The sequence below is a fragment of the Mesorhizobium sp. WSM2240 genome (genome assembly GCF_040438645.1).
Classification (GTDB): Bacteria; Pseudomonadota; Alphaproteobacteria; order Rhizobiales; family Rhizobiaceae; genus Allomesorhizobium.
Map to the genome: position 1 here is coordinate 4287985 of NZ_CP159253.1, position 56486 is coordinate 4344470.

The following is a 56486-nucleotide window of genomic DNA, read 5'->3' on the forward strand; positions in this document are numbered from 1 at the left end:
GCCTTGGCGAACTCCTCGTCGGTGATGCGCGACAGGGTGCCGGCGCCCGCCTCGACGACAATGTCCAGCCCAAGCCCGGAAATCCGCTTCACCGTATCCGGCGAAGCCGCGACACGCGGCTCGTTCGAATCCACTTCCTTCGGAACGAAGACAATCTGCCCCACCGCGTGTCCCTCTTCGGCTGGATTTCAATCGGACGCGGAGAACCCGCGGCCGGGACGAATGGTCAGGCGACGTGCCTCGGCGCGCGGCGGATCAGGTAGATGCCGATGACGCAAATGATCAGAAAAAGGAACAAGGCGGAAAAGAAGCCGGCATTGGTGAAGAAGCCGAACGCCATCGCCGCAAGCAGGGCCAGGCAGACCAGCGAACCGTATTTGGCGAGAAGCAGAAATCCCAGATAGGTTTTCTCGTGCTCGGAATAGTCCATGTCGGCGCCCATTTCGAGCGGGCCGTTCGGCGCGTGGTCAGCCATCAATAAACCCCTTGAAAATGCTTTCCTGCGCACATAGCGAAAACGGCGCGCCAGGGCAATGCCGCGATTACCCTTCCGGATGCGACAAGAGATCAGCCAAAACGCGGCAGGTGCGACGCAACCACGCCCTACTCCCTTGGCGAATCGATTTTTCGCCGGAGCGTTTCTGCCCGAACGCGCGTTAAAATGGACGTGGAGGTTCCGGTTGGGAGGCAGACATGGACGAGACTCGCGAACGACCGAGCGAGGACAACATCGCAAGATGGGAGGTCCCTCCATTTCCGGCGACCTCCTCCGAATACATCACCGTACTGGCGCATTACCACCGCGCCGAGATGGGCCGGATGGCGGGCTGGCGCGACCGTATCGACCGCACCACCAACTGGGCGATCACCGGCGTGGCGGCCATGCTGTCGCTGTCGCTGTCCTCGCCGACATCGCACCACGGCGTGCTTCTGTTCGCCATGGTTCTGGTGCAGTTGCTGCTCCTGATAGAGGCGCGGCGCTACCGCTTCTTCGACGTCTATCGCGGCCGCGTGCGCCGGCTGGAGAAGAACTACTTCGCCCAGATTCTCGCGCCGATGCCGGACCCGGATGGCGGCTGGGGCAAAATCCTCGGCCAGGATCTTCGCAAGCCGCGTTTCCTGATCCCTCTGCGCGTGGCCATGTCGCGGCGGCTGAAGCGAAACTATTTCTGGATGTTTTTGATCCTGCTTCTGGCTTGGGTGCTGAAGATCTCGACGCCCAAGCTGCAGGACGAAGGAGTGGCGCGCGAACTGGCCTGGTCCGTCAACGAAATCGTCGGCAGCGCGGCATTCGGGCCGGTACCCGGCTGGGCCATCATGCTCGCCGTGATCGGCTTCTACGGGTGGCTGGTCTTCATGGCGTTAAGCCCCGACGTCGAAACCGTCGAAGCGACCTATGGAGAGGTGCACGTTTGAGGGTGTAATCCCCCTCAGGCCAACCATCTCTTCCGGCGCTTGTAGTGCTTCACGTCCTTGAACGACTTGCGGCCCTCGCCGGCTACGCCGAGGTAAAACTCCTTTACGTCTTCATTTTCGCGCAGCGCCGAAGCCTCGCCGTCGAGCACGATGCGGCCCGATTCGAGGATGTAGCCGTATTTGGCGAAGCGCAGCGCGACATTGGTGTTCTGCTCGGCGAGCAGGAAGGACACGCCCTGCTCCTCGTTCAGCTTCTTCACGATCTCGAAGATTTCTTCCACTAGCTGCGGAGCGAGCCCCATGGACGGCTCGTCGAGCAGGATCATTTTCGGCCGGCTCATCAGCGCCCGGCCGATTGCCGTCATCTGCTGTTCGCCGCCCGACGTGTAGCCGGCCTGGCTTGACCGGCGCACTTTGAGGCGCGGGAAATATTCGTAGACGAGATCAAGATCCTCGCGGATCGCTGCCTTGCCGTCGCGGCGCGTGAACGCGCCGGTCATCAGATTGTCCTCGACCGTGAGATGGCCGAAGCAATGGCGACCCTCCATGACCTGAATGCAGCCGCGCCTGACCAGATCGTTCGGCGACAGCGCCTGGACTTCGTCGCCCTCGAACACGATCGAGCCCTTGGTGACCTCGCCGCGCTCGGCGTGGAGCAGATTGGAAATCGCCTTCAGGGTTGTCGTCTTGCCCGCGCCATTGGCCCCGAGCAACGCGGTGATGCCGCCCTGCGGCACGGTCAGCGAAACGCCCTTCAGGACCAGGATGACGTGATCGTAGATCACCTCGATATTGTTGACCGAGAGAATGGGGGTGGCGGGCGGCGTTATCGGGAGGGCATCTGTCATTTTAGCCGGCTCCATCTTTCCAAAGATAGGCGCTGCCCCTCACCCTCTCCCCGTGAAGAACGGGGAGAAGGTGCCGCAGGCGGATGAGGGGCGGCACTATCGCTACATCTTGCACTCTTCGTTGATCGGCCACGGCGCGTTGGCGGCCGCGTATTCCTTGGCCGCGGTTTCAACCAGTGGGTCGATCGCTGCGCGGTCGGCAGTCAGCAGTTCCGACACCTTGTTGAACTTCGTGCCGTCCCATTCGATCATCCACGCTCCCGAATGGCCGGTATGGTCGGCGCAGCTTGTCGAGAACGGCGGGATCATGCCCTCGAGGCCGAGTTCGGCGATCCGGGCCTCATCGAATTTGAGGTTTTCCAGACCCCAGCGCAGCTGCTCGGCATCGATCACCTTGGCGTCGAAATGCTCCTGTGCGACTTTCACGCCTTCAGCAAGCATCGCAGAGATCAGCACGCCGCGCTGGTAGAACACCCAGTCGAACTCGCCGCTGGACTGGTCGATCATCGACTTGCCTGCATCGACGACGTGCTTCTTGATGTCCTGCATGGCCGGCGCGTTCGAATTCGGCAGGCTCCACGAAATCGCGCGATAGCCCTTGGCCGCCTCGCCGGAGACCTTCATGTCGCCGTCGTGACCGGACCACCAGATGCCGACGAACTGGTTCATCGGATATTTGGTCTTGACCGCTTCGGTGATGGCGCCGGCGTTCATTGCGCCCCAGCCCCACATCAGCACGAAATCAGGCCGCTCGCGCCGGATCTGCAGCCACTGCGCCGACTGGTTCTGCATCTCCTTGAGACCGACCGGTATGGGCAGGAGCGTGAAGCCGTGCTTCTCGGCAGCCTGCTCGAACAGCGGGATCGGCTCCTTGCCGTAGGGATGGTCGAGATGCAGAAGCGCGATCTTCTTGCCCTGCAGGCTGTCAAGATTGCCGTCCGAGATCGCCTGCAGGATCATGTTGGCGCCGTCCCAATAGGAGGCCGGCGGATTGAACGCCCACTGGAAGGTCTTGCCGTCCTGCATGGCCGAGAAGCCGTAGCCCGGCGCAAGAATCGGGATCTTGTCGACATTGGATTTCGGCAGAACCTGCAGCGTGATGCCGGTCGACCAGGGCTGGGTGACGATGCCAGTCGCCTTGGTCTTTTCGTAGCACTCGACGCCCTTTTCGGTGTTGTAGCCGGTCTCGCACTCCTCATAGCCGAGCGTGACGCCGTTCATGCCGCCGTCGCGCTCGTTGAGCATCATCATGTAGTCGCGCTGGCCGTTCATCAGCGGGATGCCGGTGGATGCGAACGGACCTGTCCGATAGCTGAGGTTGGGCAGGCTGACGCTGTCCTGGGCGATGGCCGGAGCGGCGAGCACCGTTCCTGCGGCGAGCGCCGCGCAAAGCAGGGTGGTCTTCAGCAGTCTTTTCATTTTCATTTCCTCCACTTGTTCGTTTCTCCGTTACGGATCGGGCGAACCAACCCCGTATCCTTTCGGCCGCTTCTGATCGACCTAATGCGGAAACGGCCACATGATCAGTTTCTCCCTGATGATTGCCCAGAAGCGCGCCAGCCCGTGCGGCTCCACAATCAGGAACATGATGATCAGCCCGCCTATGATCATGGTGTTGAGATGTTCCGCCATAGATGAGCTGATCGGAATGCCGAAGGCGGCCGGCAGCGTGCCGATGATGACCGGCAGCGCCACGATCAGGATCGCGCCGAGATAGTTGCCGAGGATCGAGCCGAGCCCGCCGATAATGGCGATGAACAGCACCCGGAACGACAGCGGAATGTCGAACAGGTTCGGCTCGGCCGCACCCCGCCACAGGAACACGAACAGCGCGCCCGAAATGCCGACGATGTAGGACGATACGGCGAAAGCCGACAGCTTCGCCTTCATGAGATTGATGCCGACCAGTTCGGCGGCGATGTCCATGTCGCGCACCGACTTCCATATGCGGCCGATGCGGCCGCGCGTGATGTTGATGGCGAGCCAGGTCACGGCGCAGACGACGACGAGTACGAAATAATACTGCACGATCGAGGAGGCGCGCGGCCCGGTTACCGTGACGCCGAACATCTGGATATTGGGCACCTGGATCGCGCCCGAGGCATTGTAATTGTAGAGCCAGGCCCACTTCTCGAACAGCCAGACCAGGAAGAACTGCGCCGCCAGCGTAGCGATGGCTAGATAGAAGCCTTTGATCCTGAGCGAGGGCAGGCCGAAGGCGACCCCGACAGCGGCCGAAAAGAAGCCCGACAGCGCGATGGCGACGAGAATATTCAGCTCCGGGAAAATGGTGATCAGCTTGTAGCACGCGTAGGCGCCGACACCCATGAACGCGCCCGTGCCGAGCGAGAGCTGCCCTGCATAGCCGGTGAGGATGTTGAGGCCGAGGGCAGCGAGCGCATAGATCAGCACCGGGACGAGCAGCGCATTGAAGGTGAATTCGCTGGCCGTTAGCGGAAAGACGACGAACGCCATGACGAGGATGAAGGCGAGCAGCCATGCATCCTGCTTGACCGGGAACAGCGCGTGGTCTGCCTCGTAGCTGGTCTTGAACTGGCCTGCGGTGCGGTAGAGCATGGCTTCTCCTTCACACCCGCTCGATGATCTTTTCGCCGAACAGGCCCTGCGGCCGGAACAGAAGCACGATCAGTGCGAAGACGAAGGCGAACCAGGTCTCGGTGTTGCCGCCGAGCAGCGGCTGGCCCCAGTAGATCTCGAACAGCTTTTCCAGGATGCCGATGGCGAGGCCACCGATGATAGCGCCGAGCACCGATTCCAGACCGCCCAGCATCAGCACCGGCAGCGCCTTGAAGGCGATGACTTCCAGCGCGAATGAGACGCCGGCGCGGGCTCCCCAGACGATGCCGGTGGCGAGCGCGATGACTCCGGCGATGAACCAGACCAGCACCCAGATGGTCGACAGCGATATGCCGACGGAGAGCGCGGCCTGGTGGTCGTCGCCGAGCGCGCGGATGGCGCGGCCCATCTTCGACTTGTTAAGGAAGAAGATGAGCCCTGCGACCAGAAGCACCGCGCCGACGACCGCGGTCAGATCCTTCTGTTCGATCGAAACGAAGCCGCCGAACGGCTCGAAGGTGAAGCTGCCCGTCGGGATGAAGAGCTGTTCGGTGATCATCACCTTGTTTTCGCCGCCGAAGATGATCTCGCCGAAGCCGATCAGGAACAGCGTGATGCCGATCGTGGCCATGAACAGAATGATGTCGGGCTGGTTGACGAGCGGGCGCAGCACCACGCGCTCGATGACCACAGCCAGGATGAACATGACGACCAAAGTCAGCGGCAGGGCAAGCAGCGCCGGCACGCCCTTTTCGTAGAGGCCGACCAGGGTGAGCGCTGCGAACACCACCATGATGCCTTGCGCGAAATTGAAGATGCGCGAGGATTTGTAGATGAGCACGAAGCCGAGCGCTATCAGCGCGTAGAGCACGCCGGCGACCAGCCCCTCCCAAAGCACCTGGAGGAGAAAATCCGGCGCGGCGGCCATGTCGGCGAAGGGCTTGATGAAAATGCCTTCAATCAGGTTCATAGGATACCCCGCAGGCGCATGTGATAAAGCAGCAGAATGGTCTTGGCGTCGCGTATTTCGCCGCTCTCCACCATAGCGAGAGCGCGGTCGAAACTGATTTCCAGAACCTCGATGTTCTCGTTCTCGCCGTCGGCGCCGCCGCCATTGGTAGGGCGGTCCGAGGGATCGTATTCGGCCATGAAGAAATGCAGCCGCTCGGTGACCGAACCCGGACTCATGAAGATGTCGAAGACGGGCTCGACATCGCCGATGCGATAGCCTGTTTCCTCGGCCGCTTCGCGGCGGATTGCATCGCCCGGGCTGTCATCGTCAAGCAGCCCGGCCGCCGCCTCTATCATCTGGCCGTCCACAACGCCGTTCAGGAAAGCGGGGAGCCGGAACTGCCGCGTCAGTACGACGCTGCGCCGCGCGCGGTTGTAGAGCAGGATCGTAGCCCCGTTGCCGCGATCGTAGGCCTCGCGCGTCTGCCGCTGCCAGGAGCCGTCCGCAAGGCGGAGATCGAAATCGTAGCGGTTCAGATGATACCAGTTGGCCGACAACGGCGACACTTCATGCATTCGCACGCCGCTCTGTTCCGGCGGCGGGAAGTTCGACGCGGCCGTGGGTTTCGGACGCTGGCTCACCTTGATTCTCCCCCCGCCACACCCATGCGCCTCAGCCCGTCAGTTGCGGGAACAGCCCGAGCAGGCCGACGATGATCAGATAGATCGCGACGATGTAATTCAGAAGCCGCGGTACGATCAGGATCAACACGCCGGCAATCAGAGCGATCAGCGGCGACAGCGGCAGGGTTGCGATATCCATGTCGTTTTCCTTTCAATGCGCGACGCCGAGATAGGCGTCTATGACGTCTTGGTTGGATTTCACGGCATCGGGCGTGCCGTCGGCGATCTTTTTGCCGTAGTCGAGAACTACGACGCGGTCGGAAAGGTCCATGACCACGCCCATATCATGCTCGATCAGCGCGATCGTCGTGCCGCGCTGCCGGTTCACGTCGATGATGAACCGGCTCATATCCTCTTTCTCCTCGAGATTCATGCCGGCCATCGGCTCATCGAGCAGAAGCAGCGACGGCTCCATGGCGAGCGCGCGGCCAAGCTCGACGCGCTTCTGCAGCCCGTAGGGCAGCTTGCCGACGGGGGTGCGGCGGATGTGCTGGATTTCGAGGAAGTCTATGATCTCCTCGACCTTTTCGCGGTGCTCGATCTCCTCCCTAAGCGCCGGTCCGTGCCACAGCATCTGCCAGAACAGGCTGCGATGCATCATAACCGAGCGACCGGCCATGATGTTGTCGAGCGTGGACATGCCCTTGAACAGAGCGACGTTCTGAAAGGTGCGGGCTATGCCCTGGCGGACCGCATGATGCGGCTTCATCGCTCGCCGCTCCTGGCCGCGGAAGACGATGGTGCCCTCCTGCGGCGTGTAGAAGCCGTTGATGACGTTGAGCATCGACGTCTTGCCGGCGCCGTTCGGGCCGATGATGGCGCGGATCTCGCCCTTCTTCACGTCGAAGGAGATGTCGGTGATCGCCTTCACCCCTCCGAAGCGCAGCGAGACGTTCTTCACCTCCATCAACAAACCGCCCATCGGGATGCCGTCATCGGCGATGGCAAGCTTCATCGGCTCGGGACGCGCATTCATTCGGCGGCCTCCCTGATCTCCGGCCGCGCTGCGGGATAGGTCTTCGCATCCACGATCTTCACCGTGGCGCGGACCACGCCCTTGCGCCCATCCTCATAGGTCATTTCGGTCTCGACGAATTTTTCCGTCGAACCGTCATATAGCGCCTCGATCAGCGGGGCATAGCGTTCGGCAACGAAGGCGCGGCGGACCTTCAGCGTGCGCGTCAGTTCGCCGTCATCGGCGTCGAGTTCCTTGTGCAGCACCAGGAACCGCTTGATCTGCGCGCCGGCCATGACCGGCTCCTTCGACAGGCGCAGATTGGTTTCGTCGACATTCCTGCCGATCATCTCGTAGACCTGCGGATGTCCTGCCAGCTCCTGGTAGGAGGCGTAGGCGATGTTGTTGCGTTCCGCCCAATTGCCGACAGCCTGCAGGTCGATATTGATGAATGCGGCGGCGAAATCGCGGCCATGCCCGAAAGCCACCGCTTCCTTGATGTTGGGAAAGAATTTCAGCGTGTTCTCGATGTATTTCGGGGCAAACAGCGCGCCCGACGTGAGCTTGCCCACATCCTTGGCGCGGTCAATGATCTTGAGCTGTCCGTCCGTATCGAAGAAGCCGGCGTCGCCGGTCTTGACGTAGCCGTCTTCCGTCAGCGTTTCGGCCGTGGTGTCTTCCTGCTTGAAATAGCCGGCAAACATGCCAGGCGAGCGGAACAGCACCTCGCCTGAATCGGAGATGCGGATGTCGACGTTCGGCGCGGCCGGCCCAACAGTGTCGGCGCGAACCTCGCCATCCTTCTGCACGGTGACATAGAGGAACGCTTCGGTCTGGCCGTAGAGCTGTTTCAGATTGATGCCGAGCGAGCGGAAGAAGGAAAACAGATCCTGCCCAATGGCCTCACCCGCCGTATAAGCGACGCGTATGTTGGAAAGCCCGAGCACATTTCGCAGCGGCGCATAGACCAGGAACTTCCCCAGCTCGTAGGAGATGCGCCCCGAAAGCGGCACCGGCCTGCCCTCCAGGATCGCCTCGCCGTATCGCTTCGCCACGCCGATGAAATAGTCGAACAGCTTGCGCTTCAACCAGCCGGCGTCTTCCATGCGGATAGTGACGCTGGTGAGCAGGCCCTCGAAGATGCGCGGTGGCGCGAAATAGAAGGTCGGCCCGATTTCACGCAGATCCTGCGCGACGGTTTCGCCGCTTTCCGGGCAGTTCATGCACAGACCCGAAACGTAACCTTGCGCGTAGTTCAGATAGTGGTCTCCGACCCAGGCCAGCGGCAGATAGGCCAGCACGCTGTCCTTTTCGGAAAGCCCGTCGAATTCGGCGGTGTCGCGCGCCGCATTGACCGCGCCGGCCGCCGTGATCATGACGCCCTTGGAGCGCCCGGTAGTGCCGGACGTATAGAGCATCACCGAGATGTCGCCGCCGCTCGCCTCGCGGATGCCGCGCTCCCAGCGCTCCGCCAGACCGGGATCGGCGGCGAGCAGCGCATCGCCCCTTTCCTGGACGGCAGTAAAGGCGGTTAGGCCGGAATGATCATAGCCGTCGAGGCCGCGGGGTTCGTCATAGATGATCTCGCGAAGCATCGGAATGCTGTCGGAGAAGGACCGGATCTTGTCGACCTGCTCCTGGTCCTGGACCACAGCGAAACGGACTCCGGCATGATCGAGGACGTAGGCCATCTCCTCGGCGACAGCGTCGGCATAAACCGGCACCGGCACGGCGCCCAGCGACTGGGCGGCGGCAAAGGTCCAGTAAAGGCGTGGGCGGTTGGCGCCGACGATGGCAATCTTGTCGCCATGGCTGAGCCCTAGCGCCTGGAGCCCTAGCGCCAATGCGCGAATTTGCGCGAGCTGCTCCGCCCAGGTCCAGCTTTGCCAGATGCCGTAATCCTTGTGGCGCATAGCGGGGCGGTTGCCGAACCGCTGGGCATTGAGCAGCAGGTATTTCGGAAAGGTGTCGAGGGTGACCCCGGCGGCGGCCGCCGTCGCTACCATGACAATGCTCCTCCCGGCCCGGCATCAACAATGGGCGCGCCCATTGTGCCAGCGCCGGACTTCGGCGCAAATGCGCCATTAGACCAAATGCCGCCCGGAGCATCCAGCAGCGGCCGCATGCGCGACCATTCCGACCCGGCTCGACGCCAAGGTTTTGCCACTCACTTCCTCCCGTTGTCGCGCCGGGTCCCATCCCGCCGCGGCGCCTGTCCGTGAATCCGGCAGGCTTTGAACTTAAGCTATTATGGAAATGTGCGGGCGACAACGCACCCCTTGACAGACAGGACGGCAGATTGTCTTTTGAATGCGCGGCACATGCGCCGCAATCCCTCATTCCTGCAGAGCTCTTCAAGCGCCATAGTTTGCCAGGCGCTCGACGTCGATCACATCGATCCGGCCATGCTCCACGCGCAGCAGGCCTTCCTCCTCGAGCGCCCGCAGGCTTCTGTTGACGACCTGTCGCGACACTCCGGCAAGCAGCGCCAGTTCGTCCTGCGTGATTTCGATATGGTCGTGCACATCCGGATAGAGCACGGAATTGAAGAACCATGAGAGATTGCGCGCGACCCGCGCCTTCGGGTCCAGTATGCGGTCGTACTCGGTCGTGGCGATGAACTGCCCCAAGCGCTCGTTGAGCTGGCGCACGAGAAACCGGTTGAAGGCCGCACTGTTGTCGCAGAGCCAGAAGAAGGTGCTCTTGTTGAGCATCGCAAGGCGTGTCTCGCGCAGGGCAACGAGATCGTATTTGCGCGGCTCGTCCTTGAGCACGGAGCCCTCGCCGAACCAGCCGCCCGGACCTGCGCCCGCGAATGTCATCGCCTTGCCGTCGCGCGATATGGCGCTGATCTTGACCAGCCCGGTGATGACGCCGGTCCAGTAGTCGAGCCTGTCGCCGCGGTGGCAGACGTAACTGCCCTTGGCGAAGGTCTTTTCGCTGATGCCGCGGCTTGCCCGCTCGATCTCGTCGTCGGCGAGTTCAGCGGCCCAGATTGCCGCGCGGACAAGGTCGCTTCTGGTGTTCATGAAGCCTCGGCGAGAGCACGGCATTGGCCGATATCCGCCAAATTTATGGACGTTCGGCGCCAGCAACGCAATGCGGCCCGCCGATTTCCCGGACGGTCAGGCGGCGTCGCGAAAATACTTCGCCGTCGGCAAAATCGTCAGCGGCGCAAGCTCGCCGCGGAGAGGTTTGCCGAACATCAATCGCTGCTCCATCGCCGTCGATTTGAAGAAGGGAAAGCGTGAGAAGGAGCGCTCGCGAATGGCGCTGACGTCGGCGCGATAGAGAACGACCGGATAGTTCAGGCCGGGATAGTTGCGCAGTTCGCCGATCTGCTCGGAGCAGTAGATGCGCTTGTAGAAGCCGGCATGCTCTTCCCGGATGGTCGAAAGGCAATAAGGCGCCTCGAAGTGGAAGCAGGCCATTCCGGCGAGCCGCAGCGTGAGATAGGGTATCTGTGGATAGACACGCGACCAGTCCGGATCGGCCGCAAAGCGGCTCGGATCCACGAAGGTGAGGCCGCCGGCCATCATGGGACGCAGAATGTCGCCATAGACCGTCGTCGACGGTGATTGCGGCGTGGCCAGCGACGCATGATGAATGCGCAAGGTGCTGACGAGGGCCCCATCGACATAGATGCCGAATTTGTAGCAGTTCGGCGCTTCGTCGAGCTCGTCATGGACAATATGATCGGGATTTTCCGGGACCATGTCGCTCAGGCGATATGATTTGTAGCGAAGCCGGTAGATGTCTTCGAGGTCTTCGCCCTTGTCGCAACGGCGATACTCAGTGCGCTCCAGCAGCGCCAGAATGTTCTTAGCGAAACTCGATACTTCAGACGCATCGGCACTAACCGCCCCGGCGCTGTTGCCGAACGCCGCCTGCTGCACAACCATGGATACCCTCGCACTCCGCCGTCACACCAAGGGTACGCGACGGTCGGCATATGTAAAGTTGAAAATACCGCAGGAGCTGTTTACCGAAGGTTAAGGTTAACCTCTCGGGGAGATTGTCCGACTAGCAGACTTTCGCCGGATTCGGAAAACTCAGCTTGCAGCGCCGCGTTCGGCCGATTTGATGTCGTTGCCGAAGGGCCAGATCGTATTCGACATCGTCTCGATGCCGGAGGCCGAAAGAGCCGACCCGAAGAGGAAGCCCTGCACCAGATCGGGCTTCACTGAAAGCGCCAGAATTTTCAGCTGCTCGAAGGTTTCGACGCCCTCGACGGTTATGACCAGGCCAAGCGGGCGCGAAAGATTGACGATGCCCTTCAGCAATTCGAGCGAGCGCGGATTGTGCCCCATGTCAACGAGGAAGCTGCGGTCGATCTTGATCTTGTCGAGCGGCAGCTTGTGCAGATAGCTCAGGCTCGAATAGCCCGTGCCGAAATCATCGAGCGCGATCCGAACGCCGAGGCCCTTGAGCTCCTCAATGTACTGCCCGGTCAGCGACTTGTCGTCGAGCAGCGCCGTTTCCGTCACCTCGATCTCTAGCCGGTGCGCGGCGAGGCCCGACTGGGCCAGCGCATCGCGCACCTTGTCGACCACGTTGCGGTGACGGAAATCCTTGGCAGAAAGGTTGACCGAAACGCTGATCTGTTCGGGCCAGCGCGCGCATTCAGCGGTGGCGGCCTGCAGCACGAAACTGCTGATCTCCGAAATGATGCCCATTTCCTCGGCGAGTGGAATAAAGGTGGCCGGCGATATCGAACCGAGCTCGGGATGATCCCAGCGGCACAGGGCCTCGCAACTGGCGATACGCATCGTGTCCATTGCCACGATCGGCTGATAGACGACGCGCAGGCCCTTCGCCTCGACGGTGCTGCGCAGATCCGCCTTCATGAGCTGGCGATTGCGGAACGCGGCGTCCATCGCCGATTCGAAGAGCTGCCAGTCGTTCTTGCCGAGTTCCTTGGCTTTGTAGAGGGCCAAGTCGGCCTTCACGACCATCGCGTCGACCTCGGTATCCCTGACGCGACAGAGCACCGCGCCGCCGCTGGCCTGAATGCGTAGCACGTGGCCGGCCACGTCGACGTCGCCCTGCAGGCCGGCGAAGATGCCGTCCAGCATTTCAGCCAGATGGCTGTCGTCGTCGAGCCGGTCGAAATAGATCATGAACTCGTCGCCGCCGAAGCGGCTGACGCGGACGCCTTCGTCGGCAAAGGCGGCGAGCCGTTCGGCAACGGCGTAGATCAGCCCGTCGCCGACCGGATGGCCGAGCGCGTCGTTGACGCTTTTGAAGTCGTCGAGGTCAAGAACCGCGAGACCGCAGAGCCTGTCCGGGTCGCCGGCTTGCATGAACTCGCCGACGAGTTCTTGGAAATAGGCGCGGTTCGGCAGGCCCGTCAGATTGTCGTAGCGCGCCATCGTGCGGATCTTCTCTTCCGCCTCGACGCGCTGCGAGACGTCCTCGAAGGTGATGACGCCAAGATCCTGGCTGCCTTCGCGCGCCGAGAACTCGTAGTGCTGGCCATTGGAGAACGAGACCAGCACCTTGCGGTCGCGCCCCTCGCGCAGCGCGCGCGTGAGCTGAGCCTCGATGTAGCGGCAATCCTTGAGCGCCAGCATGCCGCCTGCAACGCCGCGCATAAGCAGCGAATGGATCGAGCGCCCGAGGAGCGCGTCGGGCGATTTTAGCGACATCAGGTGAGCGGCTTCCGCATTCGCGACCACGACCTTGCCGTTGGGGCCTAGCATGACAAGGCCGTGCGACATGGTGTTGAGCGCTCGATTGAACCGCTGGGCGAGCCGGCTCGCCTTCTTCTCCTCCGAAATCGCGGTGAACAGCACGTCACGAACCGTGTCGGCAAAGCGCTTGATGGCGAAGAGGAACGGCGCCGACAGAAGGCCAAGGATGATATGATAGGGGTCGCCGCGCAGGATGAAGCCGAGTGAGATTGGCCATGTCAGCGCCATGATGAAGATCATCACCATGCGCGGCGAGCCATAATTGCGGCCTGCGATGGAGGTGGCGGAGGCGAGCGTGACTGCGACCGAGGCGATCTCGGCGAAACTGTCGTGTGCTAGGTAGATGCCGAGGAAACAGAACGTTCCAAGCATGAACCCATGCATGGAGCCGTAGACGATATAATCGTTCTCGCGGTGACGGGCCTCCTGCCTGTCCTTCGGCGGCGGCGCGTTGCGGTACTTGCGGATGTTGCGCATGCGCAGGATCGCCACGACGATCATGCCAAACGCGAGAAGGAGGTAGAGCGGGTCCGCGGTTTTCCAATAAACCAGGATCACGAGCAGGGTTTGCGCCGCAAATCCGATCGCAAGCGTCGTACCGTCGCGGAACAGCGTCTCCACGAAAGGAATGTAGACGTCGACGGGAATCTCGCTTTTTCGTCTCGTGGGCACGCCTGAATCCCGCTTTCGGGAGCCAAGCTTTGCCACATTCGCCTTAAAAAAGGCTTATACAGCGTATGGCCGCAAATCGTTAACGCAAAGGTAAGGACTCGCGATACAGCAAACATACTTGAAGCGGCAAAAAAGCGGCTTTATTCTGCCGCTTCCAGCTCCGGCTTCGCCTCTGCGCCTTCAAGGCGCGCCAGAAGCCGGGCCCGCTCGCCGGCCGCCCTTTCCGCGTTGGCCTGCTTGACATGGCCATAGCCGCGGATGAGAGCAGGCACGGACGCCAGCGCCGCCGCCGCCTCAATCTTCGCCGGCGACAGGGCTTTTACGATACGGTCGACATCGGCCTCGTAGCGAGCCAGCAGATCGCGCTCCAGCCGCCGCTCGGCGGAATAGCCGAAGACATCAAGCGCCGATCCGCGCAGGCCCTTCAGCGACGCGAGCAGGCGGAATGCCTTCATCATCCAAGGCCCGAAACTGGACTTCCTCGGCTTTCCATCCGCACCGCGACGGCCCATGATCGGCGGCGCGAGGTGGAATTCCAGCCGTTCGTATTCCTGGAATTGCGCGGCCAGTTGGCGCTGGAACGAGCCGTCCGTGTAGAGGCGGGCGACTTCGTACTCGTCCTTGATCGCCATCAGTTTGAAGAGGTTTTTCGCCACGGCCTCGGCGACTGTTCTTGAACCCGGCAAGGCGGCCTGCTCGGCCTTGCGGACGACTGCGACGCGATCCGCGTAGCGCTTCGCATAGACGGCATTCTGATAGGCGGTCAGAAACTCTACGCGGCGCGCCACCGTCTCGTCGAGCGACTGTGCGGCGCCGGAATCCGCCGCCTGGCCGGGCCGGCCGAGCATCCCTTTGACGAAATCCGGCTGATGCGCCGCGCGTCGCCCCCAGCGGAAGGCCGCGATGTTCATGGCAACCGCCTCGCCATTGAGCTCGACGGCGCGTTCGATCGCCTCCGCCGACAGCGGCAGGCCGCCGTGCTGGTAGGCGAAGCCCAGCATGAACATGTTGGCGCCGAGCGAGTTGCCGAACAGCGCCGAGGCAGTGCGCGTGGCGTCGAAGAAATGTGCCTTGTGTTCGCCGGCGGCCTCGCGAATGGCCTTCTTCAGCCGCTCGACGGGCAGTGAGAAATCGGCCAAACGCGCGAAATCGCCCGGCATTATCTCGGCGGTATTGGCGACGAAGATCGTATGACCCTCGCGCACCGCCGCCAGCACCTTCTTGTTGCCCGACACGACGAGGTCGCAGCCGAGCACGAGATCGGCCTTGCCCGCCGAGACGCGTATGGCATGGATCTCCTCCGGGGTTTTTGCAATGCGGACGTGTGAGAACACCGCCCCGCCTTTCTGCGCCAGGCCCGCCATGTCGATCATGCCGCAGCCCTTGCCCTCCAGATGCGCGGCCATGCCGAGGATGGCGCCGATCGTGACGACGCCGGTGCCGCCGACGCCGTCGATGATCGACGACCAGCCATCGCGGTCGAGCGCAAAAAGCTGCGGCTCCGGCACGCCTTCAAGCGGATCGGATTTTCCGGCCATGCCTTCGGCCTTGCGGATCTTCGCGCCATGCACGGTCACGAAGGACGGGCAGAAGCCGTTGACGCAGGAGAAATCCTTGTTGCAGCTCGACTGGTCGATGCGGCGCTTGCGGCCGAACTCGGTTTCGACCGGCTGGATCGACACGCAGTTCGACTGTACGCCGCAATCTCCGCAGCCTTCGCAGACGAGTTCGTTGATGATGACGCGCTTGTCGGGGTCGGGAAAGGTTCCGCGCTTGCGGCGGCGGCGCTTTTCGGCAGCGCAGGTCTGGTCATAAAGCAGAACGGAGACGCCTTTCGTCTCGCGCAGCTGGCGTTGCACAATGTCGAGTTCGTCTCGATGGTGAATGGTGGCGCCGGCCGGAAAAATCATGCCGGCGGAAGCGTATTTGCCCGGCTCGTCTGTGACGATAGCGATACGCTCGACGCCTTCGGCGCGCACCTGGCTTGCGATCATGTCGACGGTGAGATTGCCTTCGTGCGGCTGGCCGCCGGTCATGGCGACCGCGTCGTTGTAGAGGATCTTGTAGGTGATGTTGGCACCCGAGGCGAGCGCGAAGCGCAGCGCCAGCGAGCCGGAATGGTTGTAGGTGCCGTCGCCGAGATTCTGGAAGATGTGCTCGCGCGTCGAGAACGGCGCCTGGCCGACCCACTGCGCCCCCTCCCCGCCCATGGCGGTGAATCCGACCGTGGAGCGGTCCATCCACAGCGCCATGAAATGGCAGCCGATGCCCGCGGCGGCGATGGAGCCTTCCGGCACCTTGGTCGAGGAATTGTGCGGGCAGCCGGAGCAGAAGAACGGCGTGCGCGCGCCGATGTCCTTCGTGTCGGCGAGCATCGCCTGGAACTGCCTTAGCCGGGCGACCCGCGCCGAAATCTCCTCCGACGGCCCAATGGTCTTGACGATGCGCTCGCCGAGCGCGATTGCGATGTCGTTCGGGTCGAGCGAGCCCTTGGCCGGGAACAGCCAGCCGCCGCGTTCGTCCTTCTTGCCGATCACCACCGGCTGCATGGCCGTGTTGTAGAGGCTTTCGCGCAACTGGACTTCGATCAGCGAGCGCTTTTCCTCGACGACGATCACCATTTCGAGGCCGCGCACGAAATCCGCAATGTGCTCGAAGTCGAGCGGCCACGGGCAGCCGACCTTGAACAGGCGCACGCCGATCTGGTTGGCTCGGTCTTCGTCGACGCCAATGTCCTCGAGCGCCTGGCGCACGTCGAGATAGCTTTTGCCGATGGTGACGATGCCGATCTTCGGATTGCGGCCGCCCGAATAGACGATCCGGTTGAGGTCGTTGGCCTTGATGAAGGCCGAGGCCGCGGCGCGCTTGTGTTCATGCAGGCGCGCCTCCTGGCCGAGTTGGTCGAGCTCGTGGCGGATGTTCAAGCCGCCGGGCGGCATGTCAAATTCCGGGATGACGATGTTCAGCCGGTCGAGCGAGGCGTCGACCGATGCGGTCGATTCGATATTGTCCTTGACGCATTTGATCGCCGCCCACGTACCCGCAAAGCGCGACATGGCGTAGCCGTAAAGGCCGTAGTCGATCAGTTCCTGCACACCCGCCGGATTGAGGATCGGGATCATGGTGTCTACAAAGAGAAACTCGGTGGCGTGCGCGTTGGTGGACGATTCGGCCATGTGGTCGTCGCCCATCAGCGCGAGCACGCCGCCATGCTTCGACGACCCGGCGAGATTGGCGTGGCGGAACACATCGCCGGAGCGGTCGACGCCCGGTCCCTTGCCGTACCAGATCGAAAACACGCCATCATATTTGCCTTCGCCGAGCAGTTCCGTCTGCTGTGTGCCCCAGCAGGCCGTGGCGGCGAGTTCCTCGTTCAGCCCCGGCTGGAAAACGATATTGGCGTCGGCAAGCTGCCGCTTGGCTCTCCAGAGCTGGAGGTCGAGGCCGCCGAGCGGTGAGCCGCGATAGCCGGAAACGAAGCCGGCGGTGTTCAGCCCCGCGCGGCGATCGCGCTCGCGCTGCATCAGGAGCATGCGCACAACCGCCTGCGCGCCCGACAGGAAGATACGCTCCTTGGAAAGGTCGAACTTGTCGTCGAGCGCAACGTCGTGAAGCGTCATCTGCAATTCCTTCGACGCGGCAGCTCAAATGAGGCCGTTCCGCGTCAGGCATGTTTTGGCCGGAGTGTTTCGCCCATTGCCGAGAAGGTCAAACGAAATCAAGCAGCCCAGCGCCGAAGCAAGCCGCTACGCTTTCCGAAAGGTGAGCAGCGAAACAATGCGACGCAATCCATCCAAGCGGCGCACGATTCGTTCGCCGAATAGTCCTCAGGAAGCGAACCTCCGCGTTCACGTCAAGCCTCACGCCGGGCAGGACTCGCCGTCGCCATCGAGCAGCTTGCCGTCCGGACGGCCGGCGAGATCGGGATTGGGCGTGTAGGCTGGACCAAGGACGAGCGGGCGGTCCGGCAGCAGCGACTGGTCCTCGGAAGAGGTCATGGTCGTCTCGATCGTCTGCATGACGCGTCCGTCCGCCCCTTCGATGCGGATCGAAACATGGTAGGGCCGGTCCTTGACGACGCAGCGTAGCGGCGGGCTTTCGATCGTCGTCTTTTCGAGCTTCGGCCAGATCTTCTGGCGCACCACGATCGGTTCGCCGCCTGCCGGATCCTCGAAGCTGGCGACCGCCGTCTCGCCTTCGCGCATGGGCTGGAGCGGCCGCAGATTGACGAGATAGGTCGCGGTTGCGACCCGATAGTTGAAGACGAAAAGCTTCCCGGCGATTTCGAAATACTCGCCCTCACCGCCCGTATCGCGGCAGGCGCCCAGCGCCAGCATGGCGACGAGAAGCGGCGCGAGCATTGGGCCGGCGCGTTTGACATTACGCATATTCGTGTTCCTCGGTGATAGGCTTGCGGCGGCGGTAGTGGCGCCTGGCTTTTTGGCGGTTTCCGCAGACCGCCATGTCGCACCACAGGCGGCTGCCGTTGCGGCTGCGGTCGAGAAACAGCCAACCGCAGTTCCGGCAAATCCGGAGCCTGCGCAGGTTGTCCTGCGACATCAGCGAAAGCGCCGAGACGGCCAGCGCCGCCTCCAGGGCGATGGGCGTCGCCGGGTCGCCGAACGGCTCTCCAGGCGCGGCAACGAACGAGGCATGGCCGCGCAACCCGGCGGCGCAAGCTTCCAGGAAATCAGGCAATGCGGTGGTCGCCACCGAGCCTTCGGATGCAGCGCCACGAAACAGCCGGTCCGTCGTCTCGCGGATGGCGAGCACTGTGGGCGCGATCTCATGCGGATCGGCGACGGCCAGCGCGCGACCGCCGAGTTCTTCCCCCCGGAAGTTGGTGGCCGCCTCGGCGAAGCGGGCGATCTCTGCCGGATCGTCGAAACGGTCGAACGTTCGCGCCGCATCGCCGCGCAGCACGACCGTGTTGGCCGCGTCCAGCGCCAGCGCGCCACCGGAGAATCGATGCTTTGTCCAGGTAACCGCCATGCGAAAAAATCTAACCGACAAATCGCGTTTGACAAGTTATATTCGGCAGCGCAGTTTCGGCTGCGCCACGGAGGTTCGCGGCGGACGGATACGCATGCTCTACTTCCTGCAGCAATTGCTCAACGGACTGCATATCGGCGCGATCTATGCGCTGCTCGCCTTCGGCTACGCTGTGAGCAACGGCGTGCTTCACCGCACCAACCTTGCGCATGGCGCGCTGTTCGCGTTTGCCGGGCAAACCATGATCCTTGTCGCCGTGTTTGGGTGGCAGGTTCTGTGGCTGACGCTGCCGGCCACTATCGCGCTCGGCATCGCCGCCGCCTTCGCCTACTCGGCGCTGATCGCCTGGATATTGTCGCGCGGTGTGTTTCAGAAACTCGCCGGACGCTCTCCCAACACCATCGTCGCGGCGACGCTCGGCGTCTCGCTCGTGCTGCTGGAACTCGGCCGCATCGCCGCCGAGACCCGCGACTTTTGGCTGCCGCCGCTTCTGGCCGGCCCGTTCGTCTTTGCGGCCGACGACCGATTCCGGGTGACGCTGACGTCGTTGCAGATGGTCAATTGCGCCATCGCCCTTGCGGCAATCGTCGCCGCCAATGCTGTGCTGGCGCGCTCGCGCTTCGGGCGCGAATGGCGGGCCGTCACCGACGACCCCGGGGCGGCGGCGCTTTGCGGAGTGGATACTGGCCTGATCTTCCACCGCTCGATACTGCTCGGGGCGATGGCGGCGGCGCTGGCAGGCGTGCTCGCCGGCCTGTATTTCGGCAACATCAGCTTCGACACCGGGCTCGTCTTCGGGTTGAAGGTCCTGTTCGTGACCGCCGTCGGCGGCTACCTCGCGCCGGCGCGCGCGGCGCTCGGCGCGGCGGCGTTCGGCATCGCCGAATCGCTTTGGTCGGGCTATTTCCCGATCGAATGGCGCGACGCCTGGATGTTCCTGTTCCTTGTTGCGCTGCTGGTGCTTCGGCCGGCCCGGCAGGAGCCCGGTACATCCGCATAATCACACCCCGCCAACGGCCGGCGGTTCATTCCCCATTGGCACAATCACCCTGGGTAACTGCACCATCGCGTGTTGACGCGCCGCCAAACACTCGGCATATCCGATGCCATCGCGGCGCGCGAAAAAATCCGGGGAAACGCTAAAGGCTCGCCTCGTACAAAATCTGGGAGGATCGCATGGCAGGGCTACTCGCTCTATCGAGAGCCATTGACCGTATGAACGAGTTCATCGGGAAATGGGTTTCCTGGCTGATTTTGCTGGCCGTGTTGGTCAGCGCGGCGAACGCGGTTATCCGCAAGACGCTCAACATGTCGTCGAACGCCTGGCTCGAGCTGCAGTGGTACCTGTTCGGCGCCGCGTTCCTGCTCGCCGCCGCCTATACGCTCAGGCAGAACGAGCACATCCGCATCGACATCGTCTACGGCATGTTCTCAAGGCGCGTTCAGCACTGGATCGACCTGTTCGGCCACGTCTTCTTCCTGATGCCCTTCGTCATTTTGATGATCTACTATTTCGTCCCCTACGTATCCCTCTCCTTCCGCAGCGGCGAAGTGTCGACCAACGCCGGCGGGTTGATCATCTGGCCGGCGAAATCCCTGCTTTTAATCGGCTTTTCGCTGCTGGCGCTGCAAGGAATCTCCGAGATCATCAAGAAGATCGCCATCATGCGCGGCGACATGGACGATCCCACGCCCTTCATCTCGGTCCACGAACAGGCTGAACTGGAAGCCAAGGCGCTGGCCGAGGAGATCCGCTCATGATCCATTTCATTGCGGAGAACATGGCGCCGATCATGTTCTTCTCGCTCATCGTCTTCATGCTGCTGGGCTATCCTGTCGCGTTTTCCCTCGCCGCCAACGGCCTGCTGTTCTTCGTCATCGGCGTCGAACTGGCGCCCTATTCGGGCAACGAGATCACGCTGTCCTGGCCGCTGCTCTATGCGCTTCCCGAGCGGTTCTGGGGCATCATGTCCAACGACACGCTGCTCGCCATCCCGTTCTTCACCTTCATGGGCATCGTGCTCGAACGATCCGGCATGGCCGAGGACCTGCTCGACACAATCGGCCAGCTGTTCGGCCCGATCCGCGGCGGCCTCGCCTATGCCGTCATCCTGGTCGGCGCGCTGCTTGCCGCGACAACCGGCGTGGTCGCCGCCTCGGTGATCGCCATGGGCCTCATCTCGCTGCCGATCATGCTGCGCTACGGCTATGACCGCCGCGTCGCCACAGGCGTCATCGCAGCCTCCGGAACGCTGGCCCAGATTATTCCGCCCTCGCTCGTCCTGATCGTGCTTGCCGACCAGCTCGGCCGCTCGGTCGGCGACATGTATGCGGGCGCGCTGATTCCCGGCCTGGTGCTGACCTGCCTCTATCTGAGCTACGTGGTCCTGATGTCGATCATCAGGCCGAAATCGATGCCGGCCTTGCCGCTCGAGGCACGAACGCTCGGTCACGGTGTCGTTTCGCTGATCATTGCGATTATAGCGGCCGTCGCCATTTCCTACGCCGCCCATTGGTATCTCGCTCCCTCGCTCGGCGCCAATGCCGGCATCTGGAGCGCCACGATAGGGATCGTCGTCATCTATGCGGCAGCGCTCCTCGACAGGACGCTGAAAATCGGCGCTATGTCCCGGCTGGCGCAGCAGGTCGTCATCGTGCTGGTCCCGCCGCTGGCGCTGATCTTCCTGGTTCTGGGAACGATTTTCCTGGGCATCGCGACGCCGACCGAAGGCGGCGCCATGGGTGCCGTCGGCGCGCTGATCATGGCGGCGGCGAAAGGCAGGCTCACGCTCGAAGTGGTGCGTCAGGCACTGGCGTCGACGACAAGGCTTTCCAGCTTCGTGCTGTTCATACTGATCGGCGCCCGCGTCTTCTCGCTCACCTTCTACGGCGTCAACGGCCACCTCTGGGTGGAACACCTGTTGACCTCATTGCCCGGCGGCGAGATGGGCTTCCTGATCACGGTAAACGTGCTGGTCTTCTTCCTGGCCTTCTTCCTCGACTTCTTCGAGCTGGCCTTCATTATCGTGCCGCTTCTGGCGCCGGCGGCCGCCGCGCTCGGGATCGACCTGATCTGGTTCGGCGTGCTTCTCGGCGTCAACATGCAAACGAGCTTCATGCATCCACCCTTCGGCTTCGCCCTCTTCTACCTGCGGTCGGTGGCGGCGCGCGTGCCTTATCTTGACAGGCTGACCGGCAAGACCATCCAGCCGGTGACCACCGGGCAGATCTACTGGGGAGCAGTGCCCTTCGTCTGCATCCAGGTGATCATGATCGGCCTGGTCATCGGCTTCCCGCAGATGGTCATGCACTACAAGGGACCGGTCATCGACCCGAGCGACGTCGAGATCGTCGTGCCCGGCTTCGGCGGTGGCGGGGGCGGGCAACAGGGATTGCCGGGTCTGGGGCTTCCGCCGCTCGGCGCACCGGCTCCCGCTGATGGCGGCACGGCTCCCGCGCAGCCTGAGCCCGCGCAACCTGCGCCACCAGCCCACGACTTGTCGCAACCGCCCAGTTTCGGTAATCCGGCGCCGACTCAGCCGGCCCCGCCGCCTACCGATCTGTCGCAGCCGCCGAAATTCAACTGAGCGCAAACAAAAGCCCGGCAGTCACGCCGGGCTTTTTCTTCGAGGAAGCCCCGGAAAATCGTTCCGGGGCTCGCATCTGCGATGCGTCAGATATTGCCGGAGCGCTGCTGGATCATCATGAAGGTGTCGAACGTATATTCCGACACCTGCGCCCACAGATAAGCGTCCTTGCGGAACGCCATCTGGCTGTCATAGATCTTCTTGAACGCAGCGTTCGAGGCGTTGATCTCGGCATAGGTGGAGTTGGACGCTTCGAAGCAGGCTGCCAGCACCTCCTGGCTGAACGGACGCAATTCCGCGCCGCCGGCGACCAGCCGCTTCAACGCAGCCGGATTCTTGTAGTCGTAGCTTGCCATCATGTCGCAGTTCGCGGCCTCGCAGGCAGACGTCAGCACCGCCTGATAGCTCTTCGGCAGTTCGTTCCATTTGGCCTGATTGATCAGCGTGTGCAGCACGGGGCCGCCTTCCCACCAGCCCGGATAGTAATAGTACTTGGCGACCTTGTAGAAGCCGAGCTTCTCGTCGTCATAGGGGCCGACCCATTCGGCGGCGTCGATCGTGCCCTTTTCGAGCGACGGGTAGATGTCGCCGCCGGCGATCTGCTGCGGCACGACGCCGAGCTTCTCGACGATCTTGCCGGCGAAGCCGCCAATACGCATCTTGAGGCCTTTTAGATCCTCGATCGTATTGATTTCCTTGCGATACCAGCCGCCCATCTGGGCCCCGGTATTGCCGCAGGCCAGGCCGTGCAGTCCCTGGGTATTGTAGAACTCGTTCAGCAGATCGTTGCCGCCGCCGTAATACATCCAGGCGTTCATCTGGCGCACGTTCATGCCGAAGGGAACGGCGGTCGCCAGCGCGAAGGTGGGGTCCTTACCCCAGTAATAGTATGAGGCGGTGTGGCAGCATTCGACGGTTCCGGCCGCGGTCGCATCCATCGCCTGCAATCCGGGCACCAGTTCGCCCGCCGCGAAAATCTGGATATCGAAATTCCCGTCGGTCGATTCGCGAACGAATCTCGCCATCGTCTCGGCCGCGCCGAAGATGGTGTCGAGCGCCTTCGGAAACGACGAGGTACAGCGCCATGTGATCTTCGGCGCGGTCTGCGCGATGGCAGGCGCGGCCAACGTCGTGGCGGCTGCCGCGCCGGCGCCGGCGAACCCGGCCTTTCTGATGAAACTACGACGATCCATTCCAATTTCCTCCCAGATTGATGATGCGCCGGATCGGTCTTTGCCGATCGCCCGGGCAGCACAATCATGCACGGCGCGACCATTTAGTCCAGCGGAACGGGTCCGCTGTTCCAGGCACAAACCGCGACATGAAAAAAAGCCCCGGAACCTTGCGGCTCCGGGGCTTTTTCAGGCAAGCAGCTCGCGGTTAAATCTTGCCGGCGCGCTGCTGGATCATCATGAAGGTGTCGAAATTGTATTCGGCTATCTGCGCCCACAGGAAATGCTCCTTGCGGAACGTCGTCAGCGAATCCCAGATCTTCTTGAAGCCGGCATTCGATGCCGTGATCTCTGCATAGACCTCGTTCGAGGCATTGAAGCAGGCTTCGAGAATTTCCGGGCTGAACGGACGCAGCTGCGCGCCGTTGGCGACCAGCGTCTTGACCGCCGTCGGGTTCAGGAAGTCGTATTTCTGCAGCATGTCGGCATCCGTCGCCTGGGCGGCGGTGCGGATCAGCGACTGATAAGTCGCTGGCAATGCATCGAACTTTTCCTTGTTGAACATGAGATGGACGGTCGGCCCGCCTTCCCACCAGCCGGGGTAGTAGTAGAACGGAGCCACCTTCTGGAAGCCGAGCTTCTCGTCGTCATAGGGACCGACCCATTCGGCGGCGTCGATCGTGCCTTTTTCGAGGGCGGGATAAACGTCGCCGCCAGCGAGCTGCTGCGGAACGACGCCGAGCTTCTCGACGATCTTTCCGGCGAAGCCGCCGATGCGCATCTTCAGGCCCTTGAGATCGGCGACGGTGTTGATTTCCTTACGAAACCAGCCGCCCATCTGGACGCCTGTATTGCCGCCAGGGAACCCTACCAAGCCCTGCGTGGCAAAGAACTCGTTGACGAGATCGTTGCCGCCGCCATGGTAGAGCCATGCGTTCTGGCCGCGGGCATTGAGCGCAAAGGGAACCGCCGAAGCGAGCGCCCACGTGGGATCCTTGCCCCAGTAGTAATATGCAACGGTGTGGCAGGCCTCGACCGTGCCGGCCGCAGTCGCGTCGGCAGCCTGCAGGCCGGGGACGATTTCGCCCGCGGCAAAGGGCTGAATGGTGAAATTGCCGTCGGTCGCTTCCGAGATCATCTTGGAGAAGACGTCCGCGCCGCCATAGATGGTGTCGAGCGACTTCGGGAAGGACGAGGTGAGCCGCCAGGTGATCTTGGGATTGCTCTGGGCGATGGCCGGAGCCGCAAGCGCCGTCGCGGCCGCAGCGCCGGCGCCAGCGACGCCGGCCTTGGTGATGAATGAACGTCGATCCATGAATTTTCCTCCACGCTTGGATCAGTACAAAACGCCGTCCAGCAGACTGGAGTCTGAATTGCGGTTTCGGCGAAGGCCGCACAATACACACCGGCGGAGTCGAGTCCAGCACGCGGACGGCTTCCCGAAGGTCAAACGGCCCTGGCCCAAAACTATTGTCAAACAGCGCCGGGGATGCGGCTTGGCACGGCGCACTCTCCCATGGAAAACCGCCGGCGGATCGCCTATTTTGCAGGCAGAATGCTACCAGACCCCGTAACGGAACACTCAATGCAACAGCCGCTCGTCGCCGTCTCGACCGATGTCCGCCAATTCGAGAACTACACATGGCATGCGGCGCCCCAGCAATATCTTGAGGCGGCGATCGCCGGCGCTGGCGTGTTTCCAGTGCTGGTGCCTTCCTTCGGCGATCGGCTCGATTTTGACCAGCTGCTGCTGTCCGTCGACGGCGTCATGGTGACCGGTTCGAAATCCAACGTCCACCCGAGCCTCTATGGCGGCGACGCCAGCGAGGACAACGGCCCCTACGATCCGGCGCGCGACGCCACCACGCTGCCGCTGATCCGCAAGGCGATCGAGCACGGCGTGCCGCTGCTGGCGATCTGCCGCGGCATCCAGGAATTGAACGTGGCGCTCGGCGGCACGCTGGCGACGGAAATCCAGGAACGCGAAGGCTCTTTGGACCACCGCGCGCCGGCGAGCGACAGCCAGGACGAACGCTTCGCCATCCGGCAGACCGTCAGCATCAAACCCGACAGCTGCCTGGCCGGCGTTTTCGGCGCAGGTGAGATCATGGTCAATTCGGTGCATCGCCAGGCGGTAGACCGACTTGGCTCAAGGCTGCAGGTCGAGGCCGTGGCGGCGGACGGCACGGTGGAAGCCGTATCGGTCAAGGATTCGCGTGGCTTTGCCGTCGGCGTGCAATGGCATCCCGAATATTGGGTGGATTCGGACAGCGCCTCGGCAAAGATCTTCCGCGCCTTCGGCGATGCTGTGCGGCTGCACGCTGCAGCGAAGGCCGGCGTCAGGACGGCGGCCGAATAAGCTGGATCTCAGTCCGCTTCGTCGAGCGAGATGAGCGGCGTCGACGGCTTGAAGGATTCGTAGGCGACGCCATCGCCGACCGAGAAACTGACGATCGCATCGACTCCGTTCTCGGTGAAGGCGACAGAGCCGTCTTCCTGTTCCTGCCAGAATTTCGCACGCTCAATGCCGGGAAGAAGCGCCGCGCAGGAAGGCTCAACTTCAAGTTCCGACCGGTCCTCGGCAATCTTATCGCCGCGCGTAACCGCACAGGAAACGTTTCGGCTCGAACGCAGACGGAACATATCGCCGTCGGGCACCTGAACTTGCGGGATGACCGATGCGGCAATGGCCTGGCGGTCGCCGTCCGGCCCGGAGGAAATAACGCCGGCCATCACGAGCAGTCCGGCGGCCACGGCAGTCGAAATTGCTATATTCATTTTCAGAGCCCCCTCACATCAGCGCAGGAACGAAATCATGCGCGGACTAAAAGTGCTGAAGCGCTTTGTATGTCCCAACGGCGGCGCTCCAATGATTCGCAAACATGAATCACCGAGGCTTTAACCTTCGTTAACAAATGCGGCAAAGCCGCGGCGTTACGCCGGTTTGGCGACGCCTGCCGTCTCGGGCACCGGCGTCAGCGGCTTGCCCTCGGAAAACCAGGCGACGAGATTATCGACGACCAGGTCGGCCATGGCGTTGCGCGTGTGGACGGAAGCAGAGCCGACATGCGGCAGAAGCGTCGCGTTGGGCAGATCGATCAGCGCCTGCGGAACGCGCGGCTCGTCGGCAAAGACGTCGAGGCCCGCCGCCCGGATCACGCCGCCGGAAAGCGCCGCAATCAGCGCCTCCTCGTCGACCGTGCTGCCGCGGCCGATATTGACGAACACCCCGTCCGGCCCTAGCGCCCTCAGGACCTCGGCATTGACCGCCTTCTCGGTTGCAGCGGTGCCGGGCACGACCGAGACCAGCGTATCGACGGCGGCTGCCAGGCCAGCCAGCGTCGGGTGATACTCGTAGGAAAGCCCTTCGACGCGCCGCCGGTTGTGATAGGCGATCGAGAGGCCGAACGCCTCCAGCCGCTTTGCAATCGCCATGCCGATGCGGCCCATGCCGAAAATGCCGGCGCGACGGCCGCGCAGCGTCGCCTGCGTCAGGGGATAAGGGCCTTCCTTGACCCAGCGACCCTGCCTTAGCCAGTTCTCGGCGCGCGGCAGTTCGCGCACCGTATTGATGAGCAGGCCGAGCGCCGTATCGGCCACTTCCTCGGTCAGCACGTCCGGCGTATTGGTCACCATAACACCCTTGGCGGCGGCGTGGCGGGCGTCTACCGCGTCGTAGCCGACGCCGAAACTGGCGATGATTTGGAGATTGGGCAGGGCGTCGATGAAGCCCGCATCGATCCCCGTCATCGCGGCGATGCCGCGCACGCTGCCTGCCAGTTCATCGGAGATGAGCGACTTGTCGGCCCTGTCCAGGCGGACCAGTTTGAAAGCCTTGTCTACACGCGCCAAGGCGCGCTCGTGCAGCCGGCCTGGAACGAGGATGGTCACGGCGGAACGGTCGCTGGTCATATCGATTTTCTTTCAGGAAGCTTTCGAGGGCGATGGCCCTGCGGCCGAGGGCGTACGCCAGACCGGCGTCGCCGTGATTTGCCAGAACAGCAAATTCCGACCGCAGGGGCGTCGAGCGCGAGAGCGCCTGCTGGCCGATCACACCACTCGAGCACGGAAAAACTTTAGCATAGGAGCGCGTCGCCGGGCAATTCCGGCGGGGAAATCGGGGCCTTACCCGCGCTCCAGCGGTTTGCCGGTCGACTGGCGCACATGCAGTTCCGGCCGGATCAGTTCTTGCGATGGCCGCACCGACTGGCCGTTGAGCTTATCGAGCAGGGCGCTGGCCGCGCGGCGACCTACCTCGCGCTGCCCGTTCCACACCGTTGTCAGCGCCGGGGTCGCGATAGCCGCCTCCTCCAGATCGTCGTAGCCGGTAACAGAAATGTCGACGCCCGGCACGAGGCCGGCGCGCGCTATGCCGTTCATCAGGCCAATGGCGACGAGATCGTTCCAGCAGCAGGCAGCCGTCGGCTTGTCCTTCAGCGCCAGGAACTGGCTTGCGGCTTCAAAACCGGCCTGCTTGGTGCGCGGTCCCGGAATGCGCCAGTGCGGCTTGACCTCCAGCCCGGCATTTTCCATCGCCGTCATGTAGCCCTGGAAGCGGTCGCGGCCGGTCGAGGTCTGGTCGGTGCCGCCGATCATCGCGATGCGCTTGTGTCCGAGCGAAATCAAATGGTTAGTGGCGAGCCCGGTGCCATAGGCGTCGTCGCCGCGAAACACCGGCACCTCCGCGCCTTCCACTGTGCGGGCAATCAGCACCGCCGGCAGGCCGTTCTCCTCCGCCATCAGAATGTCTTCCGGCGGAGTGCCGATGGCGGGCGACATGATCACACCGTCGGCGCCGAGTTGCAGCAGCGTGTCGATGAAGGTGCGCTGCTTTTCGAGCTGGTCGTAGTGATTGGACAGGATGAAGGTTTGCCGGCTGCGGTCGAGTTCGCTTTCGATGGAGCGCAGTATCTCGGCGAAGAACGGGTTCATGATGTCGTGGACGACGACGCCGACAATGCCCGAACGCGAGGTGCGAAGGCTGGCTGCCCGGCGATTGTAGATATAGCCGATGGCGCGCGCATGTTCCTTGATGCGGTCGCGCGTCATGCCGGCGACAAGCGGGCTGTCGCGCAGAGCGAGCGACACGGTGGCGGTCGAAACGCCGAGCGCGTCGGCAATCGTCGAAAGCTTGATTTTTTGCGCCAGTTCGCCCTCCCCGGCTCCACCCTCAGCCAGCATTTAAACTGTTTAAATGCTGGCTTACGGCACGGCCCGATGCCGAGTCAAAGCTTTTTTGCCAGCTCCGCATCTTCCGCGTTGGGCGCAGTGCGGCTGGCAAGGCGCAGCCGGTGCTCGCGATGGACGATGTAGAGGCCGCTCGCCACTATGATGGCGGCCCCGCCCAGCGTCCAGCCGTCGGGCAGTTGGCCGAAAACCAGATAGCCGAGGCCGATCATCCAGACCATCTGCAGGTAGGGATAGGGCGCGAGCGCCGTCGTCGTCGCCTGCCGGTAAGCCTTGATCAGCAGCCAATGACCAACTCCCCCGAAGAAGCCGAGCGAAATCAGGATGACCCAATGGAAGGGCTCCGCCGGCAACGACGCCGTGTAGGGCACCACCGGCGACATCATTACGACCGGTGCGAGGGCGGAATAGAAGATCAGGCTTTCGGCGGTCTCAGACCCGGCCATGTGCCGGGTCATGATCACATAGGAGCAGTAGCAGAGCGTCGAGCAGATGGCGAAGACATGGCCGATCTCGAACACGCCGACGCCGGGGCGCGTGATGACGAGGACGCCGATAAAGCCGGCGATGACCGCCATCCAGCGGCGCCAGCCGGCCCACTCGCCGAGCAGCGGCCCGGCCAGCGCGGTAATCACCATCGGCGCGAAGAAATAGATCGACATGGTTTCGGCGAGCTGCAGCGTCTTCAGCGCCGCGAAGTTGAAGATGGTCGAGCCGAACAGGAACAGGCCCCGCAGGATCTGGCGCGGCAGGCTTTTCACCCTGAACATCGCTGGATTGTTCCAACTGCGGAACAGGATAAGCACCAGCACGACATGGACGGCGAAGCGCATCCACGAAACGAACGGCGCCGCCATGCCCGACAGCACCAGATATTTCGCGCTCGTGTCCAGGAAGGAAAACAGCAGGCCCGCGCCGAATACGAGCAGGATCGCCGACACTGGGGTGGCGGCTTCGGGTCTGTTTTCAGGTGCGTTCAATGTCGGCGGTCGGCTGAATGTGAATGATACGGATGCTTTTGGGCGAGCCCGCCTTCCGGCACAAGCCCAAAACGTCTGGTCCAGCGCGGCGATGATCGGACGAACCGCCGGGTGCTGGATCCGGAGGCCGTCTTCACATTTCTTTACATTCGCCCGCAACGCGGGAAACGTTGGCTGGCTAGCCTTGGTCTCATCGCAGCAATGCCTGCTGCAGGACGAAAGGACAGAACCATGGAAAACGACGATCTAAATTCCGCGAGCTCGGACACAAGCGCTCCCTCCGGCGGCAAAGGCTGGGGGCGACGCGCCGCAATCGGCGGTGTCGCCGCGATTGCAGCCATCGGCGCCATCGGGCTCGCCGGTGCGGCCAGCGGCGAATTCGGCCGCAACTTCGGCATGGGGCATTTCGGAATGGGCGAGCACATGATGCACGCTCGCATTGGAGGCATGGGATTTGGAGAGCGAGGAATGTCACATGTGCTCGACGAGATCGACGCGACGCCCGAGCAGGAAGAAAGACTGTGGGCGATCATCGACGCCGCGCGCAGCGAAATGAGACCGATGTTCCGGGAGTTCAGGGATACGCGCGAAGCCGTTGCCGATATCCTCGGCGCCCCAACACTGGACCATGCCGCTGCCGAAAAGCTTCGCAGCGAGCGCATCACGGCGATCGACCAGGCGTCGCGCAAGATGACGACGGCCCTTCTCGACGCAGCCGAGGTGCTGACGCCGGAGCAGCGCGCGAAACTCGTCGAACATTTCAAGGAGCGCAGATGGCACAACCGGTGGTAAGACGGTCTCTGCAACCGGCCAAACCTTGAGAGTGAAAACGTGGCGGAACAGGTTCTGATCGTCGACGACGATACCCGCCTCTCCGCCATGCTTGCGGATTATCTCGCCGGAAACGGCTTTGCAGTCCATACCGCGGCGACGGCGACGGCGGGCATCGCCGATCTCGGCCGCCGCGCGCCGGATGCCGTCATTCTCGACGTCATGCTGCCGGATATCGACGGGTTCGAGACGTGCCGGCGGATGCGTGCGGTTTCGGATGTTCCGATCCTCATGCTCACCGCCAAGGGCGAGGAGACGGACCGCATCGTCGGGCTGGAACTGGGCGCGGATGACTATCTGCCGAAACCATTCAATCCGCGCGAATTGCTGGCGCGCCTGAAGGCGATCCTGCGCCGCCGCAACGGCGGCACAGGATCCACTCCGCGCATCCTCCGCTTCGGCAGGCTGGAAATCGATCCCGGCTCTCGTTCTGTCAGGATCGACGGCCGCGAATGCGCAATGACCAGCTACCAGTTCGACCTGCTTCTGGCGCTGGCCGAAAATGCCGGACGCACGCTTTCGCGCGAGCAACTGATGGATATGGTCAAGGGCGAGGAACTCGAAGCATTCGACCGTTCCATCGATGTGCATGTTTCGCGGATAAGAGCGGCGATAGAGAGTGACCCGAAACACCCGCGCCGCATCATCACAGTGCGCGGCGCCGGCTACGTGTTCGCGCGGTTCCAGGACGACGAGAAGTGAAGCAGGTCTGATCGATGCGCAGCAGCCTGTTTCTGAAAATCTATCTCACGCTGCTGGCGAGCCTGGCCGCGGTTGCGATCGCCAGCGCGGCTTTCGTGTGGCTCGGGCAGGGCGAACAGGAAACGAGCTGGCACAGCCAGCGTAATGCGTTTATCGCCGCGGTGATACCGCCCGACATGGATCGCGCGTCTCTAAAGGCCACACTCGATCGCCTTGCGAATGCCTTCGACGCGGATATCGCCGTCTATGACGCGGGCGGCAGGCTGATCGCGGGCGCGGGCCAACCGTTTCCGCAGGATATCCTCAACTGGAGAAGACGCCGCGGCCATGATGGCGATCTCCACACGATGGTCATGGACCTGCCCGACGGCCGTATGGTCGCCGCACGGATGGAAAGTCCTTTCAGATACGGAGGCAGAAACCCGCTCGCCTATCTGGCGATAATCGCCGGCGTCATAGGATTGACCGCCTATCCCGTCGTGCGTCACCTGACCCGCCGGCTGGAGCGGCTGCGCCGCGGCGTGGACGAGTGGGGAAGCGGCGCCTTCGTCACGCGCGTTCCCGATGATGGCAGCGATGAGGTCGCCGCGGTCGCCAAGAGCTTCAACAGGGCAGCCGACCATGTCGAGCGGCTCATCGAGGCCCGTCGCGCATTGCTCGCCAATGCCAGCCACGAATTGCGCTCGCCGCTTGCACGCCTGCGCATGGCAATCGACCTCTACGAGCAGGCTCCCGACGACCGCAGGAAGGACGAGATCGTCCGCAATCTCGCCGAGCTGGACACGCTGGTCGAGGAGATACTCTTGGCGAGCAGGCTCGAGCATATCGACAAACTCGACCATGGCGAGCCGGTCGACCTGCTGGCGCTGGCGACCGAGGAGGGGGCACGCAACGATGTCGAGGTTACGGGCACGCCGGCGACGATCACGGGAGACGCGCGGCTGCTCAGCCGTCTGGTGCGCAACCTGATGCAGAATGCGCTAAAACATGGCCGCCCGCCGGTAACCGCTAGGGTCTCGCGCGAGCGGTACAGCGTTGAGCTGCGCGTGCGTGACCACGGTCCGGGCATTCCCGAGGGTGAGGCCGCCCGCATTTTCCAGCCGTTCTACCGGCCGTCGGGCCGAAGCGAGATGTCCGGCGGCTGGGGGCTTGGCCTGGCGCTGGTTCGCCAGATCGCAGGGCACCACGGAGCGACGGTGCACTACGAATCGCCGCCGGACGGTGGTGCATGCTTCGTGGTTTCGTTTCCGGCGGACCAGGCAGGCGACTGACATTCAGCCATCGTGCTGACTTCGCAGAAAACCCGTTCCCTTATGACGGCGTTTAGTCTTCAAGCTCCAGATCGTCTTCGATCTCGACAGTTGCCGCGCCGTTGAGATTGGCCTCGATGCGCGAGAGCAGCTTCGACAGCGCCTTTTGTTCCTTTTTGTCGAGCCCGCGAAACGCCTGCTTCTCTGTCTTGCGTACAGATTTCTCGATGCCGCGGATCGTCTCGCGGCCTGCGTCTGTCAGGAAGATGTGCGCCTGCCTCGCGTCGGAATCGGAAGCGCGCTTTTCGAGGAAGCCCTGCACCTGCAGCCGGTTGATGGTCTTGGTAATCGTGGGCGGACGCACGCCGAGTCGCGTCGCCAACTGGCCCGGCGTCTGGCCGTCCTGCTGGTCGAGCGCCAGCATGATCTGGTCCTGCCCTGCATAGAACCCTTGAGACAGGAGCCGCGCCGCCAGCGCTGTCCGCGACAGGCGCGCCGCCGAATGCAGCCGGCTCATCGTTGCGCTTTTATCCGCCTTGGCCATGTGACACCCCTAGGCTTTCGCACCGCCTCCGACAGGATAGTCGCGGCGGCTTCGTTGACAATCGCGATCTCACGCCCGGGCCGGCATTTCCGGGACCTTTGCCGGCAAGCAAACATATCGCCGACCGTGCTAATGCCAGAGCTGTATTTCAGTTAGATGACAAAGGAAAATTCTTTGGCCGGAACGCGGCGATTTCACGCTCCCGCGTCGACCGCGATGATCATCAGCGCCTCGTAGGCTGACTGCGTTTCGCGCAACGCCGCCTGCGACAGCGGCCCCGCCCGCCGGGCGATCCCGTCCTGGCTGTTCCACACGTCGCGTTTTCCACGACGGTCGTTATAGGGTGCGACGCTGGTGAAAAGGTGCTCGCTGAGGTCGTCGGGAAAGAATATCTGCCCCGTCATCACTGAGCTTTCATCCGGAAACACCTTGAAATGGATATGAGTCGTGCGGCCGCGGTACCAGCCGGGATAGATGGTCTTGAACGAGGCGAGGCCCTTCTCGTCAGTATGCTGGACGCCGCGCAGGAACTTCTCGCCCGTCGTGTCGACATCGCGGCCGTCGCCCTGGCCCGGATAGCCGGAATAGTGGCCCGTGGCGTCGCAATGCCAGATATCGACGCGCGCCTTCGGCAGCGGAAGGCAGTTTTCATCGACCACTTGCAGCCGCAGCATCAGTTCCACGCCTTCTCGGCCTTCCGTGATGTCCTGCCGCTCGAGTTCGGGATCGAAATAGAACGGGCCCTCGGTCGTTTCGGGCGTGATCGCGCACAGCCCTGCGCCCGGCATCAGCAGCGAAGCTCCGGCGAAGCGGGAATCGTCAGCCGCAAGCGCTTCGGGAGGCAGGAACGCTCCGCCGCCGGCGGTCACGCCGATCAGGCCCAACGCCTGCCGGCGGGTGAATTGGGTGGTCTGCGGCCTGGCCTTCATGGACGCACCTTGTTGAAAACAATCGCTGCGGATCGAATCTAGCGCTGGGTCCAACCCTGTCCCAATGAATTTTCCGTAATGCGCCGGCCGGAAGCCCATCGATCGCGACGTGCAAAACCGATTTCGCCGTCCTATATGGGAGCGACCAATCCCTATCGAGGACCATTATGAGCGACGCACAGACGCAGATCCCGGTAACAGTGCTCACCGGCTATCTAGGCTCCGGCAAGACGACGCTGCTGAACCGCATCCTTTCGGAGAATCACGGCAAGCGCTACGCCGTGATCGTCAACGAATTCGGCGAGATCGGCATCGATAACGACCTGATCGTGGAATCCGACGAGGAAATCTACGAGATGAACAATGGCTGCGTGTGCTGCACGGTGCGCGGCGACCTGATCCGCGTGGTCGAGGGCCTGATGCGGCGGCCCGGACGCTTCGACGCCATCCTCGTCGAGACAACCGGCCTCGCCGACCCGGTGCCGGTGGCCCAGACCTTCTTCATGGACGAGGACGTGCGCTCCAAGACCAGCCTCGACGCGGTGGTGGCCCTGGTCGACGCCAAACACCTGCCGCTGCGGCTGAAGGACAGCCGCGAGGCCGAGGACCAGATTGCCTTCGCCGACGTGGTGGTTCTGAACAAGACCGACCTTGTGACGCCCGAGGAACTGCGGGACGTCGAGGCGGCTGTCCGCGCCATCAATCCGGCCGCGAAGATCCACCGCACCACGCGTGCAGGGGTTAAGCTGGACGAAGTGCTCGATCGCGGCGCTTTCGACCTGAAGCGTGCGCTCGAAAACGATCCGCATTTCCTCGAGGCGCACGATCACGACCACCACGACCATGATCACGATCATCACCATCATCATGATCATGACCACCATCACCACGGCGCGGTCTCTCCCATCCATGACGTGACCGTGCAGTCGGTCTCGCTGCGCGGCGGCGAAATGGATCAGAAGAAGTTCTTCCCGTGGATCGAGAAGATCACTCAGATGGAAGGACCGAACATATTGCGGCTGAAGGGCATCATCGCCTTCAAGGACGACCCGGAGCGCTACGTCGTCCAGGGCGTCCACATGATCGTCGAAGGCGACCACCAGCGCGCCTGGAAGGAAGGCGAGAAGCACGAGAGCCGGCTGGTTTTCATAGGCCGCGAGCTCGACGCGGAGCGTCTCAAGAAGAGCTTCGACGCCTGTCAGGCGGCCTGATCCTTCAATCAGTCCCCGCGCTAGCGCTGCCCCTCATCCCCTGCCGGACCTTCTCCCCGTGAAGTACGGGGAGAATGAGGATACTCCAACGCTGGTGCCCCCCTCTCCCCGTCCTTACAGGGAGAGGGTAAGGGTGAGGGGCAACTGAAACCTGGAATGAATAGCCCACCATGCCCACAGTCGCTCCCCTCGATCTTTCCGGCCACTGCATCGCCGCCGCCTTCCTGAACGGCGTGCCGCATTTCGCGCTCGCGGACGGTACCATCCACCGCCTCGACCACGGCCATAAGACATCGCAGGCCAATGACGGGCTGCTCTGCGCCACGCTCGACCTGACGGGCGCGAAGCTGATCACCGGCGGCGAAGACGGCAAGATTTTCGCCACCGGCCCGGACGGCGAGACGACGGCCCTCGCCGAGGCCGGCAGGAAATGGATCACCAGCATCGCCGCAGGCCCGCAAGGCGCGATAGCCTTCGCCACCGGCAAGACCGCGACGGTTCGGTTCGCCGACGGGCGCACGAAGGAATTCGTCCATCCGCGCTCGGTCGAGGGCCTGGCTTTCGCGCCCAAGGGCATGCGCTTCGGCGTTGCCCGCTATAATGGCGCGACGCTGCATTTTCCGGCTACCGAGGGCAAGCCGGTCGAACTCGAATGGGCAGGCGCCCATACGGGTATTACCTTCTCGCCCGACGGCAATTTCGTCGTCACGACGATGCAGGAAAACGCCCTGCACGGCTGGAAGCTTGCCGACGGCAAGCACATGCGCATGACCGGCTATCCCGCCAAGGTCAAAAGCCTGTCGTGGAGCGCCAGGGGCAAATGGCTGGCGAGTTCGGGCGCGCCTGCGGCTATCGTCTGGCCGTTTTCTGGCAAGGACGGCCCGATGGGAAAGGCGCCGCTGGAACTCGGCACGCGCGGCAACTCGATGGTCACCTGCGTCGCCTGCCATCCAAGCGAAGAGATCGTCGCCATCGGCTACCACGATGGCATGATTATCGCCGCGCGGTTCGCCGACGCCAAGGAGGTGCTGCTGCGCCGCCCCGGCAAGGGTGCAGTGACCTCGATGATGTGGGACGAGGACGAGCGGCGCATCGCCTTCGGCAGCGAAGCCGGCGATTGCGGCGTCATCGACATCACTGGTTGAGAAGAAGCAGGTTAAGGCATCTTCCCCGGAGCGCTGGGTTCACTCGACCCCGCAGGAAACCTTGCCGGTATGGGTGACCGTGCTGCCCTGCCCGTTATTGCCGCCGCCATCGTAAGCCGTATAGGTGTAGGTGCCGTTGTACTCGATGTCGTCCCCGGCTGCCTTTGTCAGGATGGTGATTTCGACCGATCCGAAAATCTCCGTATCGCGCTCGCGATAGAGCACCATGTTCAGGTCCTCGCCGTGGGACCAGTATTGCGGTAGATGCGCGCCGTCGAACGATATCTTGCGAAGGTCTTCACCGATTGTGGCATCGTCGACTTCCGACGAAGCGCGGAAATCGAAGACCGGAAACCCCATTCCGCGCGTCACGCCGCTCTGGATGTTGATCTTGACCGGTCCGCCGACATTGTCGCACCACAGCCCGCCGGATGCGTGGACCGGCCCCGCCGCAACAAGCGCGGCGGCCAGAATGACGAAGCGCATGTGATCCCCCTTTCGCGCATGGACGCACTATAGACAGCGCGGCTGCCGCGAGGAGTCAACCGGCTGCGGGGGCGGTCCAGCCGCGCTGAGTTGCCTTCCGGGCCGGCGATTGGCTAGACAGGCGACAACAGGGGGCGATCTTGGACGAAACATCGGCGATCAAGGGTGGCATTTCGCTCGCGCGCATCTCCGCGCTGCGTGAAAGTCAGGCCGCCATCTTCGGAAAGGCGCGGCCGAAGACCTCGGCCGCGATCGGCAAGGGCATGGCCGGCTTCCTGGGCGGCGTGCCGATGCACTGGATGAATGACTGGCCGACGCCGTTTCCGATCCTGGTCGACAGAGCCGAAGGCGCGACGATCACGGACGTCGACGGCAACCAGTTGGACGATTTCTGCCTCGGAGACACCGGCTCGATGTTCGGCCATTCGCCGAAGCCTGTGGCCCGCGCCATCCGCCGCCAGAGCCGGCGCGGCCTGACCTACATGCTGCCTTCCGCGGATGCTCTGGCGATCGGACCGCTGCTCGCCGAGCGTTTCGGCCTGCCGCATTGGCAGATAGCCACGACAGCGAGCGACGCCAATCGCTTTGCGCTGAGGGTGGCACGCGCCGTCACCGGCCGGGCGAAGATCCTGGTCTTCAACGGCTGCTATCATGGCGCGGTCGACGAGACCTTCGTCCGGCTTGAGGCCGGCAGGGCGGTCAACAAGCCGGGCTTGGCCGGCGAGTTCCGCGACCTGACGCAAGCGACGAAGGTCGTCGAGTTCAACGACGTCGAGGCGCTGGAGCAGGCACTCGCCGACAAAGATGTCGCCTGCGTCATCACCGAGCCGGTGCTGACCAATTCATGCATGGTCCTGCCCGAGCCCGGTTTTCACGACGCGTTGCGCAGGCTCACGCGCGGGACGGGAACGTTGCTGCTCATCGACGAGACGCACACCATTTCCACGGGTCCCGGCGGCTACACGCGCCGTCACGGTCTCGAGCCGGACCTGTTCGTGCTCGGCAAGCCGGTCGCGGGCGGCGTTCCGGCCAGCATATGGGGCATGAGCGAGGACGTCGCCGCACGCTATGCAGCCTATAGTCGCGAGAAGGAGCCCGGCTATTCCGGCATTGGCACCACGCTTTCGGCCAATCCGCTGCAATTCGCCGCCATGCGCGCCACGCTGGAAGAGGTGATGACCGAGGCGAACTATGCCCACATGGAAGGGCTCGCCGCGCGGCTGGAACGCGGTCTGGCGGCGGCGATTGCCGAATGCGCCCTGCCCTGGCACGTCATGCGGGTCGGCGCCCGCGTCGAATTCATCTGCGCGCCCGGCCCGCTTCGGAACGGCGCCGAGGCATATTCCGCCCATGCGCCCGAACTGGAGGCGGCGATCCATGTGGCGCTGGTCAATCGCGGCTGCCTGATCGCGCCCTTCCACAATATGATGCTGGTCTCGCCCGCGACGACGAAGCGCCAGGTCGACCGGCTGATCGCGGCATTCGGCGATATTGCCGCCGAACTCGCGGCGTGAGACAAGCCCCTTCCAGGCAACAGAGCAGCACTATGCACTCCCCATCAGGATCGACCGTCGAAGAAGCCAGCACGTTCCTCGACCAGCACCCCGAAATCGAAGCCTTCGACATCGTGCTGACCGACGCCAACGGCGTTGGCCGCGGCAAGATCATCCGCCGCCACGAGCTTGCCGCCATCTATGAGGGCGGCCGGCACATGCCGATCTCGATACTCGGCCTCGACATCACCGGCGAGGATGTCCACGAGACCGGCCTGATCTGGGATTCCGGCGACGGCGACCTGCGCGCATGGCCTATTCCGGGCACGCTGAAGCCACTCTACGGCACCAGCCCCGCGCGCGGCCAGGTGCTGATGTCGATGTACCATCTCGACGGTTCGCCGATGACTTCCGATCCGCGCCACGCAATGGCCCGGCAGGTGCGGAAGCTGGCGGAAAGGGGCCTGCATCCGGCCGGCGCCTTCGAGCTCGAATTCTTCCTGCTCGCCAACGAGCGCGACGCGGAAGGCCGCGTCCAGCCGGCGGGTGCGGTGCTCGACGGGCGCAGGAGCGGCAAGACCGAGGTCTATTCCGTCGACCATCTGCACGGGATGGAACCGCTGTTTTCCGACATTTACGCCGCCGCCAAGGCTCAAGGGATTCCCGCCGAGACGGTGATCTCGGAATACGCTCCGGGCCAATACGAACTGACGCTGCACTACCGCAAGGACATCATGCAGGCGGCCGACGACCTCGTCATGCTGAAGCGGCTGGTGCGCGCGGCGGCGCGTAGGCACGGCGTCACCGCCTGCTTCATGGCCAAGCCGATCGAGAAATATGCCGGCTCCGGCATGCACCTCCACGTCTCGATGCTCGACGATGCCGGCCGCAACATCTATTCCGAAGCCAGGGAAGGCGAATGGGCGCCGGAGCTGCTGCATTCGCTCGGCGGCCTTTCAGCGACGATGCCCGAATCCATGCTGGTGTTCGCCCCGCACGCCAACTCCTGGCGGCGCTTCGTGGCGCAGTCCTACGCGCCGATCGCGCCGACCTGGGGCGTCAACAACCGTTCGGTGGCGCTGCGCGTGCCGGCCGGCGACGTGAAGAACCGCCGCATCGAGCACCGCCCGGCAGGCGTCGACACCAATGCTTATCTGGTTGCCGCGACCGTGCTCGCCGGGATCTCCAAGGGACTGGACGAAAAGCTCGATCCCGGACCGGAGACGACCGGCAACGGCTACGAGAACGCGCCGAAGCTGGACAGTGCGCCGGGTGACTGGCGCTCGGCCATCGAAGCCGCGACGGCATCCGAATTCCTGAAGGAAGCGCTCGGACCCGACCTCCACCGCACCTTCACCGCGATCAAGCATGCCGAGTACCTTCGCGTGGCCCGAACGGTGAGCGAACTGGATTACCACCTCTACCTGCACGAGGTTTAGGCGGAATAAGGGGACAGTTTACTTTTTACCTCTTTCGCGACATCGACGCAGCCGCTGCCTTCCGGGGGGTAAGAAAGTAAACTGTCCCCGGCGGGTCCCACATTCCCGGAACCTCCTCCAGCCCCGCTCATTCCTGCAATGTGCGAGGTGAAGAGATGATTGCGAGAACATCTGCCGAACCGGTCCCGCGCAGCGCGAAGGCGGAGATCAGGCACTGGCCGGAGCCCAAGCCGACGGATGAGGGCGAAGGCGGCGATGCCGCCTCGATCGACGAGTTGCGAGAAATCGCCGACGGCTGCCGCCGCTGTCCATTATGGCGCGATGCGACGCAGACTGTGTTTGGCGAAGGCCGGCAGCAGGCAAGGGTGGTATTCGTCGGCGAGCAGCCCGGCGACCAGGAAGATCTTGCCGGCAAACCGTTCGTTGGCCCGGCGGGCAGGGTCTTCGACCAGATCCTGGCGGAGGCCGATCTCGACCGCACGATCACCTACGTCACCAATGCGGTAAAACATTTCAAGTTCGAGAAGCGCGGCAAGCGGCGCATCCACTCCAAGCCGAATGCCGGCGAGATTCGCGCCTGCCGCTGGTGGCTGGACAATGAGCTGCGGCTGATCCAGCCCGATCTGGTAGTGGCGCTAGGCGCGACGGCGGCGCAGTCGCTGCTTGGAAAGCCGGTCCCGATAACCAAAATGCGCGGCGACCTCGTGCAACGCGAGGACGGCCTGCGCATTTTCGTGACCATCCACCCGTCATTCATCCTGCGCCTTCGCGAGCGGGTCGACAAGGAAGCCGAACGCGCGCGGTTCCTGGCCGATATGAAGGCGGTGAAGAAGCTGATGGCGGCGTAGCGCCTGCGCCGCCAGTGCGTCCTTCGAGGCTCGCTGCGCTCGCACCTCAGGATGAGGAAGGTTTTCACTATCTCCGCTTTGCTGACACGAAAGCGCGTGAAGTAAAGGGGCATTCGCGCAACTTCCCTCATCCTGAGGTGCGAGCCCGCAGAGTGTTGGCGATCGGAGCGAGACCATCGGCGGGCGAGCCTCGAAGGACGCACCCTGCGGGTCCTCGTCCTGAGGTGCGACCCTGAGCGTGAGCCGCGGAGCGGCGAGCAGTCGAAGGGGAGCCTCGAAGGAGGCACACCCCTCGGAATTCCAGCGAGCTATCTCACCAAAATTGCCCTGAGATCATTCACATTCGTCCCCGTCGGCCCCGGCACAAACAGATCGCCAACCGCGTTGAACGCCGTCCAGGCATTGTTGCCGGCGAGCATCGCCTTGGCATCCACGCCGGCGGCGCGCATACGGGCGACGCTCGAACCGTCGGCAAACGCGCCGGCATTGTCTTCCGAGCCGTCTATCCCGTCGGTATCCGCGGCAAGCGCATGGATGGCGGAGATGCCGTCGAGGCCGAGCGCGAAGGCAAGCAAAAATTCGCTGTTGCGGCCGCCCTTGCCTTTCGCCCGCAGCGTCACGGTGGTCTCACCGCCGGAAAGCACGAGCACCGGCTTCCTGAACGGCCGGTCGCGGGTTGCGATCTCGCGCGCGATCGCCGCATGCACAGAGCCTACGTCGCGCGCCTCGCCTTCGATCGAATCGGACAGGATGACGGCTTCCACGCCCTGCTTTCTCGCCTCGGCAGCGGCGGCTTCGAGCGAGACGGCGGCCGAGGCGATGACATGGACTTCGTTGCGCGCAAAGCGCGCATCGTCCGGACGGGGCGCGTCCGCGGCTTGCGAGTTGAGATGCGCCATCACAGCATCCGGCAGCTTCATGCCGTAGGCGGCGACGATGGCGAGCGCATCGGCGCGGCTCGCGGCGTCCGGAATGGTCGGGCCGGAGGCGACCAGCGCCGGATTGTCGCCGGGAATGTCCGACACCACCAGCGAAACCACACGCGCCGGCCAGGCGGCGGCGGCAAGGCGCCCGCCCTTGATCGTCGAGACGTGCTTGCGCACCGTATTCATCGCCGCAATCGGTGCGCCGGAGGCGAGCAGCGCCTTGTTGACGGCGATCTCGTCACTGAGCGTCAGCGTCCCTGCCGGCGACGGCAGCAGCGCCGAGCCGCCGCCTGAAATCAGCGCGACGACCAGATCGTCGAGAGTCAGTCCGCCGACGGTTTCGTGTAGGATTTTTGAGGCTTCGAGCCCGGCGGCATCCGGGACGGGATGCGCCGATTCCAGCACGCGAATGCGCACGCATCTCGCGGCGTAGCCGTAGCGGGTAACCACCACGCCTTCCAGCGGCCCCTCCCAGGCTTTCTCGAACGCCGCCGCCATCTGCGCGGAACCTTTGCCGGCGCCGATCACGATCGTTCGGCCCTTGGGCCTTTCCGGCAGATGTTTGCGGATTGTCAGTTCAGGATCGGCCGCGGCGACGGCCGCGTTGAAGACGGCGGTTAGGAGCTCTTTCGGGTCGATATCCGTCATGTCATCCCAACCGATCATCCAGGTCATATTGGTATCCGGCGGCGTCCCGCCTCAGGATATGCGGATCAATTCGCCGCGACAGCCGTCAGTGCCAGTTTTTCGCGATCCCGCCCCAGATGGTCGCAGAGCGCGTCCACGATGATGCCGTGATCCTGCCTCTGCGGCAGGCCGGACACGGCGATGACGCCGATGATGCCGGCGCCCTTGACGCGGATCGGAAAGCCGCCGCCGGCCAGCACGAACTCGGAGGCTGAAAGTCCGTAGCGCTCCGCGAACAGGGCGTTTTCGCCACCCTGCTCGAGCATCATCCGATAGGTGCTCTTGAGGAACATCTTGACGACGTTGCGCTTGCGCCGCGCCCAGTCGGCATTGGAACCTGTCGAGCCCGGCAGCGCGGCATAGAAAAGCGGCCGGTCCCAAAGCTGGATATCGATGATGATCGGGAAATTCTCCGCCAGCGCACGGTCGCGCAGCGCCGACCCGATCTCGAATGCAGTCGCCTCGTCGAAACCCGCGAACACCAACTCGGCTTCCTGGATCCTGATCTTATCGATATCGTCGGCGATGCTCATGTTATTCCCTTTACGTCAGCAGCGACGAACCGATCGTTGGGCGCTGGGGGGACAGTTTACTTTCTTTCCGCCGAAAGGCTTGCCGCTGGCAAGATCGCGCCGGCGGAAAAAAGTAAACTGTCCCCGCCCTATGAAGCCATGACGCTCTTTGCCGGCCTGCCCGCGACATAGACCTCGCGCACTGCGCGGTCGTCGCCGAGCGTCTGCAGCAGGAAAAGCTCCTCGGCCAGCGTCTCGGCTGTTTCCATGCGAAGCCGCATGCCGGGGGTGGCGTGGCTGTCGAGCACGACGATGTCGCCGTCGGTTCCGGCCTCCAGCGTGCCGACCTTCTCGGCGATCGACAGCGCCTCGGCGTTTCCCAGCGTCATCTGCCAGAACGAGGCGAGCGGATTGATCTTCTCGCCGTTCAGCGCAATGACCTTGTAGCCCTCGTCCATGGTGCGCAGCATCGAATAATTGGTGCCGCCGCCGACATCCGTCGCGGTCGCGATCCGAAGCGGGTTTCCCCGCCGGCGGTAGCGCTGGTAGTCGAACAGGCCCGAACCCAGGAACAGGTTCGAGGTCGGGCAGAACACCGCCACAGAACCGGTCGCCGACAGCGCGTCGGCCTCGCGCTCCGACAGATGGATGCAATGGCCGAACAGGCTCTTCTTCCCGAGCAGGCCGTAGTGCTCGTAGATGTCGGTATAGTCCTTCGACCACGGATAGAGTTCCTGCGTGAACGCGATCTCGGCGTGGTTTTCTGAGAGATGCGTCTGCATGTGCAGGTTCGGATGCTCGCGGCAGAGCGCGCCGGCCATCTCCATCTGTTCGGGCGAAGAGGTGATCGCGAAGCGCGGCGTGATGGCGTAATGCTGCCGTCCCTTGCCGTGCCACTCGGCAATCAGCGCCTTCGTGTCGTCATAGCCCGATTGCGGCGTGTCGAGCACGCCTTCCGGCGCATTGCGGTCCATCAGCACCTTGCCCGCGACGTTGAGCATGTCGCGCGCATGGCTCTCCTCGAAGAAAACCTCCGCCGATTGCCTGTGCACCGAGCAATAGGCGGCGACCGTGGTGGTGCCGTGGCGGACCAGCTCGTCGAGAAACAGCCGCGCGATGCGCCGCCCATGCTGGGCGTCGCGGAATTTCGTCTCCTCCGGAAAAGTGTATTTGTTCAGCCAGTCGAGCAGTTCGGCGCCGTAGGACGCGATGACCTGCATCTGCGGAAAATGCGCATGCGCGTCAATGAAGCCGGGCAAAAGAAGATGCGGCCGGTGGTCGATCTTTTTTTCCCCCTCGCCGGCCTGGCTTGCGACATCCGCATAAGGCCCGGTCGCGACAATCCGGCCATCGCGAAGCAGCAGCCCGCCATCTTCCTCATAGCGATAGGCGCGGTGGTCGTCGGCCGAATGCGGCCAGCGCAGGAAGGTAAGCGTGCGGCCGCGGAGGAGGAGGTCAGTCATGTCGCTTCCCCGCTCCCTCGAACCAGGCCGCGAGCAGCGCACGCTCCTCGACCGTCATCGCGGTGACATTGCCCGGCGGCATCGCATGGCTGCGCCCGGCCTGCAGGTAAATTTCCCTGGCGTGCTCAGCGATTGCGGCGTCGGTTTCCAGCACCACGCCCTTGGGCGCCTGGTGGACACCCTCATAGGAAGGCTCCGCCGCATGGCACATGGAGCAGCGGCCGAGCACCGTATCGCGCACCGCCGGGAAATGCGACGAAGCAATGAAGATTTCGCCGGCTGCGGCCTGTTTCGGCTCGCCGGTCAGGATCTTCGGCACGGTCGACAGCCACATGATGACGATGAACAGCACCGCGGCTGCCAGCCAGGTCCAGGTCGGGTTTCCCTTGCGCGCATGCCGTGTGTTGAAGAAGTGCCGGATCAGCACCCCGATTATGAACACCAGCGAAGCGATGACCCAGTTGAATTGCGTGCCGAATGCCAGCGGATAATGGTTCGACAGCATCAGGAACAGGACGGGCAGCGTCAGGTAATTGTTGTGCAGCGAGCGTGTCTTGGCGATCCGGCCATATCTCGGATCGGGTTTCCTGCCGGCGATCAGGTCGGCAACGACGATCTTCTGGTTCGGGATGATGACGAGGAAGACATTGGCCGACATGATCGTGGCGGTGACCGCGCCGAGATGCAGGAAGGCCGCGCGCCCTGTGAAAAGCTGCGTGTATCCCCAGGCCATGAACACCACGACCACATAGAGCACCAGCATCAGCAGCGTGTCATTCTTGCCGAGCCGCGATTTGCACAGAAGGTCATAAACCACCCAGCCGAGGGCGAGCGATGCGACGGATATGCCTATCGCCACCGGCGCGGAGACGTCGAGCACGTTGCGGTCGATCAGGAACAGGTCCGCGCCGGCATAGTAGACCACCGCCATCAGGGCGAAGCCGCTCATCCAGGTGGCATAGGATTCCCATTTGAACCAGGTCAGGTGCTCGGGCATCTCGGCCGGCGCGACCAGGTATTTCTGGATGTGGTAGAAGCCGCCGCCATGGACCTGCCACTCCTCGCCATGCGCGCCTTGCGGCAGGCCGGGACGCTGGCGCAGGCCGAGGTCGAGCGCCACGAAATAGAATGACGAGCCGATCCAGGCGATGCCGGTAATGACGTGCAGCCAGCGCACGGCGAAACTCAGCCAATCCCAGAAAATCGCGAAATCGGTCATGCCCGTCCTTCCCTGCCGACTCGCGACTTTACGGCCTGCGATGCAAACGGAAAGAGGGCAGGTGTGCGATGACTTTCAAAAAAATCTGGAAAATAGTAGCGTCGCCTCCGAAACCCGGTGGAAGTCCGCTAATGGCCTATCTCGACAATATCGCCGTTTTCGTCCGCGTCGTCGAACTGGGCAATCTGTCGGCCGCCGGCCGCGACATGCGCATCTCCCCGGCCGTCGCCTCCAACCGCATCAAGGAACTGGAAAAGCACCTCGGCGTACGGCTGTTCAACCGCACGACGCGCCAACTGATGCCGACCGAGCAGGGCACGGTCTTCTATTCAGGCGCAAAGCAGGTGCTGGACGCGATAGCCGAGGCCGAGGCCGCCGTCAGCGCGCTTTCCGGCCAGCCGCGCGGCACGATCAAGGTCACCGCGCCGCTCGGGCTCGGACGCCGGCTGATCGCCTCGGGCATCCCGGATTTCCGTGACAAATATCCGGATATCGAGGTGCGGCTGCGGCTTTCCGACCACAATGTCGATATCCTCAAGGAAGGTATCGACGTCGCCTTCCGGCTCGGCCTGATCGAGGATTCGAGCCTCCGGATGCGCGGCATCATGGAATGCGAACGCGTGCTGGTGGCAGCCCCCAAATATCTCGAGGCGCGCGGCGAGCCGACCGAGCCGCAGCAACTGATCGACGACAGGCACGATTGCCTGATGCTGCGCTTTCCGGGCATGCGCGAATATTTCTGGACGCTGAAGACGCGGTCTGGCCCGGCGAAATTCGAAGTGCATGGGCCGTTCGATTCCGACGACGGCGATGTCTTGACCGGCTGGGCGCTGGCCGGTCGCGGCGTCATCAACAAGCCGCGATTCGAGGTCGAGCCATTCATCCGCGACCGCCGGCTGAAGATCATCCTGGCCGACACGCCGCCCACCCCGGTGCAGTTCGCCGCCGTCTATCCGCACAAGAAGCTGCAGGACCCGAAGGTGCGCCTGCTGCTCGATTTCATGGCCGAACGCTGCCAGCGGCTGATCCGGGATATTCTGGCGGGTCGGTGATAGCAGTTAGGAAGCTTTCAAGTTCTGCAACCCGCGCTCCAGCAATTCCCGCATGAAACGCGGATAGGGTATTCCGCGCTTCCTTGCCTCCTCCTTCAGCACTGCCAACTGCCCTTCCGGCAGGCGCATATTAACCCTCGCAGTCTTGTTCTCGAATTCAAAGCGGTATGGCTTGAACTGCGAAAAATCGAGATCGGACAGATCCTGTTCAAGAAACGCCTCAGCTTCCTCATCGGTCGTCATGACCGGAACTTTCCGTTTCATAGCGTCGCGCCTCCTTCTTATGCATGTAGCGGGCGGTGACTGGCCTGACGAGCAGTTGATCGTCTACCTCTCGCAAGGTGAATCCGACGAAGAGAGGTCGCCCGTTCGCATTCCGTGCAACCGCGATGTAACGCCTCTCGCCGGCGGAATGCTTGAAGTCGGGTGCGATACGAACATCGCCCTGGAACACCGCTTCTCAAGGATGCGCCAGCGCCGTCATGATCTCCGCCGCCGCGAGCGCGGCGATCACGGCTGGGCGCTTGTCCTTCACTTGATCGCCGCCGATCGGCGAGACGAGGCGGGCAAAGTCGGTTTCGCTGCCGCCGGCGGTCTTCAAATACCAGCTCCTGAAAGTCGCCTTTTTCGTCTTCGAGCCGATCATGCCGACATAGGCGGCATCGTCGCGCTTCAGCGCTTCCGCCGCGATCAGGAAGTCCAGTGCATGGTCGTGAGTGAGCACGACGAATGCTGATCCTGCCGGCGCTTCGCGAACCATTTCCTCAGGCACCGGGGTCCGGCGAGTCTCGGTGCCTTCCGGCATGCCTTCAAGGGCGTCCGCGCGCGTCTCGACAACAACAACATGAACCGGCAGCAGCGCGAAGGCCGCCGCCAGCGCATGGCCGACATGGCCGCCCCCGAAGACATAGATATGAGGGAGACTGGCGTCCTCGGCCTCGGCTTCTTCCAGAAGCATGGATCGAACCGCCTCGCCTGCCAGTCTGATCGACACGCTGACCCGCCCGCCGCAGCACTGTCCGATCTCGGGTCCAAGCGGGATGTCGAGGTTGAGTGCAGCGCCCAACCCTCCCCCTTGCGGGGAGGATCGGGCGCCCAGCATCTCCCTCGCTTTGTCGATCGCCATGAATTCGAGCTGGCCGCCGCCGATCGTGCCGAAAATCGCAGTCGGTGAGACCAGCATCCGCGCGCCCTTTTCGCGCGGGGTCGAGCCTTTCGCCTCGGCTACCTCGACCAGCGCCACCGATGGCGACGCGTCGAGGAAAGCCCGCAGGCGCTTGGCGATGCCGCTCATCTGGGCGCCGCTTCGGCCCTCAGCCGCTCGACGGCCATCAGCACGCGCTCGGGCGTTGCCGGCGCGTCGAGGCGCGGGCAGATTCTGTGGTCGGCGACGCTCGCAACTGCATCCGACAGCGCATGCAGCACCGACATTGCCAGCATGAAGGGCGGCTCGCCGACCGCCTTGGAGCGGTGGATCGTCGGCTCGTTGTTTTCCGGCCAGTCGGCAAGCGTCACGTTGAAGATTTTCGGCCGGTCCGAAGCGAGCGGTATCTTGTAGGTCGACGGCGCGTGAGTGCGCAGCCGTCCCTTCTCGTCCCAGACCAGCTCTTCCGTGGTCAGCCAGCCCATGCCCTGAATGAAGCCGCCCTCGATCTGCCCGAGATCGATGGCGCGGTTCAGGGAACGGCCGGTCTCGTGCAGGATATCGGTGCGCTCGACCATGTGTTCGCCGGTCAGCGTGTCGATCGACACCTCAGATACCGCTGCGCCATAGGCGAAATAGTAGAACGGGTGCCCCTGCCCCTTGTCGCGGTTCCAGTGGATTTTCGGCGTCTTGTAGAAGCCGGCCGCCGAAAGCTGGATGCGCGCCATATAGGCCTGCTTGACGAGATCGGCGAAGGCGACTTGCTGGTTGCCGATGCGCACGCGGTTGGGCAGGAACTCGATCTGGTCGTGCGGCACCGCGTATTTTTCAGCCGCGAAATCGGTGAGACGGTCGCGGATGATGCGGGCAGCGTTTCGCGCCGCCATGCCATTGAGGTCGGAACCGGATGAAGCGGCGGTGGCCGAAGTGTTGGGCACCTTGCCGGTGGTCGTCGCGGTGATCTTTACCTGATCGATGTCGATCTGGAACTCTTCCGCCACCACTTGCGCGACCTTGACGTAGAGCCCCTGCCCCATCTCGGTACCGCCATGGTTCAGGTGCACCGAGCCGTCGGTATAGACATGCACCAGCGCACCGGCCTGGTTGAAGTGCGTGGCGGTGAACGAAATGCCGAACTTTACCGGCGTCAGCGCCAGTCCGCGTTTTATCACTCGGCTGTTGGCGTTGAACGCGTCGATGGTGCGGCGCCGCCGCTTATAGTCGGAACTCTCCTCGAGCTCGGAGACAATGCGGTGGATGATATTGTCCTCGACCGTCTGGTGGTACGGCGTGACGTTGCGGTCGCTCGTGCCGTAGAAATTGATCTTGCGAATCTCGAGCGGGTCTTTGCCCGTCGCAAACGCCACCTCGTCGATGACGCGCTCCGCGCCGACCATGCCTTGCGGCCCGCCGAAGCCGCGGAAGGCGGTGTTGGAAACCGTATTGGTGTAGAGCGGCGCCGAAACCGCCTTCACCGCCGGATAGAAATAGGCGTTGTCGCAGTGGAACAGCGCGCGGTCGGTGACCGGCCCCGAAAGGTCAGAGGAAAACCCGCAACGCGCGGCGTAGGAAAAATCGACGCCGTGGATTTTGCCATCGTCGTCGAACCCGACCTCGTAGTCGATCAGGAAATCATGGCGCTTGCCGGTGGCGCTCATGTCGTCGTCGCGGTCGGGCCGGATTTTGACCGCGCGGCCGAGACGCTTGGCTGCTATCGCCGCCAGCGCGGCAAACTGGTTCGATTGCGTCTCCTTGCCGCCAAAGCCGCCGCCCATGCGGCGTATTTCGACCGTGACTGCATGCGAGGGCACGCCAAGCGCATGTGCCACCATGTGCTGCACCTCGCTTGGATGCTGGGTCGAGGAATAGACGGTGACGTCCTCGTCCTCGCCCGGAACTGCCATGGCGATATGGCCTTCGAGGTAAAAATGATCCTGTCCGCCGACCCGCATCTGGCCTTTCAATCTGCGCGGGGCGCTGGCGATTGCCTCGGCGGCGTCACCGCGCGACAGCGTCAGCGGCGGGGTGACGAGCTTTGCGCCCTGGCGGGCAGCATCGGCGACATCGATGATCGCGGGCAGCTCGTCATATTCGATCTTGGCCAGCCGGCAGGCGCGCCGCGCCTCTTCCCGCGTCTCCGCGATGACGGCGAAGATCGGTTGTCCGAAGAACTCTACCTTGCCGTCGGCGAGCACCGGCTCGTCATGACGGCCGGTAGGCGAGATGTCATTCTCGCCGGGCACGTCCTTCGCCGTCAGCACTTCGACGACACCCGGCGCTGCACGGACCGCCGAAAGGTCGATCGCACGGACCGTGCCATGCGCGATGGTGGAAAGGCCGAGGCAGCCATGCAGCGTGCCGGCCGGCTCCGGCATGTCGTCGATGTAGATCGCCGAGCCGCTGACGTGCTTGTGTGCGGAATCGTGGCGCTGGTCGGTCGCGACGCCGCCTGCGATCTTTTCGGCGTTGAGGTCGATGGTTTGGTGCTTGGTCATCACGCCGCCTCGTGCCTTGAGACCTGCGCCGGCGCCGTCCCGGTAGTTTCCAGATAAAACCGCCTGAGCAAATTCTTCGCCACCAGCATGCGGTATTCCGCCGAAGCGCGCATATCGGTCAGCGGCGTGAAATCCTCGTCATAGGCCTCGACCGCTTCCTCCACAGTCGCCTCGCTCCACGGTCTGCTGATCAACGCCGCCTCGACCGCTTTCGCCCGTTTCGGCGTCGCCGCCATGCCGCCATAGGCGATGCGAATGTCCGAAACCGCGCCATTATTAGCCAGCGTCAAATGGAATGCGCCGAGCACGGCGGTGATGTCCTCATCGCGGCGCTTGGTGATCTTGTGGACGGCGAAATGCGTGCCTTCCGCCGGCACGGGCACGTGCACCGCCTCGACGAATTCTCCCGGCTGCCGGTCCTGCCTGCCGTAGGCGATGAAAAAATCCTCAAGCGGCATCGTCCTGCGCTCATCGCCCTTGCGCAAACTCAGCGTCGCACCCAGCGCGATCAGCGGCGGCGGCGTGTCTCCGATCGGCGAACCATTGGCGATGTTACCACCGATCGTTCCCATATTGCGGACCTGCTCGCCGCCGATGCGGTCGAACAGCGGACCTAGCGCTGGAATGCACTCCGCCAACGTCGAAAACGCTTCGGTGTAGGTCACGCCCGCGCCGATGGTGATGACGCCGTCGCGCTCCGAAATCGTTCGTAACTCGTCCAGGCCGGCAATGAAGATAGCCGGCGAAATCTCGCGCATGAACTTCGTCACCCACAACCCGACATCGGTTGAGCCGGCGACGATGGTCGCTTTCGGCTCCGCCTCCAGCACGCTGGCGAAATCGTCTACATTCGCCGGCACGACCAGCCGGCCCTTGCCTTCACCGATCTCGACACGTGCGCCGTCCTTCATCGATTCCAGCATGGCGATCACCGCTGCGCGCTCGATCGCCAGCGGGTCCTTCGCCGCCTTGCCGTAGCTGGAGATGGCGCGCGCCGCCCGCACGATCGCTTCGTAGCCGGTGCAGCGGCATAGATTGCCCTGCAATGCCTTCTCGATTGCAGCGTCGGATGGCTCCGGATTCCGCATCCACAGGGCGTAGAGCGACATGACGAAGCCCGGCGTGCAGAAGCCGCACTGCGAGCCGTGGAAATCGACCATCGCCTGCTGGACCGGATGCAACTTGCCGCCCTCTCCGCGCAGATGCTCGACGGTGACGACATGGCAGCCGTCGACCGAGCCGAGGAAGCGGATGCAGGCGTTGACGGTCTCATAGACAAGTTCGCCGCCGGCAAGCCGCCCGACCAGCACCGTGCAGGCGCCGCAATCACCTTCGGCGCAGCCTTCCTTGCTGCCGCGCAGGCTACGGCGCAGCCGCAGATAGTCGAGCAGCGTCTCGTCCGGCGCGACGGCCGAAAGCGCCACATCCTCGCCATTGAGCAAGAAGCGGATTTCGTTTCGCGTCTTCACGGCGGCCATCCCTCAACTCCCCCTGTAGGTCGAGTAGCCGTAGGGCGAGATGAGCAGCGGCACATGATAGTGCTTGTGCTCGGCCATGCCGAAGCGGATCGGCACAACGTCGAGGAACGCCGGTTCCGGCAGCTCAATTCCTTGACTGCGTAGATAGTCTCCGGCCGAAAACACCAGCTCGTACTCGCCGGGCGAAAACTCCGCGCCCGCGAGCAGCGGCGCATCGCAGCGGCCGTCGCTGTTGGTGGAAACGGCCTTGAGCAGCGTGCGCTTCTCGCCCTCAATGCGGAACAGCGAAACGGAAAGGCCAGCCGCCGGCTTTCCCGAAGCGGTGTCGAGCACATGGGTGGTCAGGCGTCCGCCTTCAGTTCCCGACATTCTGCCTCCCTCAGGACCGTCCTAACGCAAGCGGTCGATTGTGCGGCGATTAAATGCCATGCATAAGTCCGGGTGAAGCGGAACGCCACAAAAAGACTTTCAAATTTTTTCGGGGGAATGCCGGCCGATCCTGTCGACTATCGTGGATTGGCAGATCCGATAGGACCGGCGGCGAGGGAATTGATGCGATACCAGCGAGACATGCGCGGCTACGGGCAGAACCCGCCGGACCCGAAATGGCCGGGCGGTGCGCATGTCGTCGTCCAGTTCGTCGTCAACTATGAGGAGGGCGGCGAGAACTGCATCCTCCACGGCGACGCCGCATCCGAAGCCTTCCTGTCCGAGATCGTCGGCGCCGCCCCTTGGGCCGGCATGCGCCACTGGAACATGGAATCGATCTACGAATACGGCGCTCGCGCCGGCTTCTGGCGGCTGCACCGCATGTTCACCGAGGCCGAAGTGCCAGTAACGGTTTACGGCGTGGCAAGCGCGCTCGCGCGTTCGCCCGACCAGGTAACGGCCATGCAGGAGGCCGGCTGGGAAATCGCCTCGCACGGACTGCGCTGGATCGACTATCGCGACCACAAGATCGACGACGAGCGCCGCGACCTGGAGGAGGCGATCCGCCTCCATACGGAAGTCACGGGCGAGCGTCCCACCGGTCTCTATCTCGGCCGCACCTCAGTCAATTCGGTGCGTCTGGCCGCCGCCGAGGGTGGTTTCAACTACGTATCCGACACATATGACGACGAGCTTCCCTATTGGCTCGACCACGACGGCCATGGCGGCGCGATATCGCCGCAGCTCATCATCCCTTACACGCTCGATGCCAACGACATGCGCTTTGCCACGCCGCAGGGCTTCAACTCGGGTGACCAGTTTTTTGCCTACCTCAAGGACAGTTTCGACACGCTCTATGAAGAAGGTAAGGCGGGCCGGCCGCGCATGATGAATATCGGCCTGCACTGCCGGCTCGTCGGCCGCCCCGGCCGGGCTGCGGCGCTAAAGCGCTTCATCGATTACGTGAAAGCCCACGACCGGGTTTGGCTGGCGCGGCGCATCGACATCGCCCGCCACTGGCGCGAGCATCATCCTTACCAGGCCCCTGCGCTGCGTCCCTCGCGGATGGGCAGGGAAGATTTCGCCGAAAAATTCGGCGGCGTCTTCGAGCATTCCCCCTGGGTCGCCGAGCGCGCTTTCGAACTGGAGCTTGGCCCCGCGCATGACAGCGCCGGCGGCCTGCACAACGCGCTCTGCCGCGCCTTCCGGTCAGCAAGCGAGAGCGAGCGGCTCGGCGTTCTGAAGGCCCACCCCGACTTGGCCGGCAAGTTGGCGGCCGCAAAAAGGCTGACGCCCGAATCGACGAAGGAGCAGGCCTCCGCCGGCCTCGACGCGCTGACCGACAGCGAGCGCGAGCTGTTCTCGAAGCTCAATTCCGCCTATGTCGCCGCGTTTGGTTTCCCCTTCATCATCGCCGTCAAGGGAAGGACCAAGGACGAGATCCTGGCGGCTTTCGAAGCGCGCATCCGCAATGATCGCGCCGTTGAATTCGCAACCGCATGCAGGGAGGTGGAGCGCATCGCGCTTCTGCGCCTCCGCGATTTGTTGCCCCTCTGAAGGAAGAAGCATGACCGGCCGCACCTACTACGCGCCCCATGGCGGCCTGCCGCCGCAGACGGATCTCCTCACCGGCCGCGCCGTGTTTACCGAGGCCTATGCCGTCATCCCGAAAGGCGTGATGAGCGATATCGTGACCAGTTGCCTGCCCTTCTGGGAGGACACCAGGGCGTGGGTGCTGTCGCGTCCCTTGTCCGGCTTCGCCGAGACTTTTTCGCAATACATCATGGAAGTCGGCCCGGGCGGCGGCAGCGACCGGCCGGAGCCCGACAGCGCCGCGGAAGCAGTACTTTTCGTCGTGGAAGGCGAGATCGCCGTCACTGTCGAAGGCCGGAAGCAGGTAATGAGCCCCGGCGGCTTTGCCTTCATCCCGCCTGCGAGCCGGTGGACCGTCCGCAACGAAGGCTGGAAGGCCGTGCGTTTCCACTGGATCCGCAAGGCCTACGACTTCGTCGAAGGCATCGACATCCCCGAAGCCTTCTTCGCCGACGAGGCGGAAATCGCGCCGACTCCCATGCCGGGCACCGACGGCAAATGGGCGACCACGCGTTTCGTCGACCCGGCTGACATGCGCCACGACATGCATGTCACCATCGTCACCTTCGAACCAGGCGCGGTGATCCCGTTTGCAGAGACGCATGTGATGGAGCACGGCCTCTATGTGCTGGAGGGCAAGGCGGTCTACCGCCTCAACCAGGACTGGGTCGAGGTGGAGGCCGGCGACTATATGTGGCTGCGCGCCTTCTGCCCGCAGGCCTGCTACGCTGGCGGCCCCGGCAAATTCCGCTATCTCCTCTACAAGGACGTCAACCGGCACATGAAGCTCGGCGCATCTTCCGCCGCGAAACGCTTCGGATAGGGGCATTCCCGTGAAGAAAATCCTTGCAGAACCGCTGACCCGAGAGGCTTTCGCCGAGTTCGGCGACGTTCTCGATATGGAAGGCGAAAACCACTACCCGATCAATGGCGGCAGGGCCGAACGCTATCACGACCTCGCCAGGGTGGAGGCGGAAGGGCCGAACGCGCGCGTGCTGATCTCGATCGTCAAGAGCACGCATTATGCCTTTCCGCTGCGGCTCACCATGGTCGAGCGTCACCCCTTCGGCAGCCAGGCGTTCATGCCGCTCGCTCCCAGGCCGTTCGTCGTCGTGGTCTGCCATGACGGCGAAAACGGGCCAGGCACGCCGCACGCCTTCGTCACCGAGCCGGGACAGGGCGTCAATTATCACAGCAACACCTGGCACGGCGTGCTCACGCCGATCAACGAGCCGCAGGAGTTCCTGGTCGTCGACCGCGGCGGCGACGGCTCTAACCTGGAAGAATTCTTTTTCGACGAGCCTTGGGAAGTTCACTTGCCCGGAATGACGCTTTGAGCGACGTGACCCTCATCGATCGGCTGCTCGACGTAATCGAGCACGAGATCGTGCCGAAGACGGCGCAAGGCGTGGCGCACGGCAACAAGCTGTTCGGCGCGGCGATCCTTAGAAAGGACGACCGCTCGCTGGTGCTCGCCGAGACCAACAACGAGATCGAGAACCCGCTCTGGCACGGCGAAATCCACGCGCTGAAACGCTTCTACGAGATGCCTCGTGAAGAACGGCCGGACACGAAGGACTGCATTTTTCTCGCCACCCACGAGCCCTGCTCGCTCTGCCTGTCGGCGATCACATGGACCGGCTACGACAATTTCTACTACCTGTTCAGTCATGAGGATTCGCGCGACTCGTTTGCCATCCCGCACGATTTGAAGATCCTGAAAGAGGTCTTCACCCTCGATCCCGGCGGCTACAACGCCGAGAACGCCTATTGGAAAAGTTATTCCATCCGTAAGTTGGTGCGCACGCTGCCCGAAGCTGACCGGGCCAGGCTGGAAGCGCGTGTCGCAAAAATCTATGCGCGCTACGACGCTCTTTCGGCCGAATACCAGAACAGCAAGGTCGACAACGACATCCCGCTGAATTGAGGACATCGACGTTAATTGCGGTCTTCCGCGCCTGTCGCGACGGCACCAGCACCGCCTATGCCTATTGACTGCTATTGTTCCTCCGGACGCAAATGCGATGGGACAGGACGCTGATCCGCATTGAACTTTCCTCCGCCTCCATGCCTGATGCCGCCGGCAGGAGCACACACATGAAGACCATCACTACCTTTCCCCGCAAAATCGTCGAATTTCCCGACATGGGCATCGTCATGCCGGACGGCTGCCGGCTATCGGCGCGGGTGTGGATGCCGGAGGACGCCGCCGAAAACCCGGTTCCGGCAATTCTCGAGCATCTGCCTTACCGCAAGCGCGACGGCACCACGGCGCGGGATAATCTGACGCACGCCTATTTCGCCGGCCACGGCTATGCCTGCATCCGCGTTGACATGCGCGGCAATGGCGACTCCGAAGGCCTGATGGAGGACGAATACACTGAGCAGGAATTGCAGGATGCCTGCGACGTGATCGCCTGGGCGGCTTCGCAACCCTGGTGTTCCGGCAAGGCTGGCATGATGGGCATCTCCTGGGGTGGATTCAACGCGCTTCAGGTCGCCGCCAAAGAGCCGCCGGCGCTGAAAGCGATCATCACGCTGTGCTCGACCGACGACCGCTATGCCGACGACATCCACTACAAGGGAGGCCTGCTGCTCAACGAGAACCAGGGCTGGGGCGCGACCATGCTCGCCTATTCGTCGCGGCCGCCGGACCCGGCGCTGGTCGGCGACAAATGGCGGGAAATGTGGCTCGACCGGCTGGACAACGAGCCGTTCCTGCCGGCAGTCTGGCTGAGGCACCAGAACCGCGACGCCTACTGGAAGCGCGGCTCCGTCTGCGAGAATTTCTCCGCGATCAAGGCAGCAACGCTCGCAATCGGCGGATGGGGCGACGCCTACAAGAATGCGGTCGCGCGTCTCGTTCAGGGCATCGAAGCCCCAGCCAAGGGCATAA

The 56486-nt window shown here is 63.3% G+C and carries 54 protein-coding genes (2 of these 54 only partly in view); 19 read left to right on the forward strand and 35 right to left on the reverse strand.

Annotation, left to right across the window (positions count from 1 at the left end; all coding sequences use genetic code 11):
- Together ABVK50_RS21180 and ABVK50_RS21185 are read right to left on the reverse strand one after the other, a co-directional pair.
- Window positions 1-164 carry the beginning of a Re/Si-specific NAD(P)(+) transhydrogenase subunit alpha gene (locus ABVK50_RS21180; RefSeq protein ID WP_353644707.1) on the reverse strand. Its footprint begins 1141 nt before the window's first position, so only the first 164 of its 1305 coding nucleotides appear in the window; its start codon is at window positions 162-164; its stop codon lies beyond the left edge, outside the window.
- Window positions 165-226: 62 nt separating this feature from the next.
- Window positions 227-475: an aa3-type cytochrome c oxidase subunit IV gene (locus ABVK50_RS21185; RefSeq protein WP_353644706.1), complete on the reverse strand. Its 249-nt coding sequence runs from the start codon at window positions 473-475 to the stop codon at window positions 227-229.
- Window positions 476-693: 218 nt separating this feature from the next.
- Between ABVK50_RS21185 and ABVK50_RS21190 the strand changes: the two genes are divergently transcribed.
- Complete coding sequence (locus ABVK50_RS21190) at window positions 694-1416, forward strand: DUF2270 domain-containing protein (protein WP_353644705.1); 723 nt, start codon at window positions 694-696, stop codon at window positions 1414-1416.
- 14 nt (window positions 1417-1430) lie between these two features.
- Here the strand turns inward: ABVK50_RS21190 and ABVK50_RS21195 are convergent, their stop codons facing one another.
- The 14 genes from ABVK50_RS21195 to ABVK50_RS21260 form a co-directional block, all read right to left on the reverse strand.
- A complete protein-coding gene (locus ABVK50_RS21195; protein WP_353644704.1) occupies window positions 1431-2264 on the reverse strand; it encodes an ABC transporter ATP-binding protein in 834 nt (277 codons plus the stop codon).
- A gap of 102 nt (window positions 2265-2366) precedes the next feature.
- Entirely contained in the window at window positions 2367-3683 is a 1317-nt protein-coding gene (locus ABVK50_RS21200; RefSeq protein ID WP_353644703.1) for an ABC transporter substrate-binding protein, read from the reverse strand.
- 81 nt (window positions 3684-3764) lie between these two features.
- Window positions 3765-4841: a branched-chain amino acid ABC transporter permease gene (locus ABVK50_RS21205; RefSeq protein WP_353644702.1), complete on the reverse strand. Its 1077-nt coding sequence runs from the start codon at window positions 4839-4841 to the stop codon at window positions 3765-3767.
- 10 nt (window positions 4842-4851) lie between these two features.
- Window positions 4852-5811, reverse strand: coding sequence for a branched-chain amino acid ABC transporter permease (locus ABVK50_RS21210; protein ID WP_353644701.1), 960 nt, complete (start codon window positions 5809-5811; stop codon window positions 4852-4854).
- Window positions 5808-6368, reverse strand: coding sequence for an NUDIX domain-containing protein (locus ABVK50_RS21215; protein ID WP_353645860.1), 561 nt, complete (start codon window positions 6366-6368; stop codon window positions 5808-5810). The genes ABVK50_RS21210 and ABVK50_RS21215 overlap by 4 nt, the downstream gene beginning before the upstream one ends.
- Before the next feature lie 97 nt (window positions 6369-6465).
- Window positions 6466-6615, reverse strand: a complete 150-nt coding sequence (locus tag ABVK50_RS21220; protein ID WP_353644700.1) for a DUF3096 domain-containing protein — start codon at window positions 6613-6615, stop codon at window positions 6466-6468.
- Window positions 6616-6627: 12 nt separating this feature from the next.
- A complete protein-coding gene (locus ABVK50_RS21225; RefSeq protein ID WP_353644699.1) occupies window positions 6628-7452 on the reverse strand; it encodes an ABC transporter ATP-binding protein in 825 nt (274 codons plus the stop codon).
- Window positions 7449-9437 (reverse strand): AMP-binding protein, encoded by a 1989-nt coding sequence (locus tag ABVK50_RS21230; RefSeq protein WP_353644698.1) that lies wholly within the window; start codon window positions 9435-9437, stop codon window positions 7449-7451. The genes ABVK50_RS21225 and ABVK50_RS21230 overlap by 4 nt, the downstream gene beginning before the upstream one ends.
- Window positions 9438-9785: 348 nt before the next feature.
- Complete coding sequence (locus tag ABVK50_RS21235; protein ID WP_353644697.1) at window positions 9786-10460, reverse strand: Crp/Fnr family transcriptional regulator; 675 nt, start codon at window positions 10458-10460, stop codon at window positions 9786-9788.
- A gap of 96 nt (window positions 10461-10556) precedes the next feature.
- Window positions 10557-11333, reverse strand: a complete 777-nt coding sequence (locus tag ABVK50_RS21240; protein WP_353644696.1) for a hypothetical protein — start codon at window positions 11331-11333, stop codon at window positions 10557-10559.
- A 150-nt stretch (window positions 11334-11483) separates the two neighbouring features.
- Complete coding sequence (locus ABVK50_RS21245) at window positions 11484-13796, reverse strand: EAL domain-containing protein (protein ID WP_353644695.1); 2313 nt, start codon at window positions 13794-13796, stop codon at window positions 11484-11486.
- Window positions 13797-13936: 140 nt separating this feature from the next.
- The gene (locus ABVK50_RS21250) at window positions 13937-17416 is read right to left on the reverse strand and encodes an indolepyruvate ferredoxin oxidoreductase family protein (protein WP_353644694.1); all 3480 of its coding nucleotides are present in this window, start codon (window positions 17414-17416) and stop codon (window positions 13937-13939) included.
- Between the two features lie 240 nt (window positions 17417-17656).
- Complete coding sequence (locus tag ABVK50_RS21255; RefSeq protein WP_353644693.1) at window positions 17657-18184, reverse strand: hypothetical protein; 528 nt, start codon at window positions 18182-18184, stop codon at window positions 17657-17659.
- On the reverse strand, window positions 18177-18788 hold the full coding sequence (locus ABVK50_RS21260) for a CGNR zinc finger domain-containing protein (protein ID WP_353644692.1): 612 nt from the start codon (window positions 18786-18788) through the stop codon (window positions 18177-18179). Before ABVK50_RS21260 ends, ABVK50_RS21255 begins: the two co-directional genes overlap by 8 nt.
- Window positions 18789-18882: 94 nt before the next feature.
- Between ABVK50_RS21260 and ABVK50_RS21265 the strand changes: the two genes are divergently transcribed.
- The 3 genes from ABVK50_RS21265 to ABVK50_RS21275 all read left to right on the forward strand — a co-directional run bounded on the left by ABVK50_RS21265 (window position 18883) and on the right by ABVK50_RS21275 (window position 22375).
- Window positions 18883-19788 (forward strand): branched-chain amino acid ABC transporter permease, encoded by a 906-nt coding sequence (locus ABVK50_RS21265; protein WP_353644691.1) that lies wholly within the window; start codon window positions 18883-18885, stop codon window positions 19786-19788.
- Window positions 19789-19964: 176 nt separating this feature from the next.
- Window positions 19965-20549 (forward strand): TRAP transporter small permease subunit, encoded by a 585-nt coding sequence (locus ABVK50_RS21270; protein WP_353644690.1) that lies wholly within the window; start codon window positions 19965-19967, stop codon window positions 20547-20549.
- Window positions 20546-22375, forward strand: a complete 1830-nt coding sequence (locus tag ABVK50_RS21275; protein WP_353644689.1) for a TRAP transporter large permease subunit — start codon at window positions 20546-20548, stop codon at window positions 22373-22375. Before ABVK50_RS21270 ends, ABVK50_RS21275 begins: the two co-directional genes overlap by 4 nt.
- An 86-nt stretch (window positions 22376-22461) precedes the next feature.
- On the opposite strand, the gene ABVK50_RS21280 is transcribed toward ABVK50_RS21275, so the two are convergent.
- Together ABVK50_RS21280 and ABVK50_RS21285 are read right to left on the reverse strand one after the other, a co-directional pair.
- A complete protein-coding gene (locus ABVK50_RS21280; protein WP_353644688.1) occupies window positions 22462-23568 on the reverse strand; it encodes a TRAP transporter substrate-binding protein in 1107 nt (368 codons plus the stop codon).
- 187 nt (window positions 23569-23755) lie between these two features.
- Window positions 23756-24862 carry a TRAP transporter substrate-binding protein gene (locus ABVK50_RS21285; RefSeq protein ID WP_353644687.1) on the reverse strand — a complete coding sequence of 369 codons (1107 nt, stop codon included), beginning with the start codon at window positions 24860-24862 and terminating at the stop codon, window positions 23756-23758.
- 270 nt (window positions 24863-25132) lie between these two features.
- Here ABVK50_RS21285 and ABVK50_RS21290 point away from each other — a divergent pair, with 270 nt between their 5' ends.
- Window positions 25133-25906 (forward strand): gamma-glutamyl-gamma-aminobutyrate hydrolase family protein, encoded by a 774-nt coding sequence (locus ABVK50_RS21290; protein WP_353644686.1) that lies wholly within the window; start codon window positions 25133-25135, stop codon window positions 25904-25906.
- 8 nt (window positions 25907-25914) lie between these two features.
- Here ABVK50_RS21290 and ABVK50_RS21295 read toward each other — a convergent pair whose 3' ends face one another.
- The 4 genes from ABVK50_RS21295 to ABVK50_RS21310 all read right to left on the reverse strand — a co-directional run bounded on the left by ABVK50_RS21295 (window position 25915) and on the right by ABVK50_RS21310 (window position 29714).
- Window positions 25915-26325, reverse strand: coding sequence for a hypothetical protein (locus ABVK50_RS21295; protein WP_353644685.1), 411 nt, complete (start codon window positions 26323-26325; stop codon window positions 25915-25917).
- Window positions 26326-26481: 156 nt separating this feature from the next.
- Window positions 26482-27459 carry a 2-hydroxyacid dehydrogenase gene (locus ABVK50_RS21300; RefSeq protein ID WP_353644684.1) on the reverse strand — a complete coding sequence of 326 codons (978 nt, stop codon included), beginning with the start codon at window positions 27457-27459 and terminating at the stop codon, window positions 26482-26484.
- A 213-nt stretch (window positions 27460-27672) separates the two neighbouring features.
- Complete coding sequence (locus ABVK50_RS21305; RefSeq protein WP_353644683.1) at window positions 27673-28728, reverse strand: LacI family DNA-binding transcriptional regulator; 1056 nt, start codon at window positions 28726-28728, stop codon at window positions 27673-27675.
- 44 nt (window positions 28729-28772) lie between these two features.
- The gene (locus ABVK50_RS21310; protein WP_353644682.1) at window positions 28773-29714 is read right to left on the reverse strand and encodes a DMT family transporter; all 942 of its coding nucleotides are present in this window, start codon (window positions 29712-29714) and stop codon (window positions 28773-28775) included.
- Window positions 29715-29945: 231 nt separating this feature from the next.
- Here ABVK50_RS21310 and ABVK50_RS21315 point away from each other — a divergent pair, with 231 nt between their 5' ends.
- The 3 genes from ABVK50_RS21315 to ABVK50_RS21325 are packed head-to-tail and all read left to right on the forward strand — an operon-like array spanning window position 29946 to window position 32518.
- Window positions 29946-30506: a Spy/CpxP family protein refolding chaperone gene (locus tag ABVK50_RS21315; RefSeq protein WP_353644681.1), complete on the forward strand. Its 561-nt coding sequence runs from the start codon at window positions 29946-29948 to the stop codon at window positions 30504-30506.
- A gap of 39 nt (window positions 30507-30545) precedes the next feature.
- Window positions 30546-31247, forward strand: a complete 702-nt coding sequence (locus tag ABVK50_RS21320) for a response regulator transcription factor (protein WP_353644680.1) — start codon at window positions 30546-30548, stop codon at window positions 31245-31247.
- Between the two features lie 14 nt (window positions 31248-31261).
- Window positions 31262-32518, forward strand: coding sequence for a HAMP domain-containing sensor histidine kinase (locus ABVK50_RS21325; RefSeq protein WP_353644679.1), 1257 nt, complete (start codon window positions 31262-31264; stop codon window positions 32516-32518).
- Between the two features lie 52 nt (window positions 32519-32570).
- Here the strand turns inward: ABVK50_RS21325 and ABVK50_RS21330 are convergent, their stop codons facing one another.
- Both ABVK50_RS21330 and ABVK50_RS21335 read right to left on the reverse strand, forming a co-directional pair.
- Window positions 32571-33041, reverse strand: a complete 471-nt coding sequence (locus tag ABVK50_RS21330; protein WP_353644678.1) for a MarR family transcriptional regulator — start codon at window positions 33039-33041, stop codon at window positions 32571-32573.
- A 194-nt stretch (window positions 33042-33235) separates the two neighbouring features.
- Window positions 33236-33970: an intradiol ring-cleavage dioxygenase gene (locus tag ABVK50_RS21335; protein WP_353644677.1), complete on the reverse strand. Its 735-nt coding sequence runs from the start codon at window positions 33968-33970 to the stop codon at window positions 33236-33238.
- A gap of 167 nt (window positions 33971-34137) precedes the next feature.
- On the opposite strand from ABVK50_RS21335, the gene ABVK50_RS21340 reads away from it, so the two are divergent.
- Together ABVK50_RS21340 and ABVK50_RS21345 are read left to right on the forward strand one after the other, a co-directional pair.
- Window positions 34138-35181 carry a GTP-binding protein gene (locus tag ABVK50_RS21340; protein WP_353644676.1) on the forward strand — a complete coding sequence of 348 codons (1044 nt, stop codon included), beginning with the start codon at window positions 34138-34140 and terminating at the stop codon, window positions 35179-35181.
- A gap of 170 nt (window positions 35182-35351) precedes the next feature.
- Window positions 35352-36326 (forward strand): WD40 repeat domain-containing protein, encoded by a 975-nt coding sequence (locus ABVK50_RS21345; RefSeq protein WP_353644675.1) that lies wholly within the window; start codon window positions 35352-35354, stop codon window positions 36324-36326.
- A gap of 39 nt (window positions 36327-36365) precedes the next feature.
- Here ABVK50_RS21345 and ABVK50_RS21350 read toward each other — a convergent pair whose 3' ends face one another.
- Complete coding sequence (locus tag ABVK50_RS21350; protein ID WP_353644674.1) at window positions 36366-36812, reverse strand: hypothetical protein; 447 nt, start codon at window positions 36810-36812, stop codon at window positions 36366-36368.
- 140 nt (window positions 36813-36952) lie between these two features.
- Between ABVK50_RS21350 and ABVK50_RS21355 the strand changes: the two genes are divergently transcribed.
- The 3 genes from ABVK50_RS21355 to ABVK50_RS21365 all read left to right on the forward strand — a co-directional run bounded on the left by ABVK50_RS21355 (window position 36953) and on the right by ABVK50_RS21365 (window position 40592).
- Window positions 36953-38326 (forward strand): aspartate aminotransferase family protein, encoded by a 1374-nt coding sequence (locus ABVK50_RS21355; protein WP_353644673.1) that lies wholly within the window; start codon window positions 36953-36955, stop codon window positions 38324-38326.
- 32 nt (window positions 38327-38358) lie between these two features.
- A complete protein-coding gene (locus ABVK50_RS21360) occupies window positions 38359-39744 on the forward strand; it encodes a glutamine synthetase family protein (protein WP_353644672.1) in 1386 nt (461 codons plus the stop codon).
- A gap of 155 nt (window positions 39745-39899) precedes the next feature.
- The gene (locus ABVK50_RS21365; RefSeq protein ID WP_353644671.1) at window positions 39900-40592 is read left to right on the forward strand and encodes a UdgX family uracil-DNA binding protein; all 693 of its coding nucleotides are present in this window, start codon (window positions 39900-39902) and stop codon (window positions 40590-40592) included.
- A 308-nt stretch (window positions 40593-40900) separates the two neighbouring features.
- Here ABVK50_RS21365 and ABVK50_RS21370 read toward each other — a convergent pair whose 3' ends face one another.
- The 4 genes from ABVK50_RS21370 to ABVK50_RS21385 all read right to left on the reverse strand — a co-directional run bounded on the left by ABVK50_RS21370 (window position 40901) and on the right by ABVK50_RS21385 (window position 45399).
- A complete protein-coding gene (locus ABVK50_RS21370; protein ID WP_353645859.1) occupies window positions 40901-42166 on the reverse strand; it encodes a glycerate kinase in 1266 nt (421 codons plus the stop codon).
- A gap of 65 nt (window positions 42167-42231) precedes the next feature.
- The gene (locus tag ABVK50_RS21375) at window positions 42232-42738 is read right to left on the reverse strand and encodes a heme-degrading domain-containing protein (protein ID WP_353644670.1); all 507 of its coding nucleotides are present in this window, start codon (window positions 42736-42738) and stop codon (window positions 42232-42234) included.
- A gap of 128 nt (window positions 42739-42866) precedes the next feature.
- Entirely contained in the window at window positions 42867-44180 is a 1314-nt protein-coding gene (guaD, locus tag ABVK50_RS21380) for a guanine deaminase (RefSeq protein ID WP_353644669.1), read from the reverse strand.
- Window positions 44173-45399 (reverse strand): urate hydroxylase PuuD, encoded by a 1227-nt coding sequence (locus ABVK50_RS21385; RefSeq protein WP_353644668.1) that lies wholly within the window; start codon window positions 45397-45399, stop codon window positions 44173-44175. Before ABVK50_RS21385 ends, guaD begins: the two co-directional genes overlap by 8 nt.
- A gap of 131 nt (window positions 45400-45530) precedes the next feature.
- Between ABVK50_RS21385 and ABVK50_RS21390 the strand changes: the two genes are divergently transcribed.
- On the forward strand, window positions 45531-46451 hold the full coding sequence (locus ABVK50_RS21390) for a LysR family transcriptional regulator (protein ID WP_353644667.1): 921 nt from the start codon (window positions 45531-45533) through the stop codon (window positions 46449-46451).
- A gap of 6 nt (window positions 46452-46457) precedes the next feature.
- Here ABVK50_RS21390 and ABVK50_RS21395 read toward each other — a convergent pair whose 3' ends face one another.
- From ABVK50_RS21395 to uraH, 6 genes are read right to left on the reverse strand one after another with little or no spacing between them, the layout of a single operon-like run.
- Window positions 46458-46715: a CopG family antitoxin gene (locus ABVK50_RS21395; RefSeq protein WP_353644666.1), complete on the reverse strand. Its 258-nt coding sequence runs from the start codon at window positions 46713-46715 to the stop codon at window positions 46458-46460.
- On the reverse strand, window positions 46681-46905 hold the full coding sequence (locus ABVK50_RS21400) for a BrnT family toxin (protein ID WP_353644665.1): 225 nt from the start codon (window positions 46903-46905) through the stop codon (window positions 46681-46683). Before ABVK50_RS21400 ends, ABVK50_RS21395 begins: the two co-directional genes overlap by 35 nt.
- A gap of 6 nt (window positions 46906-46911) precedes the next feature.
- Window positions 46912-47745 (reverse strand): xanthine dehydrogenase accessory protein XdhC, encoded by an 834-nt coding sequence (xdhC, locus tag ABVK50_RS21405; protein ID WP_353644664.1) that lies wholly within the window; start codon window positions 47743-47745, stop codon window positions 46912-46914.
- Entirely contained in the window at window positions 47742-50090 is a 2349-nt protein-coding gene (xdhB, locus tag ABVK50_RS21410; protein ID WP_353644663.1) for a xanthine dehydrogenase molybdopterin binding subunit, read from the reverse strand. Before xdhB ends, xdhC begins: the two co-directional genes overlap by 4 nt.
- Window positions 50090-51568, reverse strand: a complete 1479-nt coding sequence (xdhA, locus tag ABVK50_RS21415; RefSeq protein WP_353644662.1) for a xanthine dehydrogenase small subunit — start codon at window positions 51566-51568, stop codon at window positions 50090-50092. The genes xdhB and xdhA overlap by 1 nt, the downstream gene beginning before the upstream one ends.
- 3 nt (window positions 51569-51571) lie before the next feature.
- Window positions 51572-51937, reverse strand: a complete 366-nt coding sequence (gene uraH / locus ABVK50_RS21420) for a hydroxyisourate hydrolase (protein ID WP_353644661.1) — start codon at window positions 51935-51937, stop codon at window positions 51572-51574.
- Between the two features lie 183 nt (window positions 51938-52120).
- On the opposite strand from uraH, the gene puuE reads away from it, so the two are divergent.
- From puuE to ABVK50_RS21445, 5 genes are all read left to right on the forward strand, one after another.
- Window positions 52121-53554, forward strand: a complete 1434-nt coding sequence (puuE, locus tag ABVK50_RS21425; protein WP_353644660.1) for an allantoinase PuuE — start codon at window positions 52121-52123, stop codon at window positions 53552-53554.
- A 10-nt stretch (window positions 53555-53564) separates the two neighbouring features.
- Window positions 53565-54413 carry a bifunctional allantoicase/(S)-ureidoglycine aminohydrolase gene (locus ABVK50_RS21430; protein ID WP_353644659.1) on the forward strand — a complete coding sequence of 283 codons (849 nt, stop codon included), beginning with the start codon at window positions 53565-53567 and terminating at the stop codon, window positions 54411-54413.
- 10 nt (window positions 54414-54423) lie between these two features.
- Window positions 54424-54927, forward strand: coding sequence for an ureidoglycolate lyase (locus ABVK50_RS21435; protein WP_353644658.1), 504 nt, complete (start codon window positions 54424-54426; stop codon window positions 54925-54927).
- On the forward strand, window positions 54924-55517 hold the full coding sequence (locus ABVK50_RS21440; protein ID WP_353644657.1) for a nucleoside deaminase: 594 nt from the start codon (window positions 54924-54926) through the stop codon (window positions 55515-55517). Before ABVK50_RS21435 ends, ABVK50_RS21440 begins: the two co-directional genes overlap by 4 nt.
- Window positions 55518-55687: 170 nt before the next feature.
- A protein-coding gene (locus tag ABVK50_RS21445; RefSeq protein WP_353644656.1) for a CocE/NonD family hydrolase crosses the window boundary here: on the forward strand, window positions 55688-56486 show its beginning. The gene runs 1208 nt beyond the window's last position; only the first 799 of its 2007 coding nucleotides appear in the window; it begins with the start codon at window positions 55688-55690; its stop codon lies off the right edge, out of view.

Excerpts from the sequence above, each read along its gene's own strand:
- ABVK50_RS21185 (WP_353644706.1), bottom strand. The coding sequence starts at position 475 with ATGGCTGACCACGCGCCGAACGGCCCGCTCGAAATGGGCGCCGACATG.
- ABVK50_RS21190 (WP_353644705.1), top strand. The coding sequence starts at position 694 with ATGGACGAGACTCGCGAACGACCGAGCGAGGACAACATCGCAAGATGG.
- ABVK50_RS21195 (WP_353644704.1), bottom strand. The coding sequence starts at position 2,264 with ATGACAGATGCCCTCCCGATAACGCCGCCCGCCACCCCCATTCTCTCG.
- ABVK50_RS21200 (WP_353644703.1), bottom strand. The coding sequence starts at position 3,683 with ATGAAAAGACTGCTGAAGACCACCCTGCTTTGCGCGGCGCTCGCCGCA.
- ABVK50_RS21205 (WP_353644702.1), bottom strand. The coding sequence starts at position 4,841 with ATGCTCTACCGCACCGCAGGCCAGTTCAAGACCAGCTACGAGGCAGAC.
- ABVK50_RS21210 (WP_353644701.1), bottom strand. The coding sequence starts at position 5,811 with ATGAACCTGATTGAAGGCATTTTCATCAAGCCCTTCGCCGACATGGCC.
- ABVK50_RS21215 (WP_353645860.1), bottom strand. The coding sequence starts at position 6,368 with ATGCATGAAGTGTCGCCGTTGTCGGCCAACTGGTATCATCTGAACCGC.
- ABVK50_RS21220 (WP_353644700.1), bottom strand. The coding sequence starts at position 6,615 with ATGGATATCGCAACCCTGCCGCTGTCGCCGCTGATCGCTCTGATTGCC.
- ABVK50_RS21225 (WP_353644699.1), bottom strand. The coding sequence starts at position 7,452 with ATGAATGCGCGTCCCGAGCCGATGAAGCTTGCCATCGCCGATGACGGC.
- ABVK50_RS21230 (WP_353644698.1), bottom strand. The coding sequence starts at position 9,437 with ATGGTAGCGACGGCGGCCGCCGCCGGGGTCACCCTCGACACCTTTCCG.
- ABVK50_RS21235 (WP_353644697.1), bottom strand. The coding sequence starts at position 10,460 with ATGAACACCAGAAGCGACCTTGTCCGCGCGGCAATCTGGGCCGCTGAA.
- ABVK50_RS21240 (WP_353644696.1), bottom strand. The coding sequence starts at position 11,333 with ATGGTTGTGCAGCAGGCGGCGTTCGGCAACAGCGCCGGGGCGGTTAGT.
- ABVK50_RS21250 (WP_353644694.1), bottom strand. The coding sequence starts at position 17,416 with ATGACGCTTCACGACGTTGCGCTCGACGACAAGTTCGACCTTTCCAAG.
- ABVK50_RS21255 (WP_353644693.1), bottom strand. The coding sequence starts at position 18,184 with ATGCGTAATGTCAAACGCGCCGGCCCAATGCTCGCGCCGCTTCTCGTC.
- ABVK50_RS21260 (WP_353644692.1), bottom strand. The coding sequence starts at position 18,788 with ATGGCGGTTACCTGGACAAAGCATCGATTCTCCGGTGGCGCGCTGGCG.
- ABVK50_RS21265 (WP_353644691.1), top strand. The coding sequence starts at position 18,883 with ATGCTCTACTTCCTGCAGCAATTGCTCAACGGACTGCATATCGGCGCG.
- ABVK50_RS21270 (WP_353644690.1), top strand. The coding sequence starts at position 19,965 with ATGGCAGGGCTACTCGCTCTATCGAGAGCCATTGACCGTATGAACGAG.
- ABVK50_RS21275 (WP_353644689.1), top strand. The coding sequence starts at position 20,546 with ATGATCCATTTCATTGCGGAGAACATGGCGCCGATCATGTTCTTCTCG.
- ABVK50_RS21280 (WP_353644688.1), bottom strand. The coding sequence starts at position 23,568 with ATGGATCGTCGTAGTTTCATCAGAAAGGCCGGGTTCGCCGGCGCCGGC.
- ABVK50_RS21285 (WP_353644687.1), bottom strand. The coding sequence starts at position 24,862 with ATGGATCGACGTTCATTCATCACCAAGGCCGGCGTCGCTGGCGCCGGC.
- ABVK50_RS21290 (WP_353644686.1), top strand. The coding sequence starts at position 25,133 with ATGCAACAGCCGCTCGTCGCCGTCTCGACCGATGTCCGCCAATTCGAG.
- ABVK50_RS21295 (WP_353644685.1), bottom strand. The coding sequence starts at position 26,325 with ATGAATATAGCAATTTCGACTGCCGTGGCCGCCGGACTGCTCGTGATG.
- ABVK50_RS21300 (WP_353644684.1), bottom strand. The coding sequence starts at position 27,459 with ATGACCAGCGACCGTTCCGCCGTGACCATCCTCGTTCCAGGCCGGCTG.
- ABVK50_RS21305 (WP_353644683.1), bottom strand. The coding sequence starts at position 28,728 with ATGCTGGCTGAGGGTGGAGCCGGGGAGGGCGAACTGGCGCAAAAAATC.
- ABVK50_RS21315 (WP_353644681.1), top strand. The coding sequence starts at position 29,946 with ATGGAAAACGACGATCTAAATTCCGCGAGCTCGGACACAAGCGCTCCC.
- ABVK50_RS21325 (WP_353644679.1), top strand. The coding sequence starts at position 31,262 with ATGCGCAGCAGCCTGTTTCTGAAAATCTATCTCACGCTGCTGGCGAGC.
- ABVK50_RS21330 (WP_353644678.1), bottom strand. The coding sequence starts at position 33,041 with ATGGCCAAGGCGGATAAAAGCGCAACGATGAGCCGGCTGCATTCGGCG.
- ABVK50_RS21335 (WP_353644677.1), bottom strand. The coding sequence starts at position 33,970 with ATGAAGGCCAGGCCGCAGACCACCCAATTCACCCGCCGGCAGGCGTTG.
- ABVK50_RS21340 (WP_353644676.1), top strand. The coding sequence starts at position 34,138 with ATGAGCGACGCACAGACGCAGATCCCGGTAACAGTGCTCACCGGCTAT.
- ABVK50_RS21345 (WP_353644675.1), top strand. The coding sequence starts at position 35,352 with ATGCCCACAGTCGCTCCCCTCGATCTTTCCGGCCACTGCATCGCCGCC.
- ABVK50_RS21350 (WP_353644674.1), bottom strand. The coding sequence starts at position 36,812 with ATGCGCTTCGTCATTCTGGCCGCCGCGCTTGTTGCGGCGGGGCCGGTC.
- ABVK50_RS21360 (WP_353644672.1), top strand. The coding sequence starts at position 38,359 with ATGCACTCCCCATCAGGATCGACCGTCGAAGAAGCCAGCACGTTCCTC.
- ABVK50_RS21365 (WP_353644671.1), top strand. The coding sequence starts at position 39,900 with ATGATTGCGAGAACATCTGCCGAACCGGTCCCGCGCAGCGCGAAGGCG.
- ABVK50_RS21370 (WP_353645859.1), bottom strand. The coding sequence starts at position 42,166 with ATGACGGATATCGACCCGAAAGAGCTCCTAACCGCCGTCTTCAACGCG.
- ABVK50_RS21375 (WP_353644670.1), bottom strand. The coding sequence starts at position 42,738 with ATGAGCATCGCCGACGATATCGATAAGATCAGGATCCAGGAAGCCGAG.
- guaD (WP_353644669.1), bottom strand. The coding sequence starts at position 44,180 with ATGACTGACCTCCTCCTCCGCGGCCGCACGCTTACCTTCCTGCGCTGG.
- ABVK50_RS21385 (WP_353644668.1), bottom strand. The coding sequence starts at position 45,399 with ATGACCGATTTCGCGATTTTCTGGGATTGGCTGAGTTTCGCCGTGCGC.
- ABVK50_RS21390 (WP_353644667.1), top strand. The coding sequence starts at position 45,531 with ATGGCCTATCTCGACAATATCGCCGTTTTCGTCCGCGTCGTCGAACTG.
- ABVK50_RS21395 (WP_353644666.1), bottom strand. The coding sequence starts at position 46,715 with ATGAAACGGAAAGTTCCGGTCATGACGACCGATGAGGAAGCTGAGGCG.
- xdhC (WP_353644664.1), bottom strand. The coding sequence starts at position 47,745 with ATGAGCGGCATCGCCAAGCGCCTGCGGGCTTTCCTCGACGCGTCGCCA.
- xdhB (WP_353644663.1), bottom strand. The coding sequence starts at position 50,090 with ATGACCAAGCACCAAACCATCGACCTCAACGCCGAAAAGATCGCAGGC.
- xdhA (WP_353644662.1), bottom strand. The coding sequence starts at position 51,568 with ATGGCCGCCGTGAAGACGCGAAACGAAATCCGCTTCTTGCTCAATGGC.
- uraH (WP_353644661.1), bottom strand. The coding sequence starts at position 51,937 with ATGTCGGGAACTGAAGGCGGACGCCTGACCACCCATGTGCTCGACACC.
- puuE (WP_353644660.1), top strand. The coding sequence starts at position 52,121 with ATGCGATACCAGCGAGACATGCGCGGCTACGGGCAGAACCCGCCGGAC.
- ABVK50_RS21430 (WP_353644659.1), top strand. The coding sequence starts at position 53,565 with ATGACCGGCCGCACCTACTACGCGCCCCATGGCGGCCTGCCGCCGCAG.